This window comes from Brevundimonas sp. (assembly GCF_044336875.1).
In the GTDB taxonomy this organism is placed as follows: domain Bacteria; phylum Pseudomonadota; class Alphaproteobacteria; order Caulobacterales; family Caulobacteraceae; genus Brevundimonas.
In genome coordinates, this window is record NZ_JBIIOP010000009.1 from 1 (window position 1) to 57,267 (window position 57,267).

Genomic DNA, 57,267 nt, shown 5'->3' on the forward strand with positions numbered 1-57,267 from the left:
GGGGGGGGGGGCGGCGCCCGCGGCGGGGGGGGCCCCCCCCCCCTCGCCCCTGACGCCGGCTCTGGATCGGGCCCCCTCCGTCACGGCGCAAGCGCGCCGCGCCACCTCCCCCAAGGGGGGAGGATTTGATCCTTACGCCGTCCGGGCGCAGTTCCCGATCCTGTCGCGGCAGGTGAACGGCAAGCCTCTGGTCTATCTGGACAACGCCGCCTCGGCGCAGAAGCCGCGTGCGGTGATCGACGCCCTGACAGCGACGATGGAGGGCGGCTACGCCAACGTTCATCGGGGCCTGCACACCCTGTCGAACGAGGCGACCGAGGCCTTCGAGAAGGCGCGCGAGATCGTCGCCCGCTTCCTGAACGCCGAGAGCGCCGAACAGGTGGTCTGGACCAAGGGCGGGACCGAGGCGATCAATCTGGTGGCCAACGGAATCGGCCTGTCGATCCAGCCCGGCGACGAGATCATCGTCTCCGAGATGGAGCATCACTCCAACATCGTGCCCTGGCATCTGCTGCGCGAGCGGCGCGGGGCGGTGATCAAATGGATCCCGGTGCGGGAAGACGGGTCTCTGGACATGGCGGCCTATGCCGACCTGCTGGGGCCGAAGACGCGCATCGTCGCGGTCACCCATATGTCGAACGTGCTGGGCACCATCAATCCGGTCGCCGAAATCACCCGTCTGGCTCATGCGGCCGGCGCACAAGTTCTGATCGACGGCTGTCAGGGCGCCGTTCATGCGACGCCGGACGTCCAGGCTATCGGCTGCGACTTCTATGTCCTGACCGGGCACAAGCTGTTCGCCCCCACCGGCATCGGCGCCCTGTACGGCAAGGCCGAGGCGCTGGAGGCCCTGCCGCCCTATCAGGGCGGGGGCGAGATGATCGAGACGGTCGAACAGGACCGGATTACCTATGCGAAGCCGCCGCACAGATTCGAGGCGGGCACGCCGCCGATCCTGGAGGCCATCGGCCTGGGCGTCGCGCTGGAGTGGCTGGCCCAATACGACCGGGCGGCGGTGCAGGCGCACGAGCACGCGCTTTACCAGCACGCCGTGGATCGGCTGCAGGGCCAGAACTGGCTGCGGATCCTGGGGCAGGCGGAAGGCAAGGGGGCGATCCTGACCTTCGCCGTCGAGGGCGCCCACGCCCATGACGTGGCCCAGATCATGGATCGCTACGGCGTCGCGGTGCGGGCCGGACTGCATTGCGCCGAGCCTCTGGCGAAAAGATTGGGGGTGACCTCGAGCACCCGCGCCTCCTTCGCCCTATATAACACCGTGGAGGATACGGACGCCTTCGTGGATGCGCTGATCAAGGCGCGGAACTTCTTCGTGTAAGCCCATGACCGACGACACTATTCAGGACAGCGACGCCTTCAAGCAAGCCTGGGATGAGCCCCAGAAGAGCGCCCTGTCGCAGGGCGAGCTGGACCAGTTGACCGAGGATCTGATCGGGGCGCTGAAGACCGTCTACGACCCGGAAATCCCGGTCGACATCTATGAGCTGGGCCTGATCTATCGGGTCGACGTGTCCGACGACCGCGACGTGGTGGTGGACATGACCCTGACGGCGCCCGGCTGTCCGGTGGCCGGCGAGATGCCGGGCTGGGTCGAGACGGCGGTCGAGAAGGTCGAGGGCGTGCGCAGCGCCAAGGCCAATCTGGTGTTCGACCCGCCGTGGGATTCCTCCAAGATGAGCGACGAGGCCAAGCTGGCCCTCAATATGTTCTGATGGATATGTTCTGATGACCGAACTCCAGACCACATCCCGTCCGCGCCGCCCGCGCCCCAAGGCCGTGACCCTGACCGACGCCGCCGCCGAGCGCGTGCGCGAAATCCTGGACAACGCCGACAACGCCCATATCGGTCTGAGGATCGGGGTGAAGAACGGCGGCTGCGCCGGGCAGGAATACACCTTCGCCTATGCCGACGAGATCGGACCGATGGACGAGGTGGTCGAGGACAGGGGCGTCACCATCCTGATCGAGCCCAAGGCGGTGCTGTTCCTGATCGGCACCGAGATCGACTACGAGACGACGCGCCTGGCCTCGAAATTCGTGTTCAACAACCCGAACCAGACCGACGCCTGCGGCTGCGGCGAGAGCGTCACCATCATCCCGGCGACCGCCGTCTGACATGGCTTATGACGCCGACTTCGGGGAATGGGTGCGCGAGCATTTCGCGGGTCTGGGCCGGCTGGAGATCAAGCGGATGTTCGGCGGGGCCGGGGTCTATGCGTCCGGCGTGATCTTCGCCCTGCTGGACGACGGCGTGGTCTGGCTGAAGGGCGACGAGGCCCTGGGCGAGGCGTTCGAGGAAACCGGCAGTCGTCAGTTCACCTTTCCGACCAAAGACGGGCGGACGATGAGCATGGCCTACTGGACCCTGCCGGACACGGCCTTGGACGATCCCGACGAGGCGGTCGCCTGGGCGCGCCGGTCGCTGGAGGTGGCGGTCAAGAAGGCGTCGGCGAAGAAGAAGTAGAGGGCCCTTCTCCCGCAAGGGGAGAAGGATTACTTCGGCGTATCCACCAGCACGGCCGGCGTGACCGGCTGACCCGTGGCCTCGGCGACCAGTTCGGCGGTTCGGGCCTCGATGACGGCCTCAAGCCGCGCCAGGAACTCCTCCTTCGGCAGGCCGGTCGGGATCGGCTCCAGGAAGTCGAGCGTGGCTGTGCCTGCGTGCTTCTCGTACTTCTCCTCCGGCCAGAACAGGCCGAGGTTGGTGGCGAGCGGCACGACCGGCATGTCGAAGTCGCGGTACATGTGCCAGACGCCCGAGCGATAGCGGTATTTCTGTCCGACCGGGGCCAGATGGCCCTCGGGGTAGATCAGGATCTTGCGGTTCTCGGCCTTGGCCTCGGCGGCGCGGGTGGCCAGGGCCTTGCGGGCCTCGTGGCCGCCGCAGCTGTTGACGACGATGGCGCCCAGCTTCTTCAGCACCCCGCCCAGCAGCGGGAACTTCTCCAGATGGTCGCCGGTGACGAAGGCCAGGTCGTCGAACTGGTCGTAGGTGGCGAAGCCGTCGCCCCAGCTCTGGTGTTTCGAGGCGACGATGAAGGCGCCGGCGGGCAGGCGCTCCTTGCCCAGAACCCGCAGGCGGATGCCGGCGAAGATCGCCATGGCCTGAACCATCCGCTTCACATAGCGGCGGATGACCCAGCTGGCGGGGCCGCGCCCGGGGGCCAGGGCCGCGAAGGCGGCGGTCAGGCCGTAGCCGACCGACAGGATCCAGTAGGCGATGTTGAAGGCGAAGCTGCGCATGGAAGCGACTATGGCAGAAAGCGTGGCCGTGTCAGCGCGTCTTTCTCAGGCGGCTTTTTCCAGCATGGGGGCGCTGGTGACGCAGTTCCGACCGCCGCGCTTGGAGGCGTAGAGGGCGGCGTCGGCGCGTTCCAGCAGGGCCGAGGCGGTTTCGCCGGGCAGATGTTCGGCGAAACCGGCCGAGATGGTCACGGCGCCCAGGTCGTCATTGGTCGAGCGGCGGCGCAGTGAGCGGGAGGAGACCTCCTCGCGGATATTCTCCAGGGCGGCCGTGACCGCGCCCGTGTTTTCGCCGGGGAAGATGATCGCGAACTCTTCGCCGCCGAAACGGGCGACGAAGCGGTTGCCGCTGCAGACGCGGGACAGGATGGTGGAGACATAGCGCAGCACCTGATCGCCGGTCTGGTGGCCCCAGGTGTCGTTGAAACGCTTGAAATGGTCGATGTCGAGGATGGCCAGGGTCAGGGGCGCGTGGTCGCGTGCGGCGCAGACCTGTTCCAGCCGTTCGTCGAAGGCCTTGCGGTTGGCCAGATTGGTCAGGGCGTCGGTCATGGCGTCGCGGCGCACCTGTTCCAGATGCTCGCGCAGACGGGCGACCTCCTTGTTGGAGCTCTCCAGCCGCTTCTCGAGGATGGCGGTCTCGCGGCGCACGCGCTTGGTGGCGGACGACAGGCCGCCGACCAGGGACTTCAGGGTCGAGGCGTCCTCGGTCGCCTCCATGGTCTGGGAGGCGTCGGCCAGGGTCTCGCCATAGTCGGCCTGGGTCTTGTGCGCCTTGGCGATGGCGCTGGCGACGCTGGCCAGTTCGCGGTCCAGTACGGCGCCGGCGTCGCGGATCTCTTCCGACAGGCGGCCGCGCGGCAGGAATTCGGCGGCCAGCATTTCCGAGGTCTGGTCGGAAATCACGATGGACTCGGCCAGAAGACGCCGGATCTCGCGGCCCAGGGGACCTTCGGGATCACCGAGATAATGCATCCAGAGTTCGAAGTTCAGCGGCGTCGGCCAGACGCCGGCCTTCTCCATCTCGGCGATGACATTGCGCGCGAGAGAATAGGCTTCCGGACCCCTGACTGCGGTTTCGAACTGGGCTGTCATTCGTCTCTCCCCGAGGCTCCGTTCTGAAGCTCGGGGAGAAGGTTACGGCGCTATCCGTAATACCGGGTAAACATCCTTTGGAATCAGGCGCGGATGACGACCGGACGGCGCAGGAAGGCCGGGATGTCGTCTCCGAAGCCCTTGACGCCCGAGCGCTCACGCTCTTCCGGACGCCGTTCGCCGCGACGATCGGACTGGCGCAGCTGCGGTTCGCGGTCGTTGCGATCCGGGCGGGGCTCGGGACGGGCGGCGCGGGGTTCCTCGACGGTTTCGACCTTGGGCTCGGCCTCGACCTTGCGCCTGGACCGGGTCTCCACCGGGGCGGCGGGCTTTTCGGCGACGGATTCGACCACGGTTTCGGCCATGGTCTCGGCGGCGGCGGCGGCGGCGTCCGGCCTGGCCTTGCGGCGGCTGCGCGAGCGGGTCTGCGCCTCGGCGGGAGCCTCAGCCTCGACGGCGGCGGTCGGAGTCTCGGCCGGCTCGGCGGCGGCGCGCGATCGGCCGCGACCGCCCGAGCGTTCGCCGCCCCGATCCTCGGAACGTCCGCGACCGCCCGAGCGCTTGTCGTCGCGACGCGGGCCGTCCTTGATCTCGGCGAAGTCGATGCCCTCAAGCACCAGCTCCTCTGGATCCTTCTTGATCAGTTTCAGCACCTTATCCAGCGACTTGTCGTCGGCCGGGGTGACGATCATGAAGGCCTGGCCCAGCTTGCCCGCGCGGCCGGTGCGGCCGATGCGGTGGACATAGTCGTCGGCGTGGTGCGAGACGTCGTAGTTGAAGACGTGGCTGACGTCCGGGATATCCAGGCCGCGCGCGGCGACGTCGGAGGCCACCAGGATCTTCAGGGCGCCCGAACGGAAGTCCGCCAGGGTCTTCATCCGGTGCGACTGGTCCAGGTCGCCGTGGATCGGTGCGGCGTCGAAGCCGTGTGTCTTCAACGACTTGGCGACGATATCGACTTCCGACTTGCGATTGCAGAAGACGATGCCGTTGCGCACGTCCTCGCGGCCGACCAGGGCGCGCAGGGCGGTGCGCTTGGCCTTGGGGTCCGAGGTCGGGATGCGGACGATATACTGGGTGATGGTGTCGGCGGTCATCGCCGGACGCGAGGCCTCGATCCGGGTCGGATCCTTGAGGAAGGCGGTCGTCAGGCGGGTGATCTCTGGCGGCATGGTGGCCGAGAAGAACAGGGTCTGGCGACGCGGGGGCGTCAGTTTGAAGATCCGTTCGATGTCCGGGATGAAGCCCATGTCGAGCATGCGGTCGGCCTCGTCGACGACCATGATCTCGACGCCCGTCAGCAGCATCTTGCCGCGTTCGAACAGGTCCAGCAGACGGCCCGGCGTGGCGATCAGGACGTCCACGCCCTTGTTCAGAGCCGCGACCTGGTCGCCCATGGAGACGCCGCCGATCAGCAGCACCCAGCTCAGCTTGGTGCCCTTGGCGTATTTGGCGAAGCTTTCGGCGACCTGGTCGGCCAGTTCGCGGGTCGGGGCCAGGACGATGGCGCGCGGCATCCGGGCGCGGGCGCGGCCCGAGGCCAGCCGGTCGACTAGGGGCAGGGTGAAGGCGGCCGTCTTGCCGGTGCCGGTCTGGGCGATGCCCAGGACGTCGCGGCCGGCCAGGGCGACCGGGATCGCCTGTTCCTGAATGGGGGTGGCGGTCGTGTAGCCGGTGTCGGCGACGGCCTGCAGGGTTGTGGGCGAAAGGCCCAGTTGGGAAAATTCGGTCATGAATCCTTGGGAGAGAAAGCGTCTACGTGCATCGAAGCAACGGAACCGCCCCTCTTTGGGCGAGCGGGCGGCGCGTATCGCAGACCTGTCCCGAGGCTGGGGGCGATATAGAAGTCCCTGCGCCAAAGTCAAGTATTCTCGATATTTCGCTCGTCCGTCGGTCGCGGAATAAATTCCCATGGCCAAGCTGGGACTCCGCTTGACTCCTCGGGGCGTGGAGGAGGCATATGTTGGAACAAAAGGAGAACTGACGTGCGGTCCGACCGCAAGATCCAAGCCTTGCGCGAGCATCTGAAAACCCTGGAGGCCGACGGCCATCCGGTCGATGACGTGCGCTTCGACCTGGGGCATGCGGCGGCGGATAGGCATCTGGGCGGGCTGGCGGCCCATGGGCTGCACGAGGTCCATGCCGCGACCACGCCGGATGCGACGGCGGCCCTGGGGTTCGCCCTGGGACTGGTGCGCCGCGCGGCCGGCGACCGGCCCGTGGTCTGGGGCGTCCAAGCCATGGCGGGGCTGGAGACGGGGCATGTCCACGGTCCGGGCCTGCGCGAACTGGGGCTGGATCCCGGCCGGTTGGTGCTGGTTCGGGTCAGGGAGATGAAGGACCTGCTGGCGGCGGGCGAGGAGGCCCTGGCCTGCGGGGCCGTGGGGGCGGTGCTGTTGACGGCCTGGGGCGAAAACCGGTCGCTGAGCCTGACCGCCACGCGCCGTCTGTCTATGGCGGCGGGGCAGGGCCGGGCGACGGCCGTGCTGACGCGACTGGCGGCCCAGCCCCAGCCCAGCGCGGCCGAGACCCGATGGCGGGTCAGGGGGGCGCTGTCCCGGGCGCTGGAGGCGGACGCCCCCGGCCACCCGACCTATGCGGTCGAACTGTTGCGGCATCGGCTGGGCGCTCAGCCGAGAACCTGGATCATGGAGTGGGATCGTGAGCGCGGAGTCTTCGAGCAGGGCGGGCGGAATGCCGGACATGAACAATCGGAACGACCGGCGCTACCTGGCGGTCTGGTTCCCCCTGCTGCCGACGGATCGGCTGCGGCGGGCGGAGGGGCGCTGCGACGCTACGGCTGAGGCGGCCACTGTCCTGGTCGAAAAACTGAAGGGGGCCTTGCGTCTGGCGGCCGCGAACCGTGGGGCGCTGGCGCTGGGCCTGTCGCCGGGCATGACCCTGGCCGACGCACGGGCGAGGGCGCCGGACATCCGGGTGGTCGCGCACCGGCCCGAGGCGGACGCCGCCCTGCTGAAACGGGTGCTGCTGGATTTCGGCCGGTTCACGCCGATGGCGGCGACCGACGGGCTGGACGGCCTGGCCCTGGATGTGACCGGCTGCGCCCATCTGTTCGGCGGCGAGGCGGGCCTGGTGCAAGCGGTCGCGGCGCGGGCGCACGGCGTCGGCCTGGAGGCGCGTCTGGCTCTGGCCGGCACGCCGGAGGCGGCGCGCGCCCTGGCCCGGTTCGGTCGTGGCGGAATCCATGAGGGCGAAGGCCAGGGCCTGGCCCTGCGCCGCCTGCCGGTCGCAGCGCTCGAGCTGTCGGAAAAGGAGACCCAGGCCCTGTCGCGCGCGGGGCTGAAGACCCTGGCGCATCTGGCCGACCGCCCCACTGCCCCGATCGCCGCCCGGTTCGGCGCTGCGGCGGCGACGCGGCTGAACCGGGTGCTGGGGCGCGAGGACGCCCGCATCCGGCCCGAACGGCCGATCCCGCTGGTTTCGGTCGATCGGATCCTGGTCGAACCGATCACCGAGACGAGCGACGTGGAGGCGGTGATCGGCGACCTGCTGGCCGAGGCCATGGACCGGCTGGACCTGCGCGGCCAGGGCGGGCGCGCCTTTCAGGCCGGCTTCTTCCGTCTGGACGGGGAGGTGCGCCACATCACCGTGCGTACGGGCCGGCCCAGTCGCGACGCGGCGGCTGTGCTGCGCCTGTTCCGCGAGCGGCTAGCCAGTCTGGCGCGGCCGCTGGATCCCGGGTTCGGTTTCGACCAGTTGCGCCTGTCCGTGCCGGTCGCCGACCGCCTGGTCTCGCGCCAGCGGGGCTTTGACCGCACCCCGCCGGGGGCCGAGGACCTGGGGCGGCTGATCGACCGGCTGACCGCGCGGCTGGGCCCCGAGGCGGTCAGCCGGATCGAGCCGGTGGAGTCGCACCGACCCGAGCGCGCCGTGCGCCTGACGCCTGCAGCCCAGCCGATGGGCGATGTCGACGCATGGCCCGAGCCTGACCCCGCTGACCCGCCGCTGCGGCCGCTGCAGATGTTCGATCCGCCCCAGCCGATCCTGGCCACGGCCGAGGTGCCCGATCATCCGCCGAACCGTTTCATCTGGCGGCGGGTCGATCATCGTCTGGTCCGGGTCGAAGGTCCCGAACGCATCGCCCCCGAATGGTGGCGCAGGCTGCAGGGGCCGCTGGAGCCCACGCGCGACTATTACCGGGTGGAGGACCAGGAAGGGCGGCGCTTCTGGCTGTTCCGCTCGGGTTTCTACGGCGAGGAGCCGGCCCCGCGCTGGTTCGTGCACGGGGTCTTCGCATGACCGCCTATGCCGAGCTGGCGACCCGCAGCAACTTCTCCTTTCTGGAGGGGGCGTCGCATCCGAAACATCTGGTGCTGAGCGCCATCCTGCGCGGCCACACCGGAATGGGGCTGGCGGACCGCAACACCCTGGCCGGGGTTGTGCGGGCCTGGAGCGCCTTGAAGACCCTGCGCGAGGAGGGCTGGTCGCCGCCGGATCGGGTGCGCCATGGCGGAAGCCCCGGCGAGACGGCGCTGGTGGAGGATTCGTTTCCCGTCGACCTCGACCCGGAGGAGATCAGGGCGCGCGCCAGGGCCTTCAAGCTGGTCGTGGGCGCGCGGCTGCGCTTCAACGACGGGACGCCGGACATCCTGGCCTATCCCGAGGACCGGCAGGGCTGGGGCCGTCTGTGCCGCCTGCTGACCCTGGGCAACAGCCGGGCGAGGAAGGGCCAGTGCGAGATCGGATTGCGCGATCTGTTGCGCGCGCCCGAGGGACTGCTGCTGATCGTCATGCCGCCCCGCCGACTGGAGGGGCTGGAGCCCCTGTTGCGGGAGGCGGACCAGGCTGCGCCGGGCGCGGTCTGGCTGGGCGCCGCCATGGGCAGAATGGGCGACGACCGTCGCCGACTGGCGCGGCTGAAGGCCCTGGGCGCGACGACCGGCGTCCCGCTGCTGGCGGTCAATGACGTCCTCTATCACGACGCCGCGCAGCGCGACCTGCAGGATGTCGTCACCTGTATCCGCGAGGGGGTGACGCTGGAGAACGCCGGCCGCCGCCTGGACCAGAACGCCGAACGCCACCTGAAGCCACCCGCCGAAATGCGCCGCCTGTTCGCAGATGCGCCCGAGGCGGTGGCCGAGACCCAGGACGTGCTGGCGCGGGTTGCGTTCGATCTGAAGAACATCCGGTACAACTATCCGGAAGAGCCTATTCCCCCCGGAAAGACGCCTGAGAGCTGGCTCAAGCACCTCGTCGAGCGAAACCTGGGACCAAAATATCCAAACGGCGTGCCCGATCATGTGCGGAAGACGCTGAAGACCGAACTCGACTTCATCGCCGAACGAAAACTGGCTCCCTATTTTCTGACCATCCACGACATCGTCCGGGTGGCGAACGACAAGGGCATCCTGTGTCAGGGGCGGGGATCCGCCGCCAATTCCGCCGTCTGCTATGTGTTGGGCATCACGGCCGTCGATCCCGGCAAGCACGACATGCTGTTCGAGCGGTTTTTATCGACCGCGCGCGACGAGCCGCCCGATATCGACGTCGATTTCGAGCACGCCCGGCGCGAAGAGATCATTCAGGACATCTACAACCGATATGGACGCGATCGGGCGGGCATCGCCGCGACCGTGATCCGCTACAGGCCGCGCAGCGCCATTCGCGAGGTCGGCAAGGTCATGGGGCTGACCGATGACGTGACGGCGCGCCTCGCCGGGAGCCAGTGGGGCAGTTTCGGGCAGGACATTCCCGACCGACATCTGGAACAGGCGGGGCTGGAGGTGGGCAACCCGACCGTGATCCGCGCGGTTGCCATGACCCGGCGGCTGCTGGAGTTTCCCCGGCATCTGTCCCAGCACGTCGGCGGCTTCGTCCTGACCCGGGATCGGCTGGACGAGATCGTGCCCATCGGCAATGCGGCCATGCCCGACCGCACCTTCATCGAATGGGACAAGGACGACATCGATGCGCTGGGGCTGATGAAGGTCGATGTGCTGGCGCTCGGGATGCTGACCTGCATCGGCAAGGCGTTCGACCTGATGCGCGAGAACGACCTCGGCGACCTGGAACTGGACACCGTCCCGGACGAAAGACCGGAAGTCTACCAGATGCTGAGGGAAGGGCGCTCCATCGGCGTCTTCCAGGTCGAGAGCCGGGCGCAGATCAACATGCTGCCTCGGCTGAAGCCCAAGACATTCTACGATCTGGCCATTCAGGTCGCCATCGTCAGGCCGGGGCCGATCCAGGGCAATATGGTGCATCCCTATCTGCGACGGCGGAGCGGGGTCGAGGATCCGGATTATCCCAAGCCTGCACCGCCGCATCCTGAGAACGAGTTGCGCAACATCTTGGAAAAAACCCTCGGCGTGCCGCTGTTTCAGGAACAGGCGATGCGGATCGCCATGGAGGCGGCGAAATTCACACCCGTCCAGGCCAGCGCCCTACGCAAGTCGATGGGTACGTTCCGAGGCGACGGCGATCTGGCCAAATACGAAACCCTGATGGTCGGGACGATGATCGCCCGTGGTTACGACCCCACGTTCGCGCTCAACTGTTTCGAACAGATCAAGGGCTTCGGATCCTACGGCTTTCCGGAAAGCCACGCCGTCTCGTTCGCCAAGCTGGTCTACATCTCGTCCTGGATCAAATGCCACCATCCGGCGGTGTTCGCCTGTGCGCTGCTGAACAGCCAGCCGATGGGCTTCTATGCGCCGGCTCAACTGGTGCGGGACGCGCAGGAGAGCCCGCAGAAGGTCGAGGTGCGGCCGATCGATGTGAACCACAGCCTCTGGGACAACAGTCTGGAGCCGACGGCGCGGGGCAAGACGTTTCCCGCCCTGCGCCTGGGCATGCGTCAGATCGACGGATTCAAACAGACCTGGGCGGAGCGGATCGTCGAGGCGCGAGAAACCCCCTTCACCGATGTCGAGGAGATGGCGCGGCGAACAGGACTGGAAGCGGCGGCGATGCGGAAACTGGCGGATGCGGACGCCTTCCGCTCTCTCGGCCTCGATCGCCGCGAGGGGTTGTGGGCGGTGCGGCGGCTGCCTGACGACCATCCCCTGCCGTTGTTCCAGGCCGCCCAGGCCAGGGAACTGGGCGTCGAGCCGGCGGCGAACCTGCCGCTGATGCCGCTGAAGGAGCATATCGCCACCGACTACCAGACCACGCGTCTGTCGCTGAAGGGCCATCCGATGCAGATTCTGCGGCCGGTGTTCGACGCCGAGCGGGTGCTGAGCGCCGAGGCTGTCGAGGCCAGGAAGCACGGGGCGCTGGTGAAGACGGCGGGGGTGGTGCTGGTGCGCCAGCGTCCGGGCACGGGCAACGCCATCTTCGTGACCCTGGAGGACGAGACGGGGGTGGTGAATATCCTGCTGTGGGCGCGGCTGTTCGAGACCTTCCGCCGCGAGGTCATGGCCGCGCGGCTGATGGAGGTGGAGGGTACGGTCGAGAAGAGCGTCGAGGGCGTGCTGCACGTGATGGCGCGGCGGGTCATTGACCGTTCGGCCGAGTTGGGGCGGCTGTCCGAGGACTATGACCTGGAGGTCGAGCTGTCGCGGGCGGATGCGGTGAAATATCCGCAAGGGCCACGCAGCCCGACCGGTCGGCATCCGCGCGACGTCCGCATTCTGCCGGGGTCGCGCGACTTCCACTGAGGCCTTTCCGTCTCTGACGTCGTCGCTACGGCCATCGTCGGGACGACGGCTGTCAGCCGACGGCGGGCGCCGTCGCGGGCGAGCGTTTGCGGGTCAGGAACAGGACCAGCAGCAGGCCCAGACCCGAGGCGATCGCCCCGGCGATGGAGACCGCCGGATAGCCCAGGCCGCCGGCGATGACCGCACCGCCCACGGCCGCGCCTATGGCGTTGCCCAGGTTGAAGGCGCCGATGTTCATCGACGAGGCCAGGTTGGGCGCGTCCGCGGCGGCGGTCATGACCCGCACCTGCAGCGGCGGCACCAGGGCGAAGCTGGCGACGCCCCACAGGAAGACCAGGATCGAGGTCGGGACGGCGAAGGGCATGGCTGCGGCGAAGGCGACCAGAAGCACCGACAGCGAGGCCAGGGTCACGATCAGGGTGCGGTCCACCGACTTGTCGGCGAACTTGCCGCCCAGCCAGTTGCCGACTGTCAGACCCAGGCCATAGGTGACCAGCATGGCGGTGACGAAGCCCAGCGAGGCGTGGGTCTGTTCACGCAGGATCGGGGCGATATAGGTGAAGACGGTGAACATGGCGCTGGAGCCGATCACCGTCAGGGCCAGGGCCGCCAGGACGGGCCCGCGCCCCAGGACGCGCAGTTCGGCGCCGATGTTCCCGCCGGTCGGGGCGGGCAGGTTGGGCAGGGTCAGGCGCAGGGCCGCCATGACCAGCACGCCGATCCCGGCTATGCCCCAGAAGCTGGCGCGCCAGCCCAGGGCGTCGCCGGCCCAGGTGGCCAGGGGCACGCCCACGACATTGGCGATGGTCAGACCCATGAACATGGCGGCGACGGCGCCCGCCTGACGGTTCGGCGGGACCAGGCCGGCGGCGACGATCGAGCCGACGCCGAAGAAGGCTCCGTGGTTCAGCGAGGTGATGACCCGCGCGACCAGCAACATTCCATAGCCGTCCGAGATCGCCGACAGCAGATTGCCGAGGGTGAAGATGGCGGCGAGGCCGATCAGCAGGGTGCGACGCGGCACGCGCCCCGTGGTCAGGGTCATCAGCGGCGCGCCCAGCATGACGCCCAGGGCATAGGCGCTGATCAGCAGTCCGGCCGTGGGGATGGAGACGCCCAGGTCCGTGGCGATGACGGGCAGCAGGCCCATGGGGGCGAACTCGGTCACGCCGATGCCGAAGGCGCCGGCCGCGAGGGCGAGGAGGGGAGGATTGAGTTTCATGGGGAGGAACCTCGGGGCTCAGACCAGCGGCGGGTTCAGACGCGCGAACCCTTCCTGCTGGCGGTAAGGGGTGTGGGGATAGGGCGGAAGGACGTCGCTGGCGGCGTCGAGGGCGGCGATCTGGTCGGGCGTCAGGTTCCAGCCGACCGCGCCCAGGTTCTGGCGCAACTGTTCCTCGTTGCGGGCGCCGATGATGACCGAGGCGACGGTCGGGCGCTGCAGCAGCCAGTTCAGGGCGATCTGGGGCACGGTCTTGCCGGTCTCGGCGGCGACGGCGTCCAGGGCGTCGACGACGCGGTACAGGTGTTCGTCCTCGACCGGCGGGGCGAACTGGGCCGTCTCGTGCAGGCGGCTGCCCTCGGGGATGGGCGCGTCGCGGCGGATCCTGCCGGTCAGACGGCCCCAGCCCAGCGGGCTCCAGACCAAAGCGCCGACGCCCTGGTCGGCGGCGAGCGGCATCAGGTCGGCCTCATAGGCGCGGCCGATCAGGGAATAATAGACCTGATGGGCCACGAAACGGGGGCGAGCGTCGCGCTCGGCGAGGCCTTGCGCCTTCATCAGGGCCCAGCCGGGATAGTTGGAGACGCCGGTGTAGCGGACCTTGCCCGAGGTCACGAGCATGTCCAGCGTGGCCAGAAGCTCCTCGACCGGGGTCGAGGCGTCGTAGGCGTGGAGTTGCAGAAGGTCGATATGATCGGTGTCGAGACGGCGCAGGGCCTCCTCGACCGAACGGATCAGGCGGCTGCGCGACACGCCCCAGTCGCCCGGACCGTCGCCGGTCGGCAGGCCGGTCTTGGTCGAGATCAGAACCTGGTCGCGACGGCCCTTGATCGCCTGACCCAGCACTCGCTCCGAGGCGCCGTCCGAATAGACGTCGGCCGTGTCGAACAGATTGACCCCGGCCTCCAGACAGATGTCGACCAGACGGCGCGCCTCCTCGACGTCGCTGCTGCCCCAGGCGCCGAACAGCGGACCGGAGCCGCCGAACGTCCCGGCGCCGAAGCTGAGAACGGGGACGCGGAGGCCGGAGCCTCCCAACTGACGATATTCCATGATCCGGCCTTTCCAGTCTGTGGTCGAACGCACAGATGGACGGACGCAGCGTCAGGCGGTAGGCCGAGCTCAGGCCAAGGATTTTTGACATGAACGCAAAGACGCAGCCAGTCGGCGTGGATCGCGCCCGCGAGATGGAGGTCTTTGCGACGGTGGCGGGCGCCGGCAGTTTCTCGGCCGCCGGGCGGGCCCTGGGGCTGACCCCTTCGGCGATCAGCCGGACTCTGGACCGGATCGAGGCGCGGCTGGGCGTGCGGCTGATGCTGCGGACGACGCGGGTCCTGACCCTGACGGCCGAGGGCCAGGCCTATCTGGGGGCGGCGCGGCGGATTCTGGTCGATCTGGACGACGCCGAACAGAGCATCGCCGATCAGGGCGCGCCGCGCGGGCGGTTGAGGGTCAGCGCCTCGCTGGCCCATGGGCGTCAGCAGGTGGTGCCTCTGCTGGGGGCGTTCACGCGCCTGTATCCGCACATCCTGGTCGACATCAATCTGACCGATGTGGTGGTCGATGTGGCGGCGGGGCAGGCGGATGTGGCGATCCGGTTCGGACATCTGTCCGACAGTCCGCTGATGGCGCGGCGGCTGGGCGACACGGGGCGGACGATCGTGGCCGCGCCCGATTATCTGGCGCGGCGGGGGACGCCGCAGATTCCCGAGGACCTGCACGACCATGACTGCCTGAACTTCAACTTCCGCCGGGCCGATCCGGTCTGGCCGTTCAGACGGGACGGACGGGAGTACGCCCTGACGGTGCGCGGGCCGGTCGAGGCCAACAACGGCGAGACCCTGACCCAACTGGCCCTGGCGGGAGTGGGGGTGACCCGGGTCGGGCATTTCAGCGTCGGCGACGCCATCGCCGAGGGGCGGCTGGTGCCGCTGCTGGAGGCGTTCAATCCCGGCGACCGCGAGCCGATCCACGCGGTCTTTGTCGGCGGGGCCAATACGCCGGCGCGAGTGCGGGTCTTCGTCGACTTCCTGGCCGAACGGCTGCGCTGAGGGCCGGCAAAGAAAATCCCCGGACGGCGAACCGTCCGGGGATGCTGTCTTCAGTCCGGAGCCAGGATCAGCGCTTGCCGAAGATCATGTCGCCCAGCTTGGCGAAGAAGCCCTTGGGCTCTTCCGCCTTGGGCGCCGGAGCGGCGGCCGGAGCCGGCTTCGGAGCTTCGACGGGCTTGGGCGCAGGCGCGGCGGCGACCGGAGCGACCGCAGGAGCGGGCGTCGGGGCGACGGCGGGTGCGACGGGCTTCGGAGCCGCAGCCTTGGGCGCGGCGGCCTTTGGTGCAGCGACCTTGGCGGCCGGCTTGGCGGCGGCGGTCTTGGGCGCAGCCTTCGGGGCGGCCTTCGGGGCGGGCTTGGCGGCGGGCTTCGCAGCCGTCGTCTTCGGCGCAGCCTTGGGCGCGGCGGTCTTCACGGCGGCGGGCTTGGCCGCAGCTTTCGGCGCAGCGGCCTTTGCGGCCGGCTTGGCGGCGGGCTTCGGTGCAGCGGCGGGCTTGGTCGCAGCCTTGGGGGCCGCAGCCTTGGCCGGAGCGGCCTTGGCGGTCGCGGCTTTCGACGCGGCGGCGGGCTTCACGGCCTTGGGCGCAGCGGCTTTCGGCGCGGCTTTCTTGGCGGTCGCCGGCTTTTCAGCGGCAGGTTTAGACGTAGACGGTGCTTTGGCCATGTATTTCCCCGACCCCTCGGTTTAGACGAACGCGACACGCGGGCCGACAAAACGCCGGGTCGCAACGATTCGTCATGATACCGGTGTTTGAGAAATGTCCGAGTCCGCAGTTCAGATAATCGCACGTGGCCCGCGTGAAAGCGCCGAGGCCGCCGCATCCGCCATCGACGCCGACCCCATGTTGGAGGGCGCGACCTATTCGATTCTGGAGGAGGACGAGGATCGCAACATCTGGCGCATCGACGCCTTCCCGACCACCGAGGACGAGGTCGAGGGGCTGAAGGCCACCCTGGCCGACTATCCGGTCACCGTCTCGGTGGAGAAGCTGGCCGACGCCGACTGGCTGGCCATGTCCCTGTCGGGTCTGCCGCCGGTGCGGGCCGGGCGCTTCTTCGTCTATGGGGCGCACGACGAGGGGCGGGTGCCGCCCAACAGCATCAATCTGAAGATCGACGCCGGCGCCGCCTTCGGCACCGGCCACCACGGCACGACGGTCGGCTGTCTGGAGGCCTTCGACGACCTGCTGAAGCGCGAGCGGTTCGAGCGGGTGCTGGACGTCGGCTGCGGCACGGGCGTTCTGGCCATAGCGGCGGCGCGCACCGGCAGCCGGATCGCGGTCGGCACCGATATCGACGCCCCGTCGGTGCGGATCGCCAACGAGAACGCGGCCCTGAACCAGGCGCACGCCAGTTTCGTCCACGCCTCGGGCCTGAACGACCAACGGGTCCGAAAGCACGGGCCCTACGATCTGGTCTTCGCCAATATCCTGGCCCCGCCGCTGGTGGCCCTGTCGCAGGACATCAAGATGGCCCTGAACCTGGGCGGCGTCGCCATCCTGTCGGGCCTGCTGCGGACGCAGGAGCGCCGCGTGACGGCGGCCTATACGTCACGCGGCTTCCGCCTGGAAAAGCGCATCCACCACGACGCCTGGAGCGCCCTGGTGCTGCGACGGATGGGCTGATCAGTCGAACAGGCTGAAGTCCGGCTGGCCGGTCGAGGCGAAAAGGCCGCCGTCGACCGACAGCACATGGCCGTGCACGAAGCTGGCGTCGTCGCTGGCCAGGAAGGCGACGACGGCGGCGATCTCCTCGGGCTGGGCGCCGCGTCCCAGCGGGATCAGCTTGGCGAACTCGTCCATCAGCGGCCTGTTGTCCTCCATCTCGGCGGTCATGCCGGTGTGGACCAGGGTAGGGGCCACGGCGTTGACGCGGATGCCGTGCTTGCCGCTGTCGCGGGCGATGGCGCGGGTCAGATTGGCCACCGCGCCCTTGGAGATGTTGTAGCCCAGCATCTCGCTGTCGCCGCCCAGGCCCGAGATCGAGGCGGTGTTGACGATACAGCCCTTGGTCTTCTTCAGCTCGGGATAGGCGGCCTTGCAGCCGAACAGGACGCCGTCGACATTGACGGCCAGGACCTTGCGATAGTCCTCCAGCTTCATGTCCTCGATCGCGCCGTCGCAGCCGACGCCGGCGTTGTTGTGGATCACGTCCAGTCGGCCGAAGCGGTCGACGGCCGCCTTCACCATGGCCTCGACCTCGTCCTGATTCGCCACATCGACGACGAGGGTGATCACCCGCGAGGCGTCGAGGCCGGACAGGGTCTCGGCCAGGCCGTCGGCGTCCTGATCAGCGGCCAGGACATTGGCGCCTTCCGAGGCGAAGCGGCGAGCTGTCGCCTGACCGATGCCCGAACCGGCGCCGGTGACGATCACGGTCTTTCCTGCGAAACGTGTCATCGCATTGTTCCTTCTGTTGTTCTGGAGATGCGAGGACAACCGGACCGGCGGCGGGCCGTTCCATCAGCAGATTTTGATCGTCAATCGGCGGCTTGAGCGGAACGCCGTGTCGGCCTAGGTCAGGGCCATGCGCCAGACCTTTGATGAAACCACCGATCCGTCCTTCGGGGCCCAGCACCTGCCTCTGCTCCGCGCCCAGATGAAGGCCCAGGAGCTGGACGGCTTCCTGATCCCGCACGAGGACGAGCACCAGAACGAGTATCTGCCCGACGCCAACGAGCGTCTGGCCTGGGCCACCGGCTTCACCGGCTCGGCCGGGTCGGCCGTGGTCTTCCAGGACCGGGCCAGCATGTTCACCGACGGCCGCTATACGGTTCAGGTCAAGGCCCAGACCGATCCGGCCCTGTTCGAACGGCGCGACCTGAACGACGTCGCCGCCTATCTCGGAACCGCGACCGCGGGTCAGGTGATCGGCTATGATCCGAAGCTGCACAGCCCCGACGCCCTGGTCGCCCTGAAGGCGGCGGCCGAGAAGGTCGGCGCCAGCCTGAAGGCCGTGGCCGCCAATCCGCTGGACCTGGCCTGGGGCGCGGACCGCCCCGCCCAGCCGAGCGCGCCGGTCGTGCCGCACGAGGACGCCTACGCCGGCGAGAGCCATGCGGCGAAGCGGGCGCGGATCGGCAAGGCGGTCGCCGAGGCCGGGGCCGACGCCGTGGTCCTGACCGCGCCCATGTCCATCGCCTGGCTGTTCAATGTGCGCGGCGGCGACGTGATCCGCTCACCCCTGCCGATCGGTCAGGCCGTGCTGGACAGCGACGGCAAGGCCCGTCTGTTCCTCGACCCGGCCAAGGTGACGAACGAACTGCCGGCCTGGCTGGGCGACGATGTCCAGCTTGAGGCGCCGGAGCGTCTGGCCAAGGCGCTGGACGGTCTGGGCGGCAAGAAGGTGATGATCGATCCGGGCCTGTCCTCGGCCTGGTATTTCGACCGGCTGGAGACGGCGGGCGCGACCGTGGTGCGGGCCGCCGATCCCTGCGCCGTGCCGCGCGCCGTCAAGAACGCGGTCGAGATCGAGGGCAGCCGTCAGGCCCATATTCGCGACGGGGCCGCGCTGAGCCGCTTCCTGCACTGGGTCGATACGACGGCCCAGGAGACCCTGCCGACCGAACGCGAGGTGGTCGAGACTCTGGAGGGCTTCCGCGAGGCCACCGGCGCGCTGAAGGATCTGAGCTTCGACACCATCGCCGGGGCCGGGCCGAACGGCGCCCTGCCGCACTACAAGCCGGTCGGCGACAAGATCCGCCGCATCGAGAAGGGCTCGCTGCTGCTGGTCGACGGCGGCGGTCAGTATCTGGACGGCACGACCGATGTGACGCGGACCATGGCGGTCGGCGAAGCCACGGCCGATCAGCGCCACAAGTTCACCCTGGTCCTGAAGGCCCATGTGGCCATGGCCGTGATCCGCTTCCCGGCCGGGACCAGCGGCATGGCCCTGGACGCCATCGCGCGGGCGCCGATGTGGGCGGCGGGGCTGGATTACGATCACGGCACCGGCCACGGCGTCGGCTCCTATCTGGGGGTCCACGAGGGTCCGCAGCGGATCGCCAAATGGGGCACGTCCCAGCCGCTGCTGGAGGGGATGATCCTGTCCAACGAGCCCGGCTATTACCGCGAAGGCCACTGGGGCATCCGCATCGAGACCCTGCAGGTGGTGACGCCGGCCGTGGTTCCCGAGGGCGGCGAACGGCCGATGCACGGCTTCGAGCAGCTGACCTTCGCCCCGATCGACCGCAAGCTGATCGAGGTCGGCCTGCTGACCCCGGACGAACGGGCCTATGTCGACGCCTATCACGCCGAGACCCTGGCCAAGGTCGGGCCGCTGCTGGACGGCGAGGCCAAGGCCTGGCTGGAACAGGTTTGCGCTCCCCTGTGAGGTTCTAACCACCGCTCATCCCGCTTTCGCGGGGATGAGCGGAAATATGAGATCAGTGGGCCGGAACCCGCCGCCTCAGATGGGTGATCGGGGTCTTCAGGTCCGCCAGCGCGGCTTTCGTCGCCGCATAGCCGGCGGCGACGGGTGCGTCATAGGCCTTCCAGTCGCGGATGTCGGAGCCCTCGATCCGGGGCAGGATCAGCACATCGGCCTCGGCGCGGGACTGTTCCATCTCGGCGTCTGTGGTGATGGTCGCCGACCGCATCAGGATGGAGACGATGGGCGGGCCCGACTTCCAGGCGCCGCTCAGCACCCATTTCCACCAGGACGGCGGGTTTTCCAGAGTGCCGGGATCGACGCCGCGCGTCTGGGACATGTCGACACCGACGATGGGGCCGCTGTTCAGCTGGCGCATCACGCTGGTCGGAAAATTCTTCAGCACCGCGCCGTCGACCAGGACCTGGCCGTTCATCACCACCGGAGGCAGCACGCCGGGAATGGCGATGGAGGCGCGCATGGCCCGGCGCATCAGGCCCGAGCGGTGCACCTGGATGCTGCCCGAGGTCAGATTGGCCGAGACGGCGAAGAAGGGCAGGGGCAGGTCGGCTAAATCGATGTCGCCATAGGCCCGCTCCAGCAGGCCGGCGACCTTGCGGGCGCGGCTCATGGCGATGATCGGGAAGGCCAAGTCGGACAGGGGGTCGGAGTCGACGAAGGCGCGGCGGATCTCGTAGTCCAGCCGCTCAAAGGACCAGCCCAGGGCCGGGCCGGCGGCGACCACGGCGCCCATGGACGAGCCGCCGAGGAAGTCGAGCGGGACCTTGGCCTCTTCCAGCGCCTTGACCGCCCCCATGTGGCAATAGGCCCGCGCCCCGCCGCCGGACAGGACCAGGCCGATCGAGGTGCCGGTGATGACGCGGGCCATCCGCTCGGTGTCGGCGGCGACGCCCGAGACACAGTGGAACCAGCGGTCGGGCTGCAGCGCGTCCAGCCAGACGCGGGTGTTGGCGGGCGTGATCATGCGCGGATCGCGCAGCAGGATCAGGTCGGTCAGCCTGCGCCCGTCGCCGAAGCCGACCCGGCGCGGCAGGTTTCCGGGCGGGGCCAGCAGGCCGCTGCCGACGATGAACAGCCGGTCCACCTGGCGGGCGCACAGTTCGGACCAGGCCGGCTGGTCCTGTTCGGCGACATAGAGGACATAGTCGTGGTCGTCCTCGACCCGGCTGAACCATTCGGCGGCCGAGGACAGGGCCGACTGGTCGATGACGCGGCAGGTGAAGCCCATGGCCTGGACGGCGGCGGCGATCCGCTCGACGAAGGCGCGGATCGGCCGCGGGCGGGCCGAGACGAAGCCGAAGACGCTGGGTTCGGCCGCCCCGCCGCTGCGCTCGCGGGCGCGGTGGATCATCAGCCGCGACAGTTCGACCATCAGGTCGGGTTCGGTCCGGGCCGCCTCGAAGAAGGCTTCGCGCGGCAGGGCCAGGATCTCGGTGTCGCGCAGGGCGACCACATGAGCGGTGTGGGGCGTGCCGGCCAGCATGGCCATTTCGCCGACCGGCTCGCCGGGCCGGATCACCCCGACCAACTGGGCCGGCTGGTTCTCCTCGGTGTGGAAGACGCCCAGACGGCCCGACCGGACCAGATACAGGGTGTCGGCCGGATCCCCCGCCGCGAACAACTGCTCCCCGCCGGTCAGGGCGAACCAGCTGGCGCGGTCGATCATCTTGCCTTCGAAGATGCGCGACAGGGCGGCGGCCAGGGTGTCGGGGCGAAGCGGCGTCATGGTGTGGTTGTAGGAGAGATTCCGGCGTTGGAGAATTGGCTTCGGCTTCGTCCTTCCCCCGCTTGCGGGGGAAGTGTCAGCTCGGCGAGCGTAGCGAGACGCCTCACGATGGGGGGAGTTCAGCTTCCTTCAAGAAGAAGACTTCCCCCTCCGTCGCTGGATCGGCTGCGCCGATCGACGCGACACCTCCCCCGCAAACGGGAGAGGGTCTTTCAGGCTTCGTCCGTTGCCCGACTCCGCCGGGGCGGGTAGAGCGTTCGGCTTCTCCCGCCTGACCGAAGTTTCAGACCATGCACGACATCAGAGCCATTCGCGAGAACCCCCAGGTTTACGTGGCGGGCTGGTCGTCGCGCGGCGTGGACGAGGCCGACGGTCTGGTCGCCGACATCCTGCGGCTGGACGCCGAACTGCGCCATGCCCAGACGACGGGCCAGGACGCCCTGTCCAAGCGCAACGCCGCCTCCAAGCTGATCGGCGCCGCCATGGGCCGCAAGGACATGGACGAGGCCGACCGTCTGAAGGCCGAGGTCGAGGCCCTGAAGGGCGACATCGCCGCCGCCGCCGAGATCGAGGCCCGCGTCGGCAAGGAGCTGCGAGACCTGCTGGCGGCCCAGAAGAACCTGGCCGCCGACAATGTGCCGGACGGCGAGGACGAGGCGGGCAATGTCGAGGTCTCGCGCTGGGGCGCGCCGCGCGACGGCGGCCCGGCTAAGGATCACGCCGACCTGGGCGAGGCCCTGGGCCTGCTGGACTTCGAGGCGGCGGCCAAGATGTCGGGCGCGCGGTTCGCGGTGGTTAAGGGGCAGCTGGCGCGGCTGGAACGGGCCGTAGGCCAGTTCATGCTCGACATGCAGACGGACCAGCACGGGTATCTGGAAGTGAACCCGCCGCTGTTGGTGCGAAAGGAGGCTATGTTCGGCACTGGTCAGTTGCCGAAATTTGCCGATGATTTGTTCTTCGCGACCAGCACTGTGGGCCGTGTCGACTGGAACAATGTCGGAGCTCCCCTACGAAATGAGTTTTTGGGAAGCCCACTCGGCGTTTTCGAGTTTGATGCCGTTACCCAGTCTAGAGATCACTTTCTTGCCGCTCTGGATGCCGAATACGTAGATGAGCGCCGTTACCTCATCCCCACCGCCGAAGTCTCCCTGACCAATCTCGTGCGCGAGCAGATCCTGTCCGAGGACGATCTGGCGACGCCGATGCGGATGACGGCCCTGACGCCCTGTTTCCGGGCCGAGGCCGGCTCGGCGGGGCGGGATACGCGCGGCCTGATCCGCCAGCACCAGTTCTCCAAGGTCGAGATGGTCTCCATCGCCCGGCCCGAGGATTCCGACGCCGAGCACGAGCGGATGACGGCCTGCGCTGAAGCCGTGCTGAAGGCGCTGGAGCTGCCGTTCCGACGGATGCTGCTGTGCAAGGGCGACATGGGATTCTCGGCCCAGAAGACCTTCGATCTGGAGGTCTGGCTGCCCAGCCAGAACACCTATCGCGAGATCAGCTCCTGCTCGAACTGCGGCGACTTCCAGGCCCGGCGCATGGACGCCCGGTTCAAGCGCGCCGGCGAGAAGAAGACCGAGTTCGTCCATACGCTGAACGGTTCGGGCCTGGCGGTCGGCCGGACCCTGGTGGCGATCATGGAGAATTATCAGCAGGAGGACGGTCGCATCGCCGTTCCCGCCGTGCTGAAGCCCTATATGGGCGGTCTGACCCATGTCGGAGGAGCCTGACCCATGAAGACGCTCAGCCTGATCGCCGTCGCGGTCGCCGCTCTCGCGGGATGCGCCACCGCTCCGACCCTGGCCAATCCCGATCTGGATCCGTCCGCGACCGAATTCACCGGCTGGGTGCGGGTGTCGCACGGCGAGTTCCAGTTGTTCCAGGAACAGCGCGACCTGCGCGGCATGCCGTCGGCTCTGCGGTGTGTCAGCGGCGCCCTGCCGCGCGATTTGCAGGATACGGCCCGTGATCTGAGCGGCTCCAAGGTGGTCTTCACCGGCCGCGCCGTGGCCTGGAACGGACGTGACGGCGCGCAGACAATGCTGCACCAGGGCGCGCGCATTTCGAACCAATGTCGCGCCGACCACGTCATCAAGGCGGACGCTGTGCGGGTGCTGCGCTAGTCGATGCGTATCCTCCTGACCAACGACGACGGGATCGAGGCCGAGGGCCTGGCTTCGCTCGAGCGGATCGCCCGCACCCTGAGCGACGACATCTGGGTCTGCGCGCCTGCGGTCGAGCAATCGGCCAAGGGGCGGGGGATCACCCTGACCGAACCGCTGCGGGTGCTGAACCTGGGCGAGAAGCGGTTCGCCGTGACGGGGACGCCGACCGACTGCGTGGTTCTGGCGGTCAACGACCTGATGCCGGAGAAGCCGGACCTGGTGCTGTCGGGCGTCAACCGGGGGCATAATATCGGCGAGGACGTCAGCTTCTCGGGCACGGTGGCGGGGGCGCTGCAGGGCATGGCCTTCGGCATCCGCTCCATCGCCCTGAGCCAGAGCCTGGAACGGTTCCACGACGAGGTGGTCGCCCACTGGGAGACGGCCGAGGCCTTCGCCCCGGCCATCATCTCGCGCCTGCTGGAGCAGAAATGGGCGCCGGGCGTGGTGATGAACGTCAACTTCCCCAATCTGCCGCCCGAGAAGGTGGAGCAGGTCGAGGTGACGACTCAAGGCCTGCGCGACGTGGGCGAGATGCACGCCGTGCGCCGCACCGATCTGCGCGGCCGCGACTACTACTGGATGAGTTTCCGCGGCGAGAAGCAGGATCACCCCGAGGGCACCGATCTGCGCGCCATCGACGAGGGGCGGATCTCGGTCACGCCGCTGCATATCGACCTGACCCATATGTCGAGCGTCCACGACCTGAAGAAGGTGCTGGGCGGGGCGCCGCCGAAGACGGTGGCTGTCGCATGATCGTGCGCGCTGAAATCCTCCCCCGTCGGGGGAGGGGGACCGCGGAGCGGTGCAGGGGGGGGAACCGCGCGCCGTCGCCTGACCTTATACATCCAGTCCGGTCCTGCCCCCTCCACCACGGCGCAAGGGCGCCGCGGTCCCCCTCCCCCGACGGGGGAGGATTGGCATGAATCTGCACGACGACCGCGCCGGTCGGCTGATCCTGTCGCTGCGTCAGCAGGGGGTCACGGACCCGCGCGTGCTGACGGCGATGGAGAGCATCGACCGGGCGGTCTTCGTGCACGAGAAATTCCTCGACCAGGCCTGGGAGGATCAGGCACTGCCGATCGACTGCGCCCAGACGATCAGCCAGCCCTATATCGTCGGTCTGATGACCCAGGCCCTGGACGTCCAGCCGCGGCACCGTGTGCTCGAGATCGGCACGGGCAGCGGCTATCAGTGCGCGGTGCTGAGCCGGCTGGCGCGCTATGTCTATTCGGTCGAACGCTATCGCAGCCTGCTGGTCGAGGCCGAGGCGAAGCTGCGGACGCTGGAGATCGACAATGTCATCACCAAACACGGCGACGGCGGTCTGGGCTGGGCCGAACAGGCGCCCTTCGACCGGATCATGGTCACGGCCGCGTCCCCGACCGAGCCGACCGAACTGCTGAAACAGCTGAAGCCGAACGGGGTGCTGGTCGCGCCGGTGGGCCGGACCTCGGTGCAGATGCTGCACCGCTACGTGGGCCAGTCCGACGGCTCTTTCCGCCGCGAGAGCCTGACCGAGGTGCGGTTCGTGCCCCTGGTCGAGGGGACGGCGAAGGAGGGGTGACAACCTTGAGGCGAGATCGCAGGATCGCGCCATGCTCCGTGCGATCCTGGCCACGCTGATACTGATCACCTTCGCCGCGAGTGCGCGGGCCCAAACTTGGCCGGTCTGTTTCGACGAGGGCGCGATCCTGAAGCCTGAAGCCTATCGCGCCCTCCGCGAGGCGCACGCCGCCATGGAGGCGGCGCCGAGATTTTCCAGTGTGGCTACGCTGCAGCGTCAGGCAGATTATGACGAGGCCGATCCTGTCGCGGTCGAGCGGTCCCGCGTCGTCTATTTGGAGGCCATCAGAGCCGGTTTCTCGCCAGCGATCGAAATCCTGACGCCTTATGAGACGGGGATGTCCGAATGCGCCGCGATCACGATACGCGGGCTCGACAGGCGGGCACCGCTGCGGATGTGGCACTATTACGGGGTGTTTTTCGACAGCGGTAGCGCTGTGCTCGATCCAAGGGGGTGGATCCAGTTGCAGACCTATGCCGCCACTTATCGGCGAGGGATGCGGGTGATATTGGACGGCTATACCGATACGTCGGGGGGCGTTGGACCAAATCTGGCCTTGAGCCGCCGCCGTGTGGACGCCGTCGCTGACGCCTTCATCCGTCTGGGCGTCCATGAAGAAGACATCGAGCGAAACGCCTATGGCGAGACCCGACTTGCCAAGCCGACGCCCGACGAAACCGCCGAACCGCTGAACAGGCGGGTGTGGATCGATATGCGCCTTCCGCGCCGTTAACCTTCGCGCCCCATTTTGGCGAAGATTGCGGGCTTGGCTTCGAGGGCGCGAGCGGGCACACCCTTTGGCGAGTTTAACCATGTGAGGAGCGGCCGGTGGCGGTGATTTCGGGCTGGATGAGAGCGGTGCTGATCGCGGGCGCCTCGATGAGCGCGGCGGCCTGTATGACCTATCCGTCCGAGCCCCGGTATTCGACGCGACCGACGCCGGCCGGGCAGGGGGCCTATCCTCCGCCACCGCAGCAGGGACCATACGGCCAGCCCGTCTACCCCCAGGGGCAACCCCAAGGTCAGCCCTACCAGACCCAGCCCTATCAGCAGCCGCCGGTGACGGCGCCGGTCGGTCAGGTCGAGGGCGGAAGCCTGCCCCCGCCGGTCGTCGTGACCCCGGCCCAACCGACCTATGCGCCGCCGCCGGCCTCGACCTATCCGAGCCAGCCCTCGACCGTGGTCACCCCGGGCGCCGCCTATGTGATCCAGCCGGGCGACACCATCTCGGGCGTCGGGCGGCGGTTCCAGACGCCGGTCCAGACCCTGATCGACCTGAACGGCCTGGGGCCGCGCGGCGCGATCTCGACCGGACAGCGAATCATCCTGCCCGACGCGGCCGTCGACACCGGGCGCGATCCCTATGCGACCGGCACCTCGCCGGCCGGGGTCCTGGTGCCCAATGCCGGCATGGCTCCGCCGCCTCCGCCGCCTCCGCCGTCGGGAAATGCGGCGCTTCCCGCCCAGACACGCCCGACCTATCCGGCCTCGAGCGGGGCGCGCCCCCCGGTGGCCACGGCCCCGACGACCACGGCGCCGGTCGCCGGCGGCCCCATCGCCCTGCAGTGGCCGGTGCGCGGCGATGTGGTGCGCCGGTTCGGTCCGGTCGGCATGGGGGAGCGCAACAACGGCATCAATATCGGGGCGTCCGCCGGAGCGGCGGTCAGCGCCTCGGCCGCAGGCCGCGTGGCCTATGTCGGCGACGACCTGGTAGGTCAGGGGCTGACGGTGCTGATCGTCCACAACGGCGGCTGGCGCACGGTTTATGGCCATCTGGGCTCGGCGACGGTGAAGGACGGCGACGACGTGCGCGCGGGCCAGCAGATCGGCACCGTCGGCCTGACCGCCGGCGACGGCCGGCCCTCGATCCATTTCGAGACCCGCCAGATGCGCGGCGACGATCCCGTCGCGGTGGATCCTCTGACCGTGTTGCCGCGCTGACGGCAGGTTTGCGCGCCTGATTCACCCGTCGCCCGGCCGCTGCGCGGTTTCGTCCGACACGATCAGGCTCCAGCCACGTTGCAATCCGTGAAGGTCGGCCCTAGGTTCCGCGCCTCGTTTTAATGGGGCGCCGACGAGGGCTGTCCCCCTCGTGTTCGGAGACTACCCATGGGCGCCCCAGCTGACGGCGGCATGATGGCCGTGATCATGCAGTTCCTGCCGATCGTCGCCATCTTCATCCTGTTCTACTTCCTGCTGATCCGTCCGCAGCAGAAGCGCGCCAAGGAACACGCGGCCGCCATCACCGCCGTCAAGCGCGGCGACGTGATCGTCCTGTCCAGCGGCATGATCGGCAAGGTGACCCGCGTCGAGGACGCCGAGGTCAATGTCGAGATCGCGCCCAGCGTCAACGTCCGCGTCGTCAAGACGATGATCGCCGAGGTGCGCAACCGCACGGCCATCGCCGCCAACGACTCCAAGGCCTGATACCTTCGCGTATCGCTGAACCGAGACCGCCCTCATGATTCAGCTCTCGCGCTGGAAAGTCACCCTCGTCGTCGCCTCGCTGGTGATCGGCTGCCTGCTGGCCTATCCCAACCTGCTCAGCCCCGCCCAGCGCGCGGCCCTGCCGGGCTGGCTGCCGAAGAACGCCCTGAACCTGGGGCTGGACCTGCAGGGCGGGTCGTACCTGCTGCTGGAAGTCGATGTGCCGCAGATGCGCGAGAAGCGCATCACCAACCTGATCGAGGACGTGCGGGTCACGCTGAACGGCGGCGGGATCGCCACCAACGGCTTCCAGCGCGAAGCGGGCGGCGTGGTGGTGACCCTGGCCAACCCGGCCCAGCAGAACGCCGCCTTCGAGGCCCTGCGTCAGCTGGCCGGCGTCGCCGGACCGGGCGGTCAGGTCGAGCGCACCGCCACGCGTCTGGGCGATAACCGCATCCGCTTCGCCTATACGGACACGGCCCTGGCCGGAATGGGCGCGACGGCGGTGGATCAGTCGATCGAGGTGGTGCGCCGCCGGATCGACAGCCTGGGCACGCGCGAGCCCTCCATCACCCGCCAGGGCGCCGACCGGATCGTGGTCCAGGCGCCGGGCGAGAGCGATCCGTCCAAGCTGGAAGAAGTCATCGGCCAGACGGCCCAGCTGACCTTCCAGATGGTCGATGTCGAGAATTCGGTCACCGAGGCCATGGCCGGCCGCGTGCCGCCGGATTCGGAACTGCTGCAGGACGAGCAGGGCACGCCCTATCTGGTCAAGAAGCGCGTCCTGGTCTCGGGCGAGAACCTGACCCGCGCCGGCGTCGGCTCGGACCAGAGCGGCCGCCCGGCCATCGACTTCCGCTTCGACGCCGCCGGCGCCCGCCGCTTCGGCGAGGCGACCGCCGCCAATCTGCAGAAGCCCTTCGCCATCATCCTGGACGGCAAGGTCATCTCGGCCCCGACGATCCAGAGCGCGATCACCACGGGATCGGGCCAGATCACCGGCCAGTTCTCCATCGAGGAAGCCTCGACCCTGGTGAACCTGCTGAACGGCGGCGCCCTGCCGGCGCCGCTGAACGTCGAGGAGCGCCGGACCGTCACCGCCGAACTGGGCGCGGACGCCGTGTCCGCCGGCGCCCTGTCGACGGCCGTGGGCTTCGGCATCATCGTCATCTTCATGATCCTGGCCTACGGCCTGCTGTTCGGGGGCGTGTCCGTGCTCGGCCTGATCCTGAACGGCATACTGATCGTGGCGGCCATGTCCCTGACCCAGGCGACCCTGACACTGCCGGGCATCGCCGGTCTGATCCTGACCTTCGCCGTGGCCGTGGACGCCAACGTCCTGATCTATGAGCGGATGCGTGACGAGGCGCGGGCGGGCCGCAGCGTGATCGCGTCGATGGACGCCGGCTTCAACAAGGCCATGGGCACCATCGTCGACGCCAACCTGACCACTTTGGTCGCGGCGGGCATCATGTTCGCCTTCGGCCAGGGGCCGGTGCGCGGCTTCGCCTGGACCCTGACAATCGGCGTCTTCACCTCGATGTTCTCGTCGGTGATGGTCGCCCAGGTTCTGCTCGGCTACTGGCTCAAGACAGCCAAGCCCAAAAAACTGCCGATCGCGGAGTGATGGCGATGCGTGGATGGCCCCTCATCAAACTGCTGCCCGAGAAGACGAATCTTCATTTCGTCAAATACTCGAAGGCCGCCGGCGTCCTGTCGGTGATCCTGTGCGTCGCGGCGATCGTGTCCTGCTTCGTGCCTGGTCTGAACATGGGCATCGACTTCCGGGGCGGCGCCTCGATGGAAGTGTCCAAGCCGGCCGGTCAGACCATCGAGCTGGACCGGGTGCGCGAGGCCGTGAACGGCCTGAACCTGGGCGACGTTCAGGTCCAGGGCATCGCCCGGCGTGACTCGAACGTGGACGACGGCTCGACCGCCATTCTGCGCTTCCAGGTGCCGGAAGGCCGCGACCAGACCCAGGTGGTCCAGCAGGTCGAAGGCGCGATCAACCAGACGGTCGGCGCGGTGAACTATTCCGGCGTCAGCGTCGTCGGCTCCAAGGTGTCGGGTGAACTCTTCACCTCGGGCCTGCTGGCCCTGGGCGTCGCCGTGGGCCTGATGTTCCTCTACATCTGGTTCCGGTTCGAGCCGCAGTTCGGTTTCGGCGCCGTGATCGGTCTGTTGCACGACGTGGTCCTGACCTTTGGTCTGATCGTGCTGTTCCGGCTGGAGTTCAGCCTGAACATGGTCGCCGCAGTCCTGACCGTGATCGGCTATTCGATGAACGACACCGTCGTGGTGTTCGACCGCCTTCGCGAGAATCTGCGCAAGTACAAGACCATGCCGCTGCGCGACGTGATCGACCTGTCGCTGAACGAGACCCTGTCGCGGACCATCATCACCGGCGTCACCGCCGTCATGGTGCTGGCGGCCCTGGCCATCTTCGGCGGCGAGGCCCTGTTCGGCTTCTCGATCGCCCTGATGTTCGGCATCATCATCGGCACCTATTCGTCGATCTACGTCGGCGCGCCGATCATCCTGCTTTGGGGCGTGAAGCGAGGCGGTGGAGCGTCGGACGACGTCAAACCGGTGAAGCTGGGGATGGCCAGCCGTCCCTGAGGCCCGCACGTCTGCAGGTCAACGAGCCCGCCCTGAAAGGGGCGGGCTTTTTGCTGCGCGAAGGCGGATACGCCATGGTGCGCGTTTTCGTGTGAAATATTTGTCGTATATGGAAACATACATGTGACGGCGCGTCCCTTGAGTTCGGGCCGCCCGCTGATACTCTGAAATCTTGTGATCGTTCTCAAGAGCGGCGCGGCCCTGGGGAGGGAACCATCGAATGACCAATGCCGAATTGAGCGTGGCCTTCTTTCTGCAGATGGCCGTCATCATCGCCGCCTGCCGCGCCGTCGGCTGGCTGGCCAAACGCTACCTGGGCCAGCCCCAGGTGGTGGGCGAGATGATCGCCGGGGTGATCCTGGGGCCGTCGCTGTTCGGTCTGCTGGCGCCGGATATTCAGGCCGCGCTGTTCCCCAAGGAGTCCAAGTCGATCCTGTTCGTCGGCGCCCAGCTGGGGGTCGGCCTCTACATGTTCCTGGTCGGGCTGGGCTTCAAGCGCGATCACTTCAGGGCCAATGCAGGCAGCGCGGCGGCCGTGTCCCTGGCGGGCATGGCCGCGCCCTTCCTGGTGGCGGTGGCCATGGCGCCCTGGCTGGTCGATCTGGGCCTGTTCGGCAGGGGGATCGCGACCTGGCAGGCCATGCTGTTCATGGGGGCGGCCATCTCGATCACCGCCTTCCCGATGCTGGCGCGGATCATCCACGAGCGGGGATTGAGCGGCACGCGGCTGGGCTCGCTGTCGCTGTCGGCCGGGGCCATAGACGACGCCGGCGCCTGGTGCGTCCTGGCCATCGTCCTGGCCAGTTTCGGCGCGGGGCCGATGGTGGCGGTGATGGCCATCGCCGGGGGCGGGGCCTTCGCCCTGTTCATACTGACACTCGCGCCGAAACTGCTGGCGCCCCTGGGCCGGATGGTCGAGCGGGAAGGGCGGGTCAGCCCGACCGTGTTGGGGATCGTGCTGATCCTGTTCATGCTCAGCGCCTGGTGCATGGACGCGGTCGGCATCCACGCCGTCTTCGGCGGCTTCATCCTGGGCGTGGCCATGCCGCGCGGTCTGCTGACCCGCGAGATCAAGCGTCAGTTGGAGCCGTTCGCCGTGCTGGTCCTGCTGCCGATGTTCTTCACCTTCTCCGGGCTGAACACCCAGTTGACCGTGGTCAACAGCCTGGGCCTGGTCGCCGTGACCCTGGTCATCCTGGCGGGGTCGATCCTGGCCAAGAGCGGCGCCTGCTGGGCCGCCGCACGACTGACCGGTCAGGACAACGCCACGGCCCTGGGGATTGGCGCCCTGATGAACGCGCGTGGTCTGATGGAGTTGATCATCATCAATATCGGTCTGCAGAAGGGGATCATCGGCCCGGCCCTGTTCTCGATCCTGGTGCTGATGGCCATCATCACAACCCTGATGGCGTCGCCGCTGTTCGAATGGCTCTACGGGCGCAAGGCGCGCGAGCGCGGCGAACTGGGAGACATCAACGCGGTCGAGGACGAGGAACCGCGTCTGGTTCAACCGACGACGGCCTGAGAGGCGTCCGGTCCTCGCCGTTAGGTCGAGCGTAACCCTCAGGTTGCTAGATCGTCGCTCGAACGGGGAGAGCGAATATGGCCTTGAGGGACGTTTGCGAGGCCATTGTCGCCAAGCGCGAAGTCACACCCGCCGATGTTTTGGCGCTGAGACGCGAGGTGTTCGGCGAGATCGCGGTGACCCAGGCCGAGGTCGAGGCCCTGTTCGTCGTCGACGAAGGGACCGAGCGCCAGTCCAGGGAATGGCGCGAATTCTTCATCGAGGCCCTGACCGACTGGCTGGTGCGCCAGCAGGAGCCGCTGGGCTATGTCACCGACGCCCAGGCCGACTGGTTGATCGCGCGGGTCAAGGCCGATGGGCGGCTGCGGGACGGGACCGAGGTCGAAATCGTCGTGCGGGTGCTGGAATTGGCGGACGCCGCACCGGCGTCGCTGGCCGCCTTCGGTCTGTCGCTGGTGACACGCGCCGTGGTCGAGAACGACGGGATCGTCACCGCCGACGAGGTGGCGCGGCTGCGGCGGCTGGTGTTCGCGCCGTCCGGTCCGGGGCGGCTGGCCGTCTCGCGAGAGGAGGCCGAGGCCCTGTTCGCCCTGAACGACGCCACGCGCGGCGCGGCGAACGATCCGAGCTGGACCGACTTCTTCATGCGCGCGGTCGCCAATGCGGTGACGGCCTCTGCAGGCTGGGTCGCGCCGGATCGGCAGGAGGCGTTGCGGCGCGAGCGGTGGCTGGCGGATTTGGACGACGGGATCGGTCAGGGGATGATCGACCGGTTCGGTCAAATGCCTTCCGGTCTGAATTTCGGCAACGTCCCCTATCTGTCGCGCGTCATAGCCTGGGGGCTGAAGCAGCCTCGCGCCGAGGACGTCTTCCCGGATCGACTGGCGGAGACCACGCGCGCGACCGCGACCAGTGCGCCGGTGGATCAGGCCGAGGCGCGCTGGCTGATCGACCGGATCGGCCGCGACGGTCAGTTCGACGACAATGAACGGGCGTTGATCGCCTTCCTGAAGGAGATCGCGCCGACGACGGACGCGGCCCTGCGGCCGTTGATCGAGCAACTGGACGCCTGAACGAAAAAGGGGAGGCCGGAGCCTCCCCTAGTCCTCTTAGCGCAGCGAGGCGGCGAAGCGCTGGATGCGGGTGCAGGCCTCTTCCAGCACCGCGTCCGAGGTGGCGTAGCTGATGCGGAAATAGGGGCTGAGGCCGAAGGCCTCGCCCTGGACCACGGCCACGCCCTCGGCGTTCAGCAGTTCGGCGGCGAAGGTGGAATCGCCGTCGATGACCACCCCGCCTTCCGTCGTCTTGCCGACCAGGCCGGCGATGGACGGATAGACGTAGAAGGCGCCTTCCGGCGTCGCGCAGGTGATGCCGGTCGCCTGGTTCAGCATCGACACGACCAGGTCGCGGCGTTGCTCGAAGGCGGCCTTGCGTTCGGGGATGAAGTCCTGCGGGCCGTTCAGGGCCTCGACGGCCGCCCACTGGCTGATGCTGGTCGGGTTGGAGGTGGTCTGGCTGGCCACCTTGCGCATCAGGTCGATAAGCGCCTTGGGACCGCCGGCGTAGCCGATGCGCCAGCCGGTCATGGCATAGGCCTTGGACACGCCGTTGACCGTCAGGGTGCGGTCGATCAGGTCCGGGGCCACCTGGGCGATGGTGGTGTATTCGAAGTCGCCATAGACGAGGTGCTCGTACATGTCGTCGGTCAGCACCCAGACCTGCGGATGGCGACGCAGCACCTCGGCCAGGGCCTCCAGTTCGGCGCGGGTATAGGCGGCGCCGGTCGGGTTGGAGGGGCTGTTCAGGATCAGCCACTTGGTCTTCGGCGTGATCGCGGCTTCCAGCACTTCGGGACGCAGCTTGAAGCCGTCCTTCTCCTCGCCGACCACGGTGACCGGCTCGCCGCCGGCCAGCAGGACCATGTCGGGATAGGAGACCCAGTAGGGCGCGGGCACGACGACCTCGTCGCCGGGGTTCAGGGTGGCGACCAGGGCGTTGAAGATGACGGGCTTGCCGCCGGGCGCGACGTGGATCTGGGACACGTCGTAGGTCAGGCCGTTCTCGCGCGCGAACTTGGCGGAGATGGCCTTCTTCAGCTCGGGCATGCCGTCGGCGTCGGTGTATTTGGTCTCGCCGCGCGAAATGGCGTCGATGGCGGCCTGTTTGATATTCTCCGGCGTGTCGAAGTCCGGTTCCCCGGCGCCCAGACCGATCACGTCGCGACCCTCGGCTTTCAGCTTCCGGGCCTGGGCGGTCACGGCGATGGTGGCCGAGGGCTTGACGCGGGCGAGGGCGGAGGATTGCAGGCTGGACATGAGAGTTCCGTGATCTGGAAGTGTCGTGCCGGGAGAGGCGAGGCTGTTTACGCGGCGTCGCCTCCGGGGACAATGCGCCGAGGCTCGCAAATACGGGGTCGGGGTGATAAGCGGCCCGTCTGATGCGGTGGATCCTCGATTTCCTGTCGAACATGGAGGCGCGGCGCTGGCGCGCCGTGCTGGCGACGGCCATTGTCCTGGGGGCGATGATCGCCCTGTTCGCCGTGGGCAAGAGCCAGCTGGGGCTGGACGCCGAGGGGCGGCTGGAGGACTGGCTGGCCGGGTTCCGGCACGGGCCCTGGGGCCTGCCGATCGCCGTTGTCGTGTTCACGGTCGCGGCCTTTTTCGGGGCGCCGCAGTTCATCCTGATCGCCGCCTGCGTCGTCGCCTTCGGGCCGTGGTTCGGGTTTCTCTACAGCTGGATCGCCACCGTGGCCTCGGCCGGGGTGACCTACTGGCTGGGGCGCGGACCGACGGCGCGGCTGCTGGAGCGTCACGGCGGCAAGACGGTGGGGCGGCTGACCCGGTTTGTCGGCAAGAACGCCTTCTACGCCAGTTTCATGATCCGCAACGTGCCCTCGGCGCCCTTCATCGTCGTCAATATGGCCTTCGGCGCGGCGCGAGCCTCCTTCGCCGGTTTCCTGAGCGGATGCGCCCTGGGCGTGCTGCCGAAGACGGCGCTGGTGGCCTTCTTCGGCGGGTCCTTCATGACGGCGGTCAGCGGCGACGGAATCTGGACCTCCGCCATCCTGGCGGGCGTGGCCCTGGCCTGGCTGGGGCTGATGCTGGTCGTGCGCGAGGTGGTCCGGCGGCGCGAGGCGGCACGCGGCGACTGAGTCTACCAGCTTGCAGGCAGGATGTTTCACAGCCCAGCCGGCGACCTCATGACGCTAACGTGAACGCCAGCCAGCGCGGCCATTACACGGGGCTGGGGGCGAACGTGAATCCGTCGCGATAAGGGGGTTGTATTCCCTGTTTCATACGGGCACACGAGCCAGCGGAAGACGTGGCGAAGACGATCAGGACGGCGGTTCGGCAAGGGGATGCCGACATGTCGGGGCGACGCCAGGTCGACTAAGAAACGAACGCCCTCGGTCAAAGAACAACGGTATCGATTCCCATGAGCTTTTCCCTTTTCGGCGCGATCTCCAATGACATCGCGATGGACCTGGGCACCGCCAACACCCTGATCTACATGAAGGGCAAGGGCATCGTCCTGAACGAGCCTTCGGTCGTGGCCCTGCGTAACGTCGGCGGTCGCAAGATCGTCCACGCCGTCGGCATAGAGGCCAAGCAGATGCTGGGCCGCACCCCGGGCCACATGGAAGCCATCCGCCCGATGCGCGACGGTGTCATCGCCGACTTCGAAGTCGCCGAAGAGATGATCAAGCACTTCATCCGCAAGGTGCATAACCGCAAGGGCTTCGTGAATCCGAAGATCATCGTCTGCGTGCCCTCGGGCGCCACGGCGGTCGAGCGTCGCGCCATCAACGACTCCTGCCTGAACGCCTCGGCGCGCCGCGTGGGCCTGATCGACGAGCCGATGGCCGCCGCGATCGGCGCCGGCCTGCCGATCCATGAGCCGACCGGTTCGATGGTCGTCGACATCGGCGGCGGCACGACGGAAGTCGCCGTCCTGTCGCTGTCGGGCATCGTCTATTCGCGTTCGGTCCGCGTCGGCGGCGACAAGATGGACGACAGCATCATCAGCTACATGCGTCGCAACCATAATCTGCTGATCGGCGAGACGACCGCCGAACGCATCAAGAAGGACATCGGCACCGCCCGTATCCCGGCCGACGGCGAAGGCCTGTCGATCGAGGTCAAGGGCCGCGACCTGATGCAGGGCGTGCCGCGCGAGGTCCGCATCTCGGAGCGTCAGGCGGCGGAAGCCCTGGCCGAACCGGTCACCCAGATCATCGAGGCCGTGAAGGTCGCGCTGGAAGCCACCCCGCCGGAACTGGCCGCCGACATCGCCGACAAGGGCATCATGCTGACCGGCGGCGGCGCCCTGCTGCGCGGTCTGGACGTCGAGATCCGCGACCACACCGGCCTGCCGGTCTCGGTGGCGGACGATCCGCTGTCCTGCGTCGCCATCGGCTGCGGCCGCGTGCTCGAACATCCGCGCTGGATGAAGGGCGTGCTCGACTCGGCGCTCTGATCGCTTGCGGCGGCCGGGTGAACGCCTGGCCGCAAATCCTTTTCAGCCCTGCGTGATCGACGGTTCCATTCCGGCCCCGATTTTGCGATAGGCAGGCTGATTGGCGGGAGGCGTCCCGCTGATTCCAACCCTTTGACTGGAAGGTCGCCCGTGGCGTTTCGCGACGGCCCTTTTGAAAACCTGAAGGTGCCGCTGGCCTGGACCGCCGCGGTGGTCGTCGTCGTGGCCATAGGCGCGGCCGTCCTGCTGCTGATCACCGATCGTCCGACGTCTGACGGCGCCGCAGGCTATGCGGACGCACGTGGCGCGACCGAGGCCGTGGCCGGACCGGTGGGCGGCGTCTTCGCCGCGCCGGTGCGCTGGGCCGGCGCCGTGACCGACTTTGTCGGCGGCTATTTCTTTGCGGTCTCGGAAAATCGTCGACTGAAGGCCGAACTGGCCGAGCTGCAGCCCTGGCGTGACCAGGCCATCGCCCTGAAGAACGTCAACGCCCGTTACGAGGCCATGCTGGGCCTTCGGACCGAGCCGGCCATTCCCATGGTCACGGCGCGGGCCATTTCCGACGTGCGCGGACCGTTCAACCGCGCCAAGCTTCTGGATGTCGGTTCGTCCAAGACCGTGCGCATCGGCAATCCGGTGATGAACGAGCACGGGTTGATCGGTCGCATCACGGGCGTGACCGGCGGCGTCAGCCGCATGGTCCTGTTGACCGACGTGGCCTCGCGCACGCCGGTCCTGGTCGATCGCACCGACGCGCGCGCCGTCCTGACCGGGGACGGCAGCGACAATCCGCGGCTGGAGTTCGTGCGCGGCGTCGGATCGGTCCAGGCCGGCGACCGGATATTGAGCTCGGGCGACGGCGGCGGCCTGCCGCGCGGCATCCCGATCGGCGTGGCGGCCAAGGGCATCGACGGCAGCTGGCGCGTCAAGCTGTTCAGCGATCGCGGCGCCATCGACTATGTCCGGGTTCTGCTGTTCCAGGACTTCGGCCAGCTGATCGACCCCAATGCGCTGAACGCTCCGCCTCTGGCCGGTCTGACCACGGCGCCGGAACCCACCGCCGCCCAGGCGGGCGCCATCGGCGACGCCGCCGCGCGACGCCAGGCGGCCGCCCAGGCTCAGGCCGAACGCGCCCGGGCCGCCGCAGCCGCGCCGGCCCCCGTGGCCACGCCGCCGCGTCCCACGCCGACGCCGACGCGTCCGGTCGCCACGAGTCCTCGGCCGCCCCAAGCGCGACCTTCGGCCCCATCGGTCGCGGCCCCGGCCGCCCAGAACGCGCCTGCCCCGGCCCAGCCAGCGCCAGCGCCGTCCGCGGAGGGCAGGATTTGAGACGGCCGGTCGCGGTCCGTGTCGTCGGACCCCTGCAGTGGATCGTCTATCCGGCCGTGGCGGCGGTCGCCGCCACCGTCGTCTTCGCCACTCCAGCTCAGCTGTTCGGCCTGACTCTGCCCGAGCCCGTCTTCCCGATGGTGCTGGCCTTCGCCTGGCCGTTGATCCGTCCGTCGATGACGGCGCCGGCGGTGCTGTTCGCCCTGGGCCTGTTCCTGGATCTGTTCTGGAACGGGGCGCTGGGCCTGTGGGCCCTGTGCCTGATGGGCGTCTACGGGGTGGTGCTGCTATCGCGAAATCTGTTGGCGGGACATGAGGGTCTGATCCGGTTCGGCTGGTATCTGGCCTGCACCCTGGGCGCCTTCCTGGTCGCCTATGTCATCGTGACGGTGCGGGCGGGCAATCCGCCGGCCATACTGTCTTTGCTGGGCCAGATCGTCCCGACCCTGCTCCTGTATCCGATCGCCGACTGGATGCTGGAAAGGTTCGACGACGGAGACATCCGGTTCCGATGAGCGGCGAACCCTCCATCTTTTTCGCGGACGTGAACGAGCGCCAGGGCTCGTTCCTTCGCCGCACCTTCGTCTTCGGTGGGGCGACGGCCCTGGGCGTCACCGCCCTGATCGGGCGACTGGCCCAGCTGCAGGTCGTCCAGGCCCAGGAATATGCGACCCTGTCGTCGCAGAACCAGTTCAACTTTCGCCTGGTCCCGCCGCCGCGCGGCCTGATCAAGGACCGCAACGGCGTCGTCATCGCCGGCAACCGGCCCAGTTTCCGGGTCCTGGTCATTCGCGACGAGACCAAGGATCTGGACCAGACGCTGGATCTGCTGGGCCGCCTTCTGCCCGACACCCTGGAACGGCGTCGCGCGATCATCCGCGACGTCAACGCCTCGCCCAAGTTCAACCCGGTGCCGGTCAAGAGCGACCTGACCTGGGAGGAGTTCGCCAAGGTCAATCTGTACGCCAACGAACTGCCCGGCGTGATGGCCGACATGAACGAGGCGCGCTACTACCCGTTCGGCGGCGCCTTCGCCCACGTCATCGGCTATGTGGCCAAGGTGTCGGACCGCGACGTCAAGGCGATCCGCGACAAGGGGCAGACGGTGCCGCCCCTGTTGTTCAACCCCAGTTTCCGCATCGGTCGTCAGGGCGTCGAGAAGGCGCTGGACGAATCCCTGCGCGGCGAACCGGGCGGAAACCGTGTCGAGGTCGATGCGCGGGGACGGGTGGTCGCCGAAGACATCGGCGGCTCGCGCCCGGCCGAGCCCGGCAAGGAGGTGGTCCTGACCCTGGACGCCGACGTCCAGAACCGGGCGCTGGAGGTGTTCGGCGACGAGTCCGGCGCCTGTGTGGTCATGGACGTCCGCAACGGCGACATCCTGTGCATGATGTCGGCGCCGTCGTTTGATCCCAACCTGTTCGTCGGCGGCGTGCCGTCCAAGACCTACAGCGCCCTGCGCGACTACGAGCGCAAGCCCCTGCTGGACAAGACGCTGAACGGCACCTTCCCGCCGGGCTCGACCTTCAAGCCGACGACCGCCCTGGCCCTGCTGGAAGCCGGCGTGGATCCCAGCCAGACGGTCGTCTGCACCGGCGCCTATCGCACCGGCAACCGGACACAGCGGTGCTGGGGCCGGCACGGCGCGCAGAACATGCACGACGCGATCAAGAACTCCTGCGACGTCTATTTCTACGCCATGTGCAACCGCGCCGGCGTCGACAATATCCGCAAGGCCGGCCTGGCCCTCGGCTTCGAGCATGAGTTCGACATCGGCGTAGGCAACCAGCGCAAGGGCCTGCTGCCGTCCACCGAGTGGAAGGCTCGCACCTTCCCGCGCGATCCGGTGTGGCACCCCGGCGAGACGACCTCGGTCGCGATCGGGCAGGGGGCCGTCAACGTCAATGCGCTGCAACTGGCGGTCATGACGTCTCGCCTGGCCAATGCGAAGAAGGCGCTGCAGCCTCGACTCATCAAGTCGATCGGCGGGGTCGAACAGCCCAGCGGGGCCGCCGTGCCTGATCTTCCGTTCCAGCCGGAACACGTCGAATATGTGCGTCAGGGCATGATCGCCGTGGCCAACGACAGGGGCGGCAGCGCCTATCGCCAGAGCCAGTTGGGCCTGGGCGACATCCAGATGGCGGGCAAGACCGGCACGGCCCAGGCCCGCAACTACGGCTCGGGATCGCGCAGCAGCCAGATCTGGGCGTTGAAGGATCATAACCTGTTCGTCGCCTTCGCACCGATCGACGCGCCGCGCTACGCCGTGGCCATCATCGTGGAGCACGGCGGCAAGGGCGGCGCCACGGCGGCCGCCCCCCGCGCACGCGAGGTCATGCGCACCGTCCTGCTGAAGGACCCGGACATGCGTGCGCGCATCGAACGGCCCTTGCCGCCGGAGCCCGTCGGTCCCGTCATCGACGAGGGCCTGGTCGGCGCCGCGCCCGAACCCGACATCATTGTGAGCACGCCTGCGGACGGCGCATCGCCGACTGCAGCGCCCGCCGCCGGCGGCCCGCGTCCCTATCTGCCCGAGCCGCGCTGATGACCGCCTCCGCCCTGTCCCGTCCCGGCGAGCGCGAACGCGTCTCGACCAAGATCAGCCAGATCGACTGGCGGCTGCTGGCGCTGATCTGCGTCGTGTCCGGCACCGGCGGCTTGATGCTCTATTCGGTCGGCGGCGGATCCTGGTCGCCGTGGGCCGCGAAACACCTGATCCGTTTCGGCATGTGCACAGCCCTGATGCTGGCCCTGTCGATGGTCAATATCCGCTTCTGGTTCGGCCTGGCCTATCCTGTCTATGGGGTGGCCCTGCTGATGCTGGCCCTGATCGAGGTGCCGGGTCTGGGGTATACGGCCATGGGCGCGACGCGCTGGCTGAACCTGGGCGTGACCCGGATCCAGCCGTCCGAGATCATGAAGATCGGCGTCGTCCTGGCCTTGGCGCGCTGGTACCACGGCGCCTCGGCCAAGGAGGCCAGTTTCCATTGGAAGCTGATTTTCCCGGTCGGCATCATCGGCCTTCCGTTCCTGCTGGTGGCCCACCAGCCGGACCTGGGCTCGGCCATGCTGATCGGCCTGACCGGGGCGGCGATCATGTTCATGGCGGGGCTTAGCTGGAAGATCATCGCCGCCGTGGGGGCGGCGGCCGTGGCCCTGGTGCCGCCCTATGTCCTGTTCGGCATGCACGACTATCAGCGACACCGGGTGCTGACTTTCCTGAATCCCGAGGCGGATCCGTCGGGCACCGGCTATCACATCATGCAGTCTAAGATCGCGCTCGGCTCGGGCGGCCTGCTGGGCAAGGGGTTCGGCCTGGGCAGCCAGAGCCAGCTGGAATTCCTGCCCGAGAAACACACAGACTTCATCTTCGCGGCGGTGTCGGAAGAGTTCGGCTTCGTCGGCTCCTTCACCATCCTGGCCTGTTATGCGGCGATCATTCTTATCTCGCTGCGCATCGCCTCCCTGTCGCACAGCCATTTCGGACGGTTGGCGGCCTCGGGCGTTACGGCGACCTTCGCCCTCTATGTGCTGATCAACGGGGCCATGGTCATGGGGCTGGCGCCGGTCGTGGGCGTGCCGATGCCGCTGCTGTCCTACGGGGGCACGGTCATGCTGACGGTCATGATCGGTTTCGGCCTGGTCATGGCGACCCGCGTCCACCGTTACGCCGAACTGCCCAAGGGACACGGCCTGATCTGAGCATCGACGACAGCCGTTCTGGACGACGCGCCCGACCTGTGCTCGTTTCCCCAGCGTGACCTCCAGGATCAGCCAGGGCCGAAACCACACCATGGGCGACATCGCGCGCCTGGCCGGCGTCTCGCCGATGACGGTGTCGCGCGTGGTCAATGGCGACGCCCGCGTGCGCGAGGCGACCCGCGAGAAGGTCGAGGCGGTCATTCGCGAGACCGGCTATGTGCCCGATCCCGCCGCCCGGATCCTGGCGCGGGCAGGGGGCGGACGGATCGGCCTGCTCTACGCCAACCCGTCGAACGCCTATCTGGCCGAGGTTCTGTCCGGCGCGCTGGAGGGCGCCCGGTCCGTGGGCCTGCTGCTGCTGATCGAGCCATCGCGCGCGGGCGCGCCCGACGAGGAGCGCGAGGCGGTCCAGCGGCTGGCCGCCGGCGGGGCGCAGGGAATCATCGTGCCGCCGCCGCTGGGTGAATCCCTGGCCACGCTGGAGGCGATCGCCAAGAGCCGGATGAAGGCCGTGGTCCTGGCGGCTCCGACCGACAGTCCCGATCTGATCTCGCTGCGGGTGGACGACGTCGGCGCCGCCCATCAGATGACGCGGCATCTGCTGGATCTGGGGCATCGCGTGATCGGCTTCGTCGAGGGACGCGAGGACCAGAGCGCCAGCGGGGACCGCCGCCGTGGAGCCCAGGCGGCCGTGGACGCCGCCGACGGGGCCATGTTGCTGGTCGAGCCGGGCGACTTCACCTATCGGTCCGGCTTCGAGGCGGGGCGTCGGCTGCTGGCCCGCGCGGATCGGCCCACGGCGATTTTCGCCAGCAACGACGACATGGCGGCGGGCGCGCTGGCCGCGGTCCACGCCGCCGGCCTGTCGACCCCGCGCGACGTCTCGGTCGTCGGCTTCGACGACACCTATCTGGCCGCCAGCGTCTGGCCCGGCTTGACCACCATCCGTCAGCCGGTGGCCGAGATGGCTCGTCGCGCCGCCGTCGTCCTGGTGCGGGGCGAGGACGATCCCGGTCCGGTCGCCCACGAATTCGTCCTCAGGGAGAGCACCGCGCCGCCCCACGATTGACAGCGGGCTCATGATGCAAGATGGTAGCGCTACCACATCGGAGAATGTGGGTGGGAGATGACCGTGAACCTTGCCTCGTACCTGCCGGCGGACTGGCGCGACGCGCGCCTGCTTGGACGCATCATGACGCCCGAAGGCCCGTCGCCCGTGTTGGCGAAGGGCGGGCGGCTGTACGATCTGTCGGCCCAGGTCGCCACGACGGCCCAGGCCGCAGCCCTCGATGATCTGGATCAGGCGGCGGGGGCGGATCTCGGTTCGCTGGACGAATTGTCGTTCGCGACGGCCTGGGGCGCGCAGGGCGACGCAGACGTGGTCTTGCTTTCGCCGCTGGATCTGCAGTGCATCAAGGCGTCCGGCGTCACCTTTGCGGTCTCGGCCCTGGAACGGGTGATCGAGGAACGGGCGCGCGGCGACGCCGACGCCGCCAACGCCGTGCGCCAGTCCATCCTCGACCGGATCGGCGGTGATCTGAAGGATCTGCGTCCCGGCTCGGAACAGGCCGAGGCGGTCAAGGCGCAGCTGATCGCCGAGGGGCTCTGGTCCCAATATCTCGAGGTCGCCATCGGCCCCTATGCCGAGATCTTCACCAAGGCGCCCGTTCTGGCCTCGGTCGGCTGGGGCGCCGAGGTCGGGGTGCGGGCTGACTCGGCCTGGAACAACCCGGAGCCCGAGGTGGTGGTGATCTGCGATCCCACCGGTCGTCCGGTCGGCGCCAGCCTGGGCAACGACGTCAATCTGCGCGACATCGAGGGGCGTTCCGCCCTGTTGCTGGGCAAGGCCAAGGACAACAACGCCTCGGCCGCGATCGGTCCCTTCATCCGCCTGTTCGACGACGGCTTCGGCATGGACGACGTGCGCGCCGCGACTGTCCGGCTGGAGGTCGAGGGCGTGGACGGCTTCATCATGACCGGCGAGAGCTCGATGCGGCTGATCAGTCGCGATCCGGAGGAACTGGTGCGCCAGACCCTGAGCGCCCATCAGTATCCGGACGGTTTCGCCCTCTATCTGGGCACCATGTTCGCGCCGATCGACGACCGGGACGCCGCCGGCAAGGGGTTCACCCACAAGATCGGAGACCGGGTGCGCGTCTCGTCCGAGAAACTGGGCGTTCTCGAGAACATCGTCGCTCATTGCGACCAGGCCCCGCCGTGGAAGTTCGGAGTGCTGGAATTGATGCGCAATCTGGCCGGTCGCGGCCTGCTGGGGGCCTCGGCATGAACCGCGCCGTCTATCCTTCGCTGAAAGACCGCCTGGTCGTCGTCACCGGCGGGGGTTCCGGCATAGGCGCCGGCTTCACCGAAGCCTTCGCGCGCCAGGGCGCCCGGGTCGTCTTCTTCGACATCGCCGAGACGGACTCCAGGGCGCTCGAGGCGTCGCTGGCCCATCTGTCGCCCGCGCCGGTCTTCCGCGCCTGCGACCTGACCGACATCGCCGTGCTGCAGGCCAGTCTGGCGGAAGTCGCCGCCGAGCATGGCCCGGTCGACGTCCTGATCAACAACGCCGCCAACGACGACCGCCACACGCTGGCCGAGGTCACGCCCGAATACTGGGACAACCGGATCGCGGTGAACCTGCGCCATCTGTATTTCGCCGCCCAGTCGGTCGCGACCGGCATGCGAGAACAGGGCAGGGGGGTGATCATCAACCTCGGCTCGATCAGCTGGCACCTGGGTCTGCCCGACCTGTCGCTGTACGAGACCGCCAAGGCGGGGATCGAGGGCATGACGCGCGCCTTGGCCCGCGAGCTGGGCGGGGACGGGGTCCGGGTCGTCTGTATCGTGCCCGGCAACGTCCAGACCCCGCGCCAGATGAAATGGTACACGCCCGAGGGCGAGGCCGAGATCGTCGCGGCCCAGTGCCTGAAGGGACGGCTCCAGCCCGACGATGTCGCGGCCCTGGGCCTGTTCCTCGCGTCAGACGACGCACGTTTGATTACAGGCCACGAATATTTCGTGGACGCCGGCTGGCGGTAGGGTTTCCTACATCGATCAACGCCCGCGTCAGACGGGCTCTATGGGAGTATCATCGAAATGGCAGGACCGACGGGGGGCTCAGGCCCCGACATCGCGGGCGACGACCGAGTCAATATGGCCTTCATCGCCCTGATCGTGGCGGTCGCCACCATCGGCGGCTTCATGTTCGGCTATGATTCCGGCGTCATCAACGGCACTCAGGACGGGTTGGAGGCGGCCTTCAATCTGTCGGCCCTGGGCACCGGTTTCAACGTCGGCGCCATCCTGCTGGGCTGCGCCTTCGGCGCCTTCGCGGCGGGGCGTCTAGCCGACGCCATCGGCCGACGCACGGTGATGCAGATCGCCGCCGTCCTGTTCATCATCTCGGCCTTCTGGGCCGGCGCGGCCGACACCTCGGCCCACTTCATCATCGCCCGCTTCATCGGCGGCCTGGGCGTCGGCGCGGCCTCGGTCCTGTCGCCGGCCTATATTTCCGAAGTGACCCCGGCTTCGATCCGCGGACGACTGTCGTCGGTGCAGCAGATCATGATCATCACCGGCCTGACCGGCGCCTTCGTGGCCAACTACGCCCTGGCCAAGACGGCCGGCGGATCGACGGCCGACTTCTGGATGGGCTTTCCCGCCTGGCGCTGGATGTTCTGGCTGCAGGTCATTCCCGCCGCCGTCTATCTGCTGGCCCTGCTGGTGATCCCCGAGAGCCCGCGCTTCCTGGTGGTCAAGAAGAAGGACGCCCAGGCCGAGGTCGTGCTGTCCAAACTGTTCGGTCCCGGCGCCGGCGCCCGCAAGGTGCAGGAAATCCGCGCCTCCCTCGCCGCCGACCACAAGCCGAAATTCTCCGACCTGCTGGATCCGGCGACGAAGAAGGTGCGCCCCATCGTCTGGGCCGGTCTGATCCTGGCCGTCTTCCAGCAACTGGTCGGCATCAACATCGTCTTCTATTACGGCGCGGTCCTGTGGCAGTCGGTCGGCTTCTCCGAGAACGACGCCCTGCAGATCAACATCCTGTCCGGCGTCCTGTCGATCGCGGCCTGTCTGGCGGCCATCTCGGTCATCGACAGGATCGGCCGCAAGCCCCTGCTGCTGATCGGTTCCGCCGGCATGTTCGTGACCCTGGCCGTGGTGGCCTGGTGTTTCTCGCGCGCCGCCCTGATCGACGGCTCGCTGCACCTGGATGACAACACCGGTCTGATCGCCCTGATCGCCGCCAACGCCTATGTGGTCTTCTTCAACTTCAGCTGGGGCCCGGTCATGTGGGTCATGCTGGGCGAGATGTTCCCCAACCAGATGCGCGGTTCGGCCCTGGCCGTGGCCGGATTCGCCCAGTGGATCGCCAACTTCGCCATCTCGGTCAGCTTCCCCTGGATGGCGGCGACCCTGGGCCTGGTCTTCACCTACGGCTTCTACGCGGTCAGCGCCCTGATCTCCTTCTTCCTGGTCCAGGCCTGGGTGAAGGAAACCCGCGGCCGCGAACTGGAAGACATGACGGGCTGATTTCCGGCCCGCCCGTACCCATCTCCCCGAGACGGGCGGCGCTCCCCCGCCGCCCGTCCGCCCTCGAAAAGGACATCTCATGACCGACATTCTCGAACTTTCGCACTGGATCGGCGGCGAGAAGGTTTCTGGCGCGTTTGCGGGCGAGAGCCTGAATCCGTCGGACACGCGCGACGTGGTGGCTCGCACCCCCAGGGGCGGCGCGGCCGAGGTCGACCAGGCGGTCGCCGCCGCACGGGCGGCCTTCCCCGGCTGGTCCGACGCCTCGCCCGAGGTCCGGTTCGATGTTCTGGACAAGGCCGGCTCCCTGGTCATGGCCCGCGCCGCCGAGATCGGCCGACTGCTGGCGCGGGAGGAGGGCAAGACCCTGCCCGAGGGGATCGGGGAGACGATGCGCGCCGCCCGGATTCTGAAATATTTCGCCGGCGAGGCCCTGCGGGTCCACGGCCAGAACCTGGCCTCGACGCGGCCGGGCGTCGAGATTCAGACCTATCGCCAGGCGGTCGGGGTGTTCGGCCTGATCACCCCGTGGAACTTCCCCATCGCCATCCCGGCCTGGAAGATCGCCCCGGCCATCGCCTTCGGCAATACGGTCGTCATCAAGCCCGCCGGCCCGACCCCGGCGACGGCCGAGGCCTTGATCGCCATCCTGCACGAGGCGGGCCTGCCCAAGGGCGTCGTCAACATGGTGATCGGCGACGGTGACGTGGGCCGGGCCATCGTCGCCCATCCGGGCGTCGACGGCGTCAGCTTCACCGGCTCCCAGGCCGTGGGCGCAGGCGTGGCCGAGGGGGCGGTCAAGCGCCAGGCCCGGGTCCAGCTGGAGATGGGCGGCAAGAACCCGCTGATCGTTCTGGACGACGCCGATCTGGACCGGGCGGTGAACATCGCCCTGGACGGCAGTTTCTTCGCCACCGGGCAGCGCTGCACCGCCTCCAGCCGTCTGATCGTGCAGGACGGAATCCACGACCGGTTCGTCGCCGCCCTGGCCGAGAAGGTCGCGGCGCTGCGGGTCGGCGACGCGCTCGACCCCAACACCCAGATGGGGCCGGCGGTCAGCGAGAGCCAGCGCGAGGTCTCTTACAAATACATCGACATCGCCCGCGAGGCCGGCGGCCGGATCGTCACCGGCGGCGAACGTCTGAGCTTCGACGCGCCGGGCTGGTACGTCCAGCCGACCCTGATCGCCGACACCGCCGCCGACGCCCGGATCAACACCGAAGAAGTGTTCGGTCCCGTGGCCTCGACGATCCGCGTGGCCAGCTACGAGGAGGCCCTGGCTGTGGCCAACGGCGTCGAGTTCGGCCTGTCGGCCGGCATAGTCACCCAGTCGCTGAAACACGCCCGCGACTTCCAGCGGAACGCCAGGGCCGGCATGACCATGGTCAATCTGGCCACGGCCGGGGTCGACTACCACGTGCCGTTCGGCGGCTCGAAGAAGTCGTCCTACGGCGCAAGGGAACAGGGCTTCGCCGCTGTGGAATTCTATACCCAGATCAAGACGTCCTATTCGGCGGGCTGACCCATGAACGACATGAAGCCGCTCACGCCGGAACTGGTCTGGGACATCCAGGCGGAACTGGGCGAAGGTCCGGTCTGGGATGCGGCGCGCGAGGCGGTGTGGTTCGTCGATATCAAGGGACGAAAACTGCACCGCTACACCCCGGCGACGGACGAGAAGCGGTCATGGGATACGCCGGACCAGACCGGTTTCGCCCTGCCGGCCGAAGACGGATCGCTGATCTGCGGTGTGCGGGGCGGCCTGCACCGGTTCGATCCGCAGACGGGCGTGTTCGACCTGATCCAGACCGTCGAGGCGGATCGGCCGCAGAACCGGCTGAACGACGGATTCGTCGCCCCGGACGGGTCGTTATGGTTCGGATCGATGGACGACAGCGAGACGGTCAAGACCGGCGCCCTCTATCGCTGGTTCCGGGGCGAGTTGAGCCGGCACGACGACGGTTACGGGGTCACCAACGGCCCCTGCCTGAGCCCGGACGGCCGGACCCTTTATCATCACGATACGCTGGAAAAGACGGTCCTGGCCTTCGATCACGACGACGGCCGGCTGTCGAACCGGCGCGTCTTCGCCGTGACCGAGGACGGGTTCGCGGATGGGCCCAGCATGGATTCGGCGGGCGTGTTGCACGTGGGCCTGTTCAACGGCTGGGGCGTGGCGCGGTTCTCGCCGGAGGGCGAACGGATCGGCAAGATCGACATGCCGGTCCAGACCGTGACCAAGGCGGCCTTCGGCGGCGAGGATCTGCGTGATCTCTATATGACCACGGCCTGGCTGGGGAACGCCGACAAGCGGGGCGAGCAGCCGACCCTGGGCGGCCTCTATCGCGCCCGGGTGGAGACGCCGGGCCTGCCGCAGAATCGGGTTCGCCTGTGATCCGGCTGTCTGCCGGCGACTGGCGCGCGACGCTGGCCCCCGAACAGGGCGGGGCGGTGCTGAGCCTGGACTGGCGCGGCGAACCGGTGTTCCGGCCGACGCCCGAGGGCGCGACCGATATTCTTCAGACGGCCTGTTTCCCATTGGTCCCCTACGCCAACCGCATCGCCGACGGGCGCTTCGACTTCGAGGAGCGGATGGTGACGCTGGAGGCTCTGGACCGGTTCGCGCCGCACGCCCTGCATGGCGACGGCTGGCGGATGCCGTGGAAGGTCGAGATCGAGGCGTCGGATCGGGCCGAGATGACCTTGGACTGGCCAGGCCAGGAGACGGGCTGGCCCTGGCCCTGGCGCGCCCGGCAGACCGTCAGCCTGTCCGACGAGGGACTGGCGATCATGTTGTCGGTGACCAATCTGGGCGGGGCGGTCATGCCCGCCGGCCTGGGATTGCATCCCTATTTTCACAGGGCGCCGGATGCGCGCCTCAGCCTGGCCGCGACAGGCGTCTGGCTGACGGATGCGCGCGAGATTCCTGCGCGGCTGGCGACGCCGGACGCGGTTGTGGACTGGTCGGAAGGCGTGGCCCTGGCCGGGGCGCCCCTCGTCGACCACGCCTATGCCGGCTGGAGCGGCGAAGCGGTGCTCGAGGGCGGCGGTCGACGGGTGGCGCTGCGCGGCGGCGACAGCGCCCAATGGGCCCAGGTCTATGCGCCGGCGGGCGCGGACTTCGTCTGCGTCGAGCCGGTCACGCATCGCCCCGACGCATTGAACGCGCCGGTCAGCGAGCGCAGCGGCCTGGTCCGCCTGGCGCCGGGTAAGCGGCTGACGGTCGCCATGAGCGTCTCGGCGAGCGAGATCTAGAGGACGTCAGCCTCTGGCCGCAGTCCAGGCCGCGACGAAGGCGGCGGCCTGGCGACCGACCTGTTCGGCCGACTGTCCAGGCTTGAACACTGCAGACCCTATACCGAAACCCGAGGCGCCGGCGGCCAGCCATGGGGCCATGCTGTCCGGATCGACTCCGCCGACCGGATAGACGCGCGTGGCCGCCGGAAGAACGGCGCGGACGGCCTTCAGCCCCTTCGGGCCCGCGATCTCGGCGGGAAACAGTTTCAGGGCGTCGGCTCCGGCGTCCAGGGCCGCGAAGGCTTCCGACGGCGTGAAGAAGCCGGGCAGGGACAGCAGGCCCAGGGTCTTTGTCTCGCGGATCACGTCCGTATTTGTATTGGGCGAGATGACCAGCTGGCCTCCGGCTCCGGCGACCGCCCGGGCCGAGGCGACGTCCAGCACCGTGCCGGCGCCGACCAGGGCGCGGCCGTCCAGCGCCCGCCTCAGGCGGCGGATGCTCTCCAGCGGTTCGGGCGAGTTCAGCGGCACTTCCAGGCAACGGAAACCGGCGGCGACGATCGCCTCGCCGACCGCGACGGCCTCGTCCGGCGTCAACCCGCGCAGGATGGCGATCAGGGGCAGGGCGTCCAGGTGTTCGACGGTCACGCCGATGGAAGTGGAAGTCATCGGGATACGGCCTCGTGAATGCGCCACAGGCCTCGGGCCGTGGCGGCGGCTCCGTCCGCGATCCGGACGTCGTGGAAGCCGCCCCTGGCCAGGGCGGCGGCGTAGCGGCGGCACAGGACTTCCGCGCCGATCAGGATGACGGGGCGATCGCGCGCATCCGTTTGCGCCGCCACCTCCGCCCCGATCAGCAGGCCTGACAGATAGTCTGCGGCCGAGGCCGCCGAAAGCCGTCCGGCAAGACCCTCGACACGCACCGAGAACAGGGCGGCGGTGAGGGCGGGGTCGCGCAGGGCGCGATCGACACCCGCCGCGAAGGCGTCGTCGTCGACGCCGGGCTCCCCCATGTCTGCGCCCAGGATCGTGCCCTTGCGAATGGCGGCGAACAGTTCGCCGGTCATGAAGGTGCGGAAACCGGTCATCCGGCCCTGGCTGGTGCGGATCCATTTGCTGTGGGTGCCGGGACCGACCACGAGGGCCTCGTCCGGCGCGTCCAGGCCGAAGACCTGGGTTTCTTCGCCGCGCACCACGTCCTGCAGGCGATCGTCCTCGTACACGGCGACGCCGGGGACGATGGAGACCCGGGGCGCATCGCGGGGACTGGCCACGGCGGTCGCCAGATCCCCGACATCGGCGGGGCAGGGCAGATAGGCCATCTCGCGCCACCGGCTGCGCGCCCCGGCCATGCCGCAGCAGAGAATCGGCAGGCCTTCGGCCAGCCAGTCGCCGGCGACGTCCTGAAGCACGCCGTGAAACTGGTCCGACGTCAGGCCGCCGGCACCGCGGGAATCCGAGCGACTGTCCAGGACGCGGCCGCCGTCGGCGATCCGCATGACGCGCAGATTGCTGGTGCCCCAATCGACCCCGATAAGGCCTGCCGTTCCGGTCACGTCACCACCAGATCGAATAGACCAGGATCAGGAAGGCGACGACGCCGACGGCGGCCAGGTTGAAGCCCAGCGACGTCTTGTAGCTGATCTGGTCCAGCTTGATCTTCATCGCATCCGGCTTGGCGGGGACCAGCAGGGAGACGACCACGGCGGCGATCAGCGAGGCGATGAACACCACGCCGACCCGGTTCATGAAGGGGAAGATGAACTGGCCGCTTTCCTGCAACCACCAGAAGACGGCCGACAGCACGACCGAACCTATGGCGGCGGTCAGGGCGCCGGCTTCCGACGCCCGCTTCCAGAACAGCCCCAGCATGAAGATGACGACAATGCCGGGGGTGAAGAAGCCGGTGAATTCCTGGATGAACTGGAAGGCCTGGTCGAAGCCGCCCAGCAGGGGGCGGGCGGTCAGGATGCCGATGACCACCGCAGCGACGGCGGCGATGCGGCCGACGGTGACCAGCTGGTGCTCGGGCGTGTCCTTCCGGATCTTGGCGTAGAGGTCCAGCGTGAAGATGGTCGAGATCGAGTTCACCTTCGACGCCAGGGAGGCGATGATGGCGGCGATCAGGGCGGCGAAGACCAGACCCTTCAACCCGACCGGCAGCAGGTTCATCATGGTCGGATAGGCCTGATCCGGCGCCGACAGGCTCGGGGCCAGGATCAGGGCGGCCATGCCCGGCAGGACCACGATGACCGGCATCAGCAGTTTCAGATAGGCGGCGAAGGCGATGCCCTTCTGGGCTTCCGGCAGCGACTTGGCGGCCAGGGCGCGCTGGATGATGTACTGGTTGAAGCCCCAGTAGCTGATGTTCATGACCCACAGCCCGCCCAGCAGGACGGCGATGCCCGGCAGTTCCTGATAGTGGGGATTATCCTTCGACAGGATCATGTCGAACTTGTCGGGGAACTGGGTGATCAGGGTGTGGAAGCCGGCCGCCGCGCCGCCTGCGCCGCCGATGGTCGACAGGGCGATGAAGCCGATGATCAGGCCGCCGCAGACCAGCAGGGCCACCTGGACGATGTCGGTCAGGGCCACGGCCTTCAGGCCGCCCCACAGCTGATAGGCCAGGGCGAAGACGCCGATGGCGACGATGGCGTAGTCCTGATTGAAGCCGGTCACGGTGTGGACGGCGATGGCGCCCAGCCACAGGATCGAGGTCACGTTGACGAAGACGTAGAGCAGCAGCCAGAAGACGGCCATGACGTTGCGGATGGTCGGGCCGTACCGCTGCTGCAGGAACTGCGGCATGGTGACGATGTCATTGCGCAGGAAGATCGGCAGGAAGAACTTGCCCACGATCAGCAGGGTCAGGGCCGCCATCCATTCGTAGGAGGCGATGCCCAGGCCGATCACATAGCCGGATCCGCTCATGCCGATGATCTGCTCGGCCGAGATGTTGGCCGCGATCAGCGAGGCGCCGATGGCCCACCAGGGCAGGCTCTTGGACGCCATGAAATAGTCGGTGGAGGTCTTCTGCTCGCCGGCCTTGCCGCGCGACACCCACTGGGCCAGTCCGAAGATGAAGACGGCGTAGATCGCCAGAATCGCCAGATCGATGCCCGCGAGCGTCATGGTGCAGTTCCCCCAGTCGGCCCTTGGTCGGGCTCCTGCCGAAAGCCTAGGGGAGGCGACGCTCTGTCGCAATGAGGATTTTATATATGCTTGGAGATTTCACCCGCGATAATGTTATGGGTCGCATTCTTCGGTGGTCTTCACCGGACCGGGCGCGCCCGGTAGCGTAAGGAGCTCGCGACAGGATTCCCATGACCGACCAAGACCAGACCGACGACCGCAAATACCGCGCCCCCGCGCTCGAGAAGGGGCTGGACGTCCTTGAGCTTTTGTCGGCCCAGGGCGAGGCGATGACGCCGTCGCAGATGTCGGTGACATTGGGGCGATCGGTCAGCGAACTGTTCCGCATGATCCAGGTGCTGGAGTTCCGCGGCTATATCGAACAGTCCTCGGACGGCTATCGCCTGACCAACCGCCTGTTCACCCTCGGCATGACCCAGGCGCCGATCAAGTCGCTGGTCGACGTCGCCATGCCGGCGATGCGTGATCTGGCCTCGGGCACGATGCAGTCCTGCCACCTCGTGGTGCCGTCCGGAGACCAGATCGTGGTCATCGCCCGGATCGAGAGCCCCGGCGACCTCGGCTATTCGGTCCGCATCGGCTATCGCCGCAGCATCCTGCACGCCACCTCGGGCCTGATGTTCTATTCTCGCGCCAACGAACGGGCGCAGAAATATCTTCGCGACAATCTGGTCTCCCTGTTCGGGGAGGCGACCGTTGCGGAGTTTGCGGAACGCGCGTCGGCCATGACCCAGGGCGCCCACGTCGAAAGAGCCAGCGACTTCGTCAAGGGCGTCACCGATCTGGTCGCCCCGATCATGGGCTCCGACGGCGTCATCGCCACCCTGATCACCCCCTTCATCGAACAGGCCCCGATGGTCTGCACACGGGAAGAGGCGGCGGCGATGCTGGTGCGCACCACGACCATCATTTCCGAACAGATGGGCGCGGTCTCCCAAGCCTGATCCTGGCCCTGAGCGGATGCGACGCGGTCCACCGTTGACAGGACCAATGGCTGCCGTCATTTTCGTGGACGGTAACGACTTTCATTTGTGAAAGATCGCAAACCGCCGATCAACGGCGGGGCGTCGGGGAGGCGCGCTGAGATCATGGCCGCCATCTATTCCGATCTGAAGAACAGGACCGTCATCGTCACCGGCGGCGCCGGCGGCATTGGCGAGAGTATTGTTCGCGCCTTCCACGCCCAGGGCGCCCGGGTCGGCTTCCTCGACATCGATACGGTGCGCGGACCGAAACTGGCGGACGAACTGGGGCAGGGGGCGTTGTTCGTCGCCTGCGACCTGACCGACATTCCGGCGTTGAAGGCGGCCGTCGCCACGGTGCGCGACGCCTTCTGTCCGATCGACATCCTGGTCAACAACGCCGCCCACGACGAGCGCCACGCCACGCTCGAGGTGACGGAGGACTATTGGGACGGTCGCATGGCCGTGAACCTGAAACACCAGTTCTTCGCCGCCCAGGCGGTGCTTCCGGACATGCAGGCGGCGGGCAAGGGCGCCATCGTCAATCTGGGGTCGACGTCCTGGATCATCGGTCAGGGCGGCATGCCGGCCTATACGGCCTCCAAGTCGGCGGTGATCGGCCTGACCCGGTCGCTGGCCCGCGATTTCGGTCCCTTCGGCGTGCGCGTGAACGCGGTGGCCCCGGGCTGGATCATGACCGAGCGGCAATTGGAGCTCTGGGTCACTCCGGAGACCGAAAAAGACATCTACGCCAACCAGTGCCTCAAGCGCCGGCTCGTGCCCGACGACATCGCCAAGGTCGTCGTCTTCATGTGCTCGGATGAGGCCGGGGCGATCACCAACCAACACTATGTCGTCGACGGCGGCTGGACCTGAAATGACCGATACCCCCAAGACTCCCAAGACGCTGCGCAGCCGCGCCTGGTTCGACAATCCGGAAAACCCGGACATGACGGCCCTCTATCTGGAGCGCTATCTGAACTATGGCCTGACGCGCAAAGAGCTTCAGTCGAACAAGCCGATCATCGGCATCGCCCAGACGGGTTCGGACCTGAGCCCCTGCAACCGCCACCACCTGATCCTGGCCGAACGGGTCCGCGAAGGCATTCGGGAAGCCGGCGGCATCGCCATGGAATTTCCGGTCCATCCCATCCAGGAGACCGGCAAGCGGCCGACGGCGGGCCTGGACCGGAACCTGGCCTATCTGGGTCTGGTCGAGAGCCTGTACGGCTATCCGCTGGACGGAGTCGTGCTGACCGTCGGCTGCGACAAGACCACGCCCGCCTGTCTGATGGCGGCCGCCACCGTGGACATCCCCGCCATCGCCCTTTCGGTCGGTCCGATGCTGAACGGCTGGCACAGGGGCGAGCGCACCGGGTCGGGCACGATCATCTGGAAGGCGCGCCAGATGATGGCGGCCGGAGAGATCGACTATGACGGATTCATCGAACTGGTGGCGTCCTCGGCGCCGTCGGTCGGCTATTGCAACACCATGGGCACGGCGACGACAATGAACTCGCTGGCCGAGGCCCTGGGCATGTCCCTGCCGGGATCGGCCGCCATTCCCGCCCCCTACCGCGAACGCGCCCAGGTGGCCTACGAAACCGGGCTGCGGATCGTCGAGATGGTGCGTGAAGACCTGAAGCCGTCGGACATCCTGACGAAGGAAGCCTTCCACAACGCCATCGTCGTCAACTCGGCCATCGGCGGTTCGACCAATGCGCCGATCCACCTGACCGCCCTGGCCCGGCACGCCCATGTCGACGTGCCGCTGCAGGATTGGCAGACCGAGGGGCTGCATGTGCCGCTGCTGGTCAATCTGCAGCCCGCCGGCGAGTATCTGGGCGAGGACTATTTCCATGCCGGCGGCGTGCCCGCCGTCGTGTCGGAACTGATGAAGCAGGGGCTGATCCGCGAGGGCGCCCTGACCGTCACCGGCAAGTCGATCGGCGATAACTGTCGCGACGCCGAGATCGTCCTTCCCGACGTCATCAAGACCTTCGACGCCCCGATGAAGACCGACGCCGGCTTCGTGGTCTTCACCGGCAATCTGTTCAACTCGGCCATCATGAAGCTGAGCGTGATCAGCCCGGAGTTCCGCGAACGCTATCTGTCCAACCCCGACGACCTGAACGCCTTCGAGGGGCCGGCGGTCGTGTTCGACGGACCCGAGGACTATCATCACCGTATCGACGACGAGAGCCTGGGCATTACCGAACAGACCCTTCTGTTCATGCGCGGCGCCGGCCCGATCGGCTTCCCGGGCGCCGCCGAGGTCGTGAACATGCGACCGCCCTCCTATCTGATCCGGAAGGGGGTCAGCGCCCTGGCCTGTATCGGCGACGGCCGTCAGTCGGGCACCTCGGGCTCGCCCTCGATCCTGAACGCCTCGCCCGAGGCGGCGGCGGGCGGCAATATCGCCCTGCTGAAGACCGGCGACCGGGTGCGGATCGACCTGAACACCGGCCGGGCCGACATTCTGATTTCGGACGAGGAACTGGCTGCGCGCCGCCAGGCCTTCGAGGCGGCGGGCGGGTACAAATATCCGGCGTCCCAGACCCCGTGGCAGGAGATGCAGCGCGCCGTGGTCGGCCAGCTGGAGACGGGCGCCGTGCTGGAACCGGCGATCAAATATCATCGCATCGTCGACCGGTTCGGCCTTCCGCGCGACAACCACTAGGTCCGACGGACGACAGGAAGGGGCGGCGCGGGCCGCCCCTTTTCACGTCAGCGCGGCGTGATGCGGATCGCCGCTCCGCCGCTGGGCTTCAGCCTCAGGGTCAGGGTCGTCCCCGACTCGACCGTCTGGGTGGAAATCGCCGTCCGCTGCGGCGCCTCAGTGTCGGCGTAGACAGTCGCCTCGAACCGGCCGCGGCCCAGGAAATCCAGCGGCAGGCTCACGGTGCGGCCGTCCTCATCGGTCATGGCGCCGACATACCAGTCGCGCCCCTTGCGACGGGCGAGAACGATCGACTGGCCGATCTCGCCCGAGATGAACCGGGTTTCGTCCCAGGTCGTCGGAACCTGGCCGATGAAGGCGGTCTCGGGCTGGCCGGCATAGGCGTCCGGCGTATCGGCGACCGTCTGCAGCGGGCTTTCATAGACGACGAACATCGCCAGGCCGTGCGCCCGGGTGGTCATCACGGTCGGCAGCAGGAACCGCCACTGGAAGGTCTCGGGCGTCTGGTTGCCGAAACCGCCGGGCGTATAGTCCATCGGCCCCAGCAGCATGCGCGTATAGGCCAGGGTCACGTTGTGCCGGGCTGTGATCCGGCTGGACCATTTGTTGTTTTCCGCCCCCAGCACGCCTTCCTGGGTGATGAAGTTGGGATAGGTGCGCGTCAGGCCGGTCGGATGGAAGGCGCCGTGCAGATTGACCATGAGATGTCGCTGCGCCGCCTGGGCCAGCAGCCGGTGGTACCAGTCGACGATCATCTGATCGTCGCGATCCATGAAGTCCACCTTGATCCCGGCTATGCCCCAGGCCTGGTACTGGTCCAGGGCGGCGTCGAACTGGGCGTCCAGCGCCTTCCAGTTCAGCCACAGGAACAGGCCGACGCCCCTGGACCGGCCGTAGGCGACCAGGCCGGGAATGTCGATGTCGGGCGCGGTCTGGGTCACATCCACGCCGGGCCGCACCACGCCGCCGCCGCCGGCGCCGCGATACCACCCCTCGTCGATGGTGACATACTGCAGGCCGTTGGCGGCCGCGAAGTCGATGAAGGCCCTGAAGGTGGCGGTGTTCATGCCGCTGTCCGGCACGGCCGTAATCTGGCCGCCGTTCCACCAGTCCCAGGCCGACTTGCCGGGCCTCACCCAGGCGGAGTCGAAGGCCGCCGGTGCGCTGAGGTCGGTGATCAGGGTGGATTCGATCAGGTCGCCCGCGTGGTCGCCCACCATGACCACCCGCCACGGCGTCTCCAGATCCTGTCCGACCCGCGCCGTCGCCACCACGGCCGGAACCCCGCCGGGCGAATCCGGTCTCGGGGCCAGTTTGGCCTGCACCCCCAGGCCGCCGTCACCGCGTCCCGACAGGTAAAGGCCCGGATAATTCTTCAGGTCGGCTTCGGCGATGGCGAAGGCGGGGCCTCCCGCCGTGGTCTCGCACACCAGCGGGGCGTCATAGGCGTTGTATTCGCGAATGCGCGAGGCGGGGACAGGATCGAATTCGCCCTCGTGGCTGGAGTTGAACCGGCCCAGGTTCAGGCCCCA

Annotated in this window: 50 protein-coding genes (1 of these 50 only partly in view); 37 read left to right on the top strand and 13 right to left on the bottom strand. The window is 68.1% G+C overall.

Annotated elements, in window-relative coordinates:
• Positions 1-157 precede the first annotated feature (157 nt).
• From ACIQ1T_RS11855 to ACIQ1T_RS11870, 4 genes are read left to right on the top strand one after another with little or no spacing between them, the layout of a single operon-like run.
• Complete coding sequence (locus tag ACIQ1T_RS11855; RefSeq protein WP_395944842.1) at positions 158-1,336, top strand: aminotransferase class V-fold PLP-dependent enzyme; 1,179 nt, start codon at positions 158-160, stop codon at positions 1,334-1,336.
• Between the two features lie 4 nt (positions 1,337-1,340).
• Positions 1,341-1,730, top strand: coding sequence for an SUF system Fe-S cluster assembly protein (locus ACIQ1T_RS11860; protein ID WP_395944755.1), 390 nt, complete (start codon positions 1,341-1,343; stop codon positions 1,728-1,730).
• A gap of 13 nt (positions 1,731-1,743) precedes the next feature.
• Positions 1,744-2,133, top strand: coding sequence for a HesB/IscA family protein (locus ACIQ1T_RS11865; RefSeq protein ID WP_395944756.1), 390 nt, complete (start codon positions 1,744-1,746; stop codon positions 2,131-2,133).
• 1 nt (position 2,134) lies between these two features.
• Positions 2,135-2,482 carry a TfoX/Sxy family protein gene (locus tag ACIQ1T_RS11870; protein WP_395944757.1) on the top strand — a complete coding sequence of 116 codons (348 nt, stop codon included), beginning with the start codon at positions 2,135-2,137 and terminating at the stop codon, positions 2,480-2,482.
• Positions 2,483-2,511: 29 nt separating this feature from the next.
• Here ACIQ1T_RS11870 and ACIQ1T_RS11875 read toward each other — a convergent pair whose 3' ends face one another.
• The 3 genes from ACIQ1T_RS11875 to ACIQ1T_RS11885 all read right to left on the bottom strand — a co-directional run bounded on the left by ACIQ1T_RS11875 (position 2,512) and on the right by ACIQ1T_RS11885 (position 6,089).
• Positions 2,512-3,261 (bottom strand): lysophospholipid acyltransferase family protein, encoded by a 750-nt coding sequence (locus tag ACIQ1T_RS11875; RefSeq protein WP_395944758.1) that lies wholly within the window; start codon positions 3,259-3,261, stop codon positions 2,512-2,514.
• 45 nt (positions 3,262-3,306) lie between these two features.
• Positions 3,307-4,356, bottom strand: a complete 1,050-nt coding sequence (locus ACIQ1T_RS11880) for a GGDEF domain-containing protein (RefSeq protein WP_395944759.1) — start codon at positions 4,354-4,356, stop codon at positions 3,307-3,309.
• Between the two features lie 83 nt (positions 4,357-4,439).
• Positions 4,440-6,089: a DEAD/DEAH box helicase gene (locus ACIQ1T_RS11885; RefSeq protein WP_395944760.1), complete on the bottom strand. Its 1,650-nt coding sequence runs from the start codon at positions 6,087-6,089 to the stop codon at positions 4,440-4,442.
• A 252-nt stretch (positions 6,090-6,341) separates the two neighbouring features.
• Between ACIQ1T_RS11885 and ACIQ1T_RS11890 the strand changes: the two genes are divergently transcribed.
• The 3 genes from ACIQ1T_RS11890 to ACIQ1T_RS11900 are packed head-to-tail and all read left to right on the top strand — an operon-like array spanning position 6,342 to position 11,975.
• Positions 6,342-7,160, top strand: coding sequence for an ImuA family protein (locus ACIQ1T_RS11890; protein WP_395944761.1), 819 nt, complete (start codon positions 6,342-6,344; stop codon positions 7,158-7,160).
• A complete protein-coding gene (locus tag ACIQ1T_RS11895; RefSeq protein ID WP_395944762.1) occupies positions 7,060-8,616 on the top strand; it encodes a Y-family DNA polymerase in 1,557 nt (518 codons plus the stop codon). The genes ACIQ1T_RS11890 and ACIQ1T_RS11895 overlap by 101 nt, the downstream gene beginning before the upstream one ends.
• The gene (locus tag ACIQ1T_RS11900) at positions 8,613-11,975 is read left to right on the top strand and encodes an error-prone DNA polymerase (RefSeq protein WP_395944763.1); all 3,363 of its coding nucleotides are present in this window, start codon (positions 8,613-8,615) and stop codon (positions 11,973-11,975) included. Before ACIQ1T_RS11895 ends, ACIQ1T_RS11900 begins: the two co-directional genes overlap by 4 nt.
• 52 nt (positions 11,976-12,027) lie before the next feature.
• Here ACIQ1T_RS11900 and ACIQ1T_RS11905 read toward each other — a convergent pair whose 3' ends face one another.
• Positions 12,028-13,197 carry an MFS transporter gene (locus tag ACIQ1T_RS11905; protein ID WP_395944764.1) on the bottom strand — a complete coding sequence of 390 codons (1,170 nt, stop codon included), beginning with the start codon at positions 13,195-13,197 and terminating at the stop codon, positions 12,028-12,030.
• 18 nt (positions 13,198-13,215) lie between these two features.
• Complete coding sequence (locus ACIQ1T_RS11910) at positions 13,216-14,250, bottom strand: aldo/keto reductase (RefSeq protein ID WP_395944765.1); 1,035 nt, start codon at positions 14,248-14,250, stop codon at positions 13,216-13,218.
• 89 nt (positions 14,251-14,339) lie between these two features.
• On the opposite strand from ACIQ1T_RS11910, the gene ACIQ1T_RS11915 reads away from it, so the two are divergent.
• A complete protein-coding gene (locus ACIQ1T_RS11915; RefSeq protein ID WP_395944766.1) occupies positions 14,340-15,248 on the top strand; it encodes a LysR family transcriptional regulator in 909 nt (302 codons plus the stop codon).
• 67 nt (positions 15,249-15,315) lie between these two features.
• Here ACIQ1T_RS11915 and ACIQ1T_RS11920 read toward each other — a convergent pair whose 3' ends face one another.
• The gene (locus ACIQ1T_RS11920) at positions 15,316-15,912 is read right to left on the bottom strand and encodes a hypothetical protein (protein WP_395944767.1); all 597 of its coding nucleotides are present in this window, start codon (positions 15,910-15,912) and stop codon (positions 15,316-15,318) included.
• Positions 15,913-16,006: 94 nt separating this feature from the next.
• Here ACIQ1T_RS11920 and ACIQ1T_RS11925 point away from each other — a divergent pair, with 94 nt between their 5' ends.
• Entirely contained in the window at positions 16,007-16,873 is an 867-nt protein-coding gene (locus tag ACIQ1T_RS11925; protein WP_395944768.1) for a 50S ribosomal protein L11 methyltransferase, read from the top strand.
• Here ACIQ1T_RS11925 and ACIQ1T_RS11930 read toward each other — a convergent pair whose 3' ends face one another.
• Complete coding sequence (locus tag ACIQ1T_RS11930; RefSeq protein WP_395944769.1) at positions 16,874-17,647, bottom strand: SDR family NAD(P)-dependent oxidoreductase; 774 nt, start codon at positions 17,645-17,647, stop codon at positions 16,874-16,876.
• Between the two features lie 127 nt (positions 17,648-17,774).
• Between ACIQ1T_RS11930 and ACIQ1T_RS11935 the strand changes: the two genes are divergently transcribed.
• Positions 17,775-19,580 (top strand): aminopeptidase P family protein, encoded by a 1,806-nt coding sequence (locus ACIQ1T_RS11935; protein ID WP_395944770.1) that lies wholly within the window; start codon positions 17,775-17,777, stop codon positions 19,578-19,580.
• Between the two features lie 52 nt (positions 19,581-19,632).
• Here the strand turns inward: ACIQ1T_RS11935 and ACIQ1T_RS11940 are convergent, their stop codons facing one another.
• On the bottom strand, positions 19,633-21,363 hold the full coding sequence (locus tag ACIQ1T_RS11940) for a patatin-like phospholipase family protein (RefSeq protein ID WP_395944771.1): 1,731 nt from the start codon (positions 21,361-21,363) through the stop codon (positions 19,633-19,635).
• Between the two features lie 290 nt (positions 21,364-21,653).
• On the opposite strand from ACIQ1T_RS11940, the gene serS reads away from it, so the two are divergent.
• The 11 genes from serS (at position 21,654) to ACIQ1T_RS11995 (ending at position 32,736) form a co-directional block, all read left to right on the top strand.
• On the top strand, positions 21,654-23,093 hold the full coding sequence (gene serS / locus ACIQ1T_RS11945) for a serine--tRNA ligase (protein WP_395944772.1): 1,440 nt from the start codon (positions 21,654-21,656) through the stop codon (positions 23,091-23,093).
• Positions 23,094-23,096: 3 nt separating this feature from the next.
• The gene (locus tag ACIQ1T_RS11950; RefSeq protein ID WP_395944773.1) at positions 23,097-23,486 is read left to right on the top strand and encodes a hypothetical protein; all 390 of its coding nucleotides are present in this window, start codon (positions 23,097-23,099) and stop codon (positions 23,484-23,486) included.
• Positions 23,487-23,489: 3 nt separating this feature from the next.
• Positions 23,490-24,281 carry a 5'/3'-nucleotidase SurE gene (gene surE / locus ACIQ1T_RS11955; protein WP_395944774.1) on the top strand — a complete coding sequence of 264 codons (792 nt, stop codon included), beginning with the start codon at positions 23,490-23,492 and terminating at the stop codon, positions 24,279-24,281.
• A 166-nt stretch (positions 24,282-24,447) separates the two neighbouring features.
• Positions 24,448-25,092, top strand: a complete 645-nt coding sequence (locus tag ACIQ1T_RS11960; protein WP_395944775.1) for a protein-L-isoaspartate(D-aspartate) O-methyltransferase — start codon at positions 24,448-24,450, stop codon at positions 25,090-25,092.
• Positions 25,093-25,123: 31 nt separating this feature from the next.
• On the top strand, positions 25,124-25,825 hold the full coding sequence (locus tag ACIQ1T_RS11965; RefSeq protein ID WP_395944776.1) for an OmpA family protein: 702 nt from the start codon (positions 25,124-25,126) through the stop codon (positions 25,823-25,825).
• A 95-nt stretch (positions 25,826-25,920) separates the two neighbouring features.
• Complete coding sequence (locus ACIQ1T_RS11970) at positions 25,921-27,033, top strand: peptidoglycan DD-metalloendopeptidase family protein (protein WP_395944777.1); 1,113 nt, start codon at positions 25,921-25,923, stop codon at positions 27,031-27,033.
• Positions 27,034-27,201: 168 nt separating this feature from the next.
• Entirely contained in the window at positions 27,202-27,519 is a 318-nt protein-coding gene (yajC, locus tag ACIQ1T_RS11975) for a preprotein translocase subunit YajC (RefSeq protein WP_395944778.1), read from the top strand.
• Positions 27,520-27,553: 34 nt separating this feature from the next.
• A complete protein-coding gene (gene secD, locus ACIQ1T_RS11980; RefSeq protein ID WP_395944779.1) occupies positions 27,554-29,146 on the top strand; it encodes a protein translocase subunit SecD in 1,593 nt (530 codons plus the stop codon).
• The gene (gene secF / locus ACIQ1T_RS11985) at positions 29,146-30,138 is read left to right on the top strand and encodes a protein translocase subunit SecF (RefSeq protein ID WP_395944780.1); all 993 of its coding nucleotides are present in this window, start codon (positions 29,146-29,148) and stop codon (positions 30,136-30,138) included. The genes secD and secF overlap by 1 nt, the downstream gene beginning before the upstream one ends.
• 220 nt (positions 30,139-30,358) lie before the next feature.
• Positions 30,359-31,663, top strand: coding sequence for a cation:proton antiporter (locus tag ACIQ1T_RS11990; RefSeq protein WP_395944781.1), 1,305 nt, complete (start codon positions 30,359-30,361; stop codon positions 31,661-31,663).
• A 77-nt stretch (positions 31,664-31,740) separates the two neighbouring features.
• A complete protein-coding gene (locus ACIQ1T_RS11995; protein ID WP_395944782.1) occupies positions 31,741-32,736 on the top strand; it encodes a hypothetical protein in 996 nt (331 codons plus the stop codon).
• Between the two features lie 36 nt (positions 32,737-32,772).
• On the opposite strand, the gene ACIQ1T_RS12000 is transcribed toward ACIQ1T_RS11995, so the two are convergent.
• On the bottom strand, positions 32,773-33,978 hold the full coding sequence (locus ACIQ1T_RS12000) for a pyridoxal phosphate-dependent aminotransferase (protein ID WP_395944783.1): 1,206 nt from the start codon (positions 33,976-33,978) through the stop codon (positions 32,773-32,775).
• Positions 33,979-34,100: 122 nt separating this feature from the next.
• Between ACIQ1T_RS12000 and ACIQ1T_RS12005 the strand changes: the two genes are divergently transcribed.
• The 13 genes from ACIQ1T_RS12005 (at position 34,101) to ACIQ1T_RS12065 (ending at position 48,958) form a co-directional block, all read left to right on the top strand.
• The gene (locus ACIQ1T_RS12005) at positions 34,101-34,814 is read left to right on the top strand and encodes a TVP38/TMEM64 family protein (protein WP_395944784.1); all 714 of its coding nucleotides are present in this window, start codon (positions 34,101-34,103) and stop codon (positions 34,812-34,814) included.
• Between the two features lie 284 nt (positions 34,815-35,098).
• Positions 35,099-36,139, top strand: a complete 1,041-nt coding sequence (locus ACIQ1T_RS12010) for a rod shape-determining protein (RefSeq protein ID WP_054765854.1) — start codon at positions 35,099-35,101, stop codon at positions 36,137-36,139.
• A gap of 150 nt (positions 36,140-36,289) precedes the next feature.
• On the top strand, positions 36,290-37,468 hold the full coding sequence (gene mreC / locus ACIQ1T_RS12015) for a rod shape-determining protein MreC (RefSeq protein WP_395944785.1): 1,179 nt from the start codon (positions 36,290-36,292) through the stop codon (positions 37,466-37,468).
• Positions 37,465-37,983, top strand: coding sequence for a hypothetical protein (locus tag ACIQ1T_RS12020; protein WP_395944786.1), 519 nt, complete (start codon positions 37,465-37,467; stop codon positions 37,981-37,983). The genes mreC and ACIQ1T_RS12020 overlap by 4 nt, the downstream gene beginning before the upstream one ends.
• Positions 37,980-40,013 (top strand): penicillin-binding protein 2, encoded by a 2,034-nt coding sequence (gene mrdA, locus ACIQ1T_RS12025; RefSeq protein ID WP_395944787.1) that lies wholly within the window; start codon positions 37,980-37,982, stop codon positions 40,011-40,013. Before ACIQ1T_RS12020 ends, mrdA begins: the two co-directional genes overlap by 4 nt.
• Entirely contained in the window at positions 40,013-41,170 is a 1,158-nt protein-coding gene (gene rodA / locus ACIQ1T_RS12030) for a rod shape-determining protein RodA (RefSeq protein ID WP_395944788.1), read from the top strand. The genes mrdA and rodA overlap by 1 nt, the downstream gene beginning before the upstream one ends.
• Before the next feature lie 91 nt (positions 41,171-41,261).
• Entirely contained in the window at positions 41,262-42,239 is a 978-nt protein-coding gene (locus ACIQ1T_RS12035) for a LacI family DNA-binding transcriptional regulator (protein ID WP_395944789.1), read from the top strand.
• A gap of 63 nt (positions 42,240-42,302) precedes the next feature.
• Positions 42,303-43,457, top strand: coding sequence for a fumarylacetoacetate hydrolase family protein (locus ACIQ1T_RS12040; protein WP_395944790.1), 1,155 nt, complete (start codon positions 42,303-42,305; stop codon positions 43,455-43,457).
• Complete coding sequence (locus tag ACIQ1T_RS12045; protein ID WP_395944791.1) at positions 43,454-44,212, top strand: SDR family NAD(P)-dependent oxidoreductase; 759 nt, start codon at positions 43,454-43,456, stop codon at positions 44,210-44,212. The genes ACIQ1T_RS12040 and ACIQ1T_RS12045 overlap by 4 nt, the downstream gene beginning before the upstream one ends.
• Positions 44,213-44,269: 57 nt before the next feature.
• Complete coding sequence (locus ACIQ1T_RS12050) at positions 44,270-45,703, top strand: sugar porter family MFS transporter (RefSeq protein WP_395944792.1); 1,434 nt, start codon at positions 44,270-44,272, stop codon at positions 45,701-45,703.
• A 79-nt stretch (positions 45,704-45,782) separates the two neighbouring features.
• A complete protein-coding gene (locus ACIQ1T_RS12055) occupies positions 45,783-47,225 on the top strand; it encodes an aldehyde dehydrogenase family protein (protein ID WP_395944793.1) in 1,443 nt (480 codons plus the stop codon).
• A 3-nt stretch (positions 47,226-47,228) separates the two neighbouring features.
• On the top strand, positions 47,229-48,098 hold the full coding sequence (locus tag ACIQ1T_RS12060; protein WP_395944794.1) for an SMP-30/gluconolactonase/LRE family protein: 870 nt from the start codon (positions 47,229-47,231) through the stop codon (positions 48,096-48,098).
• Positions 48,095-48,958, top strand: coding sequence for an aldose 1-epimerase (locus tag ACIQ1T_RS12065; protein WP_395944795.1), 864 nt, complete (start codon positions 48,095-48,097; stop codon positions 48,956-48,958). The genes ACIQ1T_RS12060 and ACIQ1T_RS12065 overlap by 4 nt, the downstream gene beginning before the upstream one ends.
• A 6-nt stretch (positions 48,959-48,964) precedes the next feature.
• Here the strand turns inward: ACIQ1T_RS12065 and ACIQ1T_RS12070 are convergent, their stop codons facing one another.
• Genes ACIQ1T_RS12070 through ACIQ1T_RS12080 form a run of 3 tightly spaced genes read right to left on the bottom strand, consistent with a single transcriptional unit; the run spans position 48,965 to position 52,072 of the window.
• Entirely contained in the window at positions 48,965-49,609 is a 645-nt protein-coding gene (locus ACIQ1T_RS12070; RefSeq protein ID WP_395944796.1) for a 2-dehydro-3-deoxy-6-phosphogalactonate aldolase, read from the bottom strand.
• Positions 49,606-50,496: a 2-dehydro-3-deoxygalactonokinase gene (locus ACIQ1T_RS12075; protein WP_395944797.1), complete on the bottom strand. Its 891-nt coding sequence runs from the start codon at positions 50,494-50,496 to the stop codon at positions 49,606-49,608. Before ACIQ1T_RS12075 ends, ACIQ1T_RS12070 begins: the two co-directional genes overlap by 4 nt.
• Before the next feature lies 1 nt (position 50,497).
• A complete protein-coding gene (locus ACIQ1T_RS12080; RefSeq protein WP_395944798.1) occupies positions 50,498-52,072 on the bottom strand; it encodes a sodium/sugar symporter in 1,575 nt (524 codons plus the stop codon).
• A gap of 191 nt (positions 52,073-52,263) precedes the next feature.
• Between ACIQ1T_RS12080 and ACIQ1T_RS12085 the strand changes: the two genes are divergently transcribed.
• The 3 genes from ACIQ1T_RS12085 (at position 52,264) to ACIQ1T_RS12095 (ending at position 55,735) form a co-directional block, all read left to right on the top strand.
• Positions 52,264-53,037: an IclR family transcriptional regulator gene (locus ACIQ1T_RS12085; protein WP_395944799.1), complete on the top strand. Its 774-nt coding sequence runs from the start codon at positions 52,264-52,266 to the stop codon at positions 53,035-53,037.
• Between the two features lie 144 nt (positions 53,038-53,181).
• A complete protein-coding gene (locus ACIQ1T_RS12090; protein ID WP_395944800.1) occupies positions 53,182-53,931 on the top strand; it encodes an SDR family NAD(P)-dependent oxidoreductase in 750 nt (249 codons plus the stop codon).
• 1 nt (position 53,932) lies between these two features.
• Positions 53,933-55,735, top strand: coding sequence for an IlvD/Edd family dehydratase (locus tag ACIQ1T_RS12095; RefSeq protein WP_395944801.1), 1,803 nt, complete (start codon positions 53,933-53,935; stop codon positions 55,733-55,735).
• Positions 55,736-55,782: 47 nt separating this feature from the next.
• On the opposite strand, the gene ACIQ1T_RS12100 is transcribed toward ACIQ1T_RS12095, so the two are convergent.
• Positions 55,783-57,267 carry the 3' portion of a glycoside hydrolase family 97 protein gene (locus ACIQ1T_RS12100; RefSeq protein ID WP_395944802.1) on the bottom strand. 498 nt of this gene lie beyond the right edge of the window, so 1,485 of the gene's 1,983 nt are visible here — the last part of the coding sequence; the start codon falls outside the window, past its right edge; its stop codon occupies positions 55,783-55,785.

Bases quoted from the DNA above. Each gene is read 5' to 3' on its own strand.
- serS (WP_395944772.1), top strand. From the start codon at position 21,654: ATGCACGACATCAGAGCCATTCGCGAGAACCCCCAGGTTTACGTGGCG.
- ACIQ1T_RS12005 (WP_395944784.1), top strand. From the start codon at position 34,101: ATGCGGTGGATCCTCGATTTCCTGTCGAACATGGAGGCGCGGCGCTGG.
- ACIQ1T_RS11860 (WP_395944755.1), top strand. From the start codon at position 1,341: ATGACCGACGACACTATTCAGGACAGCGACGCCTTCAAGCAAGCCTGG.
- ACIQ1T_RS12080 (WP_395944798.1), bottom strand. From the start codon at position 52,072: ATGACGCTCGCGGGCATCGATCTGGCGATTCTGGCGATCTACGCCGTC.
- ACIQ1T_RS11875 (WP_395944758.1), bottom strand. From the start codon at position 3,261: ATGCGCAGCTTCGCCTTCAACATCGCCTACTGGATCCTGTCGGTCGGC.
- ACIQ1T_RS12010 (WP_054765854.1), top strand. From the start codon at position 35,099: ATGAGCTTTTCCCTTTTCGGCGCGATCTCCAATGACATCGCGATGGAC.
- ACIQ1T_RS11960 (WP_395944775.1), top strand. From the start codon at position 24,448: ATGAATCTGCACGACGACCGCGCCGGTCGGCTGATCCTGTCGCTGCGT.
- ACIQ1T_RS11905 (WP_395944764.1), bottom strand. From the start codon at position 13,197: ATGAAACTCAATCCTCCCCTCCTCGCCCTCGCGGCCGGCGCCTTCGGC.
- ACIQ1T_RS11880 (WP_395944759.1), bottom strand. From the start codon at position 4,356: ATGACAGCCCAGTTCGAAACCGCAGTCAGGGGTCCGGAAGCCTATTCT.
- secF (WP_395944780.1), top strand. From the start codon at position 29,146: ATGGCGATGCGTGGATGGCCCCTCATCAAACTGCTGCCCGAGAAGACG.
- ACIQ1T_RS11925 (WP_395944768.1), top strand. From the start codon at position 16,007: ATGTCCGAGTCCGCAGTTCAGATAATCGCACGTGGCCCGCGTGAAAGC.
- ACIQ1T_RS11865 (WP_395944756.1), top strand. From the start codon at position 1,744: ATGACCGAACTCCAGACCACATCCCGTCCGCGCCGCCCGCGCCCCAAG.
- ACIQ1T_RS11920 (WP_395944767.1), bottom strand. From the start codon at position 15,912: ATGGCCAAAGCACCGTCTACGTCTAAACCTGCCGCTGAAAAGCCGGCG.
- ACIQ1T_RS11910 (WP_395944765.1), bottom strand. From the start codon at position 14,250: ATGGAATATCGTCAGTTGGGAGGCTCCGGCCTCCGCGTCCCCGTTCTC.
- ACIQ1T_RS12060 (WP_395944794.1), top strand. From the start codon at position 47,229: ATGAACGACATGAAGCCGCTCACGCCGGAACTGGTCTGGGACATCCAG.
- mrdA (WP_395944787.1), top strand. From the start codon at position 37,980: ATGAGCGGCGAACCCTCCATCTTTTTCGCGGACGTGAACGAGCGCCAG.
- ACIQ1T_RS11995 (WP_395944782.1), top strand. From the start codon at position 31,741: ATGGCCTTGAGGGACGTTTGCGAGGCCATTGTCGCCAAGCGCGAAGTC.
- ACIQ1T_RS11915 (WP_395944766.1), top strand. From the start codon at position 14,340: ATGAACGCAAAGACGCAGCCAGTCGGCGTGGATCGCGCCCGCGAGATG.
- ACIQ1T_RS12090 (WP_395944800.1), top strand. From the start codon at position 53,182: ATGGCCGCCATCTATTCCGATCTGAAGAACAGGACCGTCATCGTCACC.
- ACIQ1T_RS11990 (WP_395944781.1), top strand. From the start codon at position 30,359: ATGACCAATGCCGAATTGAGCGTGGCCTTCTTTCTGCAGATGGCCGTC.
- ACIQ1T_RS11870 (WP_395944757.1), top strand. From the start codon at position 2,135: ATGGCTTATGACGCCGACTTCGGGGAATGGGTGCGCGAGCATTTCGCG.
- ACIQ1T_RS11935 (WP_395944770.1), top strand. From the start codon at position 17,775: ATGCGCCAGACCTTTGATGAAACCACCGATCCGTCCTTCGGGGCCCAG.
- ACIQ1T_RS12045 (WP_395944791.1), top strand. From the start codon at position 43,454: ATGAACCGCGCCGTCTATCCTTCGCTGAAAGACCGCCTGGTCGTCGTC.
- ACIQ1T_RS11965 (WP_395944776.1), top strand. From the start codon at position 25,124: ATGCTCCGTGCGATCCTGGCCACGCTGATACTGATCACCTTCGCCGCG.
- ACIQ1T_RS12035 (WP_395944789.1), top strand. From the start codon at position 41,262: ATGGGCGACATCGCGCGCCTGGCCGGCGTCTCGCCGATGACGGTGTCG.
- ACIQ1T_RS12095 (WP_395944801.1), top strand. From the start codon at position 53,933: ATGACCGATACCCCCAAGACTCCCAAGACGCTGCGCAGCCGCGCCTGG.
- ACIQ1T_RS11900 (WP_395944763.1), top strand. From the start codon at position 8,613: ATGACCGCCTATGCCGAGCTGGCGACCCGCAGCAACTTCTCCTTTCTG.
- ACIQ1T_RS12070 (WP_395944796.1), bottom strand. From the start codon at position 49,609: ATGACTTCCACTTCCATCGGCGTGACCGTCGAACACCTGGACGCCCTG.
- ACIQ1T_RS11930 (WP_395944769.1), bottom strand. From the start codon at position 17,647: ATGACACGTTTCGCAGGAAAGACCGTGATCGTCACCGGCGCCGGTTCG.
- secD (WP_395944779.1), top strand. From the start codon at position 27,554: ATGATTCAGCTCTCGCGCTGGAAAGTCACCCTCGTCGTCGCCTCGCTG.
- ACIQ1T_RS11895 (WP_395944762.1), top strand. From the start codon at position 7,060: ATGAACAATCGGAACGACCGGCGCTACCTGGCGGTCTGGTTCCCCCTG.
- rodA (WP_395944788.1), top strand. From the start codon at position 40,013: ATGACCGCCTCCGCCCTGTCCCGTCCCGGCGAGCGCGAACGCGTCTCG.
- ACIQ1T_RS12085 (WP_395944799.1), top strand. From the start codon at position 52,264: ATGACCGACCAAGACCAGACCGACGACCGCAAATACCGCGCCCCCGCG.
- ACIQ1T_RS11885 (WP_395944760.1), bottom strand. From the start codon at position 6,089: ATGACCGAATTTTCCCAACTGGGCCTTTCGCCCACAACCCTGCAGGCC.
- ACIQ1T_RS12000 (WP_395944783.1), bottom strand. From the start codon at position 33,978: ATGTCCAGCCTGCAATCCTCCGCCCTCGCCCGCGTCAAGCCCTCGGCC.
- yajC (WP_395944778.1), top strand. From the start codon at position 27,202: ATGGGCGCCCCAGCTGACGGCGGCATGATGGCCGTGATCATGCAGTTC.
- ACIQ1T_RS11940 (WP_395944771.1), bottom strand. From the start codon at position 21,363: ATGACGCCGCTTCGCCCCGACACCCTGGCCGCCGCCCTGTCGCGCATC.
- ACIQ1T_RS12055 (WP_395944793.1), top strand. From the start codon at position 45,783: ATGACCGACATTCTCGAACTTTCGCACTGGATCGGCGGCGAGAAGGTT.
- surE (WP_395944774.1), top strand. From the start codon at position 23,490: ATGCGTATCCTCCTGACCAACGACGACGGGATCGAGGCCGAGGGCCTG.
- ACIQ1T_RS11950 (WP_395944773.1), top strand. From the start codon at position 23,097: ATGAAGACGCTCAGCCTGATCGCCGTCGCGGTCGCCGCTCTCGCGGGA.
- ACIQ1T_RS12050 (WP_395944792.1), top strand. From the start codon at position 44,270: ATGGCAGGACCGACGGGGGGCTCAGGCCCCGACATCGCGGGCGACGAC.